48 protein-coding genes, 1 tRNA gene and 1 pseudogene (1 of these 50 running past the window's edge) are annotated in these 57,671 nt (G+C 35.2%); 20 read left to right on the top strand and 30 right to left on the bottom strand.

The features are described from left to right. The 4 genes from H601_RS0100245 to H601_RS0100230 form a co-directional block, all read right to left on the bottom strand. Positions 1–1,164, bottom strand: the 5' portion of a protein-coding gene (locus tag H601_RS0100245; protein WP_026709645.1) for a TonB-dependent receptor family protein. The gene continues 1,065 nt to the left of window position 1, outside the view; only the first 1,164 of its 2,229 coding nucleotides appear in the window; its start codon is at positions 1,162–1,164; its stop codon lies beyond the left edge, outside the window. Positions 1,165–1,270: 106 nt separating this feature from the next. Continuing rightward, the gene (feoB, locus tag H601_RS0100240) at positions 1,271–3,376 is read right to left on the bottom strand and encodes a ferrous iron transport protein B (protein ID WP_026709644.1); all 2,106 of its coding nucleotides are present in this window, start codon (positions 3,374–3,376) and stop codon (positions 1,271–1,273) included. Between the two features lie 6 nt (positions 3,377–3,382). Next, positions 3,383–3,616, bottom strand: a complete 234-nt coding sequence (locus tag H601_RS0100235) for a FeoA family protein (RefSeq protein ID WP_026709643.1) — start codon at positions 3,614–3,616, stop codon at positions 3,383–3,385. Positions 3,617–3,690: 74 nt separating this feature from the next. After that, a complete protein-coding gene (locus H601_RS0100230) occupies positions 3,691–4,359 on the bottom strand; it encodes an SCO family protein (RefSeq protein ID WP_026709642.1) in 669 nt (222 codons plus the stop codon). Positions 4,360–4,472: 113 nt separating this feature from the next. Between H601_RS0100230 and H601_RS0100225 the strand changes: the two genes are divergently transcribed. Continuing rightward, a complete protein-coding gene (locus H601_RS0100225; RefSeq protein ID WP_026709641.1) occupies positions 4,473–7,850 on the top strand; it encodes a T9SS type A sorting domain-containing protein in 3,378 nt (1,125 codons plus the stop codon). A gap of 2 nt (positions 7,851–7,852) precedes the next feature. After that, positions 7,853–9,904: a M13 family metallopeptidase gene (locus H601_RS0100220; protein ID WP_026709640.1), complete on the top strand. Its 2,052-nt coding sequence runs from the start codon at positions 7,853–7,855 to the stop codon at positions 9,902–9,904. 270 nt (positions 9,905–10,174) lie between these two features. On the opposite strand, the gene H601_RS0100215 is transcribed toward H601_RS0100220, so the two are convergent. From H601_RS0100215 to H601_RS0100180, 8 genes are all read right to left on the bottom strand, one after another. Further along, positions 10,175–11,341 (bottom strand): iron-containing alcohol dehydrogenase, encoded by a 1,167-nt coding sequence (locus tag H601_RS0100215; RefSeq protein ID WP_026709639.1) that lies wholly within the window; start codon positions 11,339–11,341, stop codon positions 10,175–10,177. Between the two features lie 126 nt (positions 11,342–11,467). After that, entirely contained in the window at positions 11,468–11,875 is a 408-nt protein-coding gene (locus tag H601_RS0100210) for a hypothetical protein (RefSeq protein ID WP_026709638.1), read from the bottom strand. A gap of 1 nt (position 11,876) precedes the next feature. Further along, positions 11,877–12,458, bottom strand: coding sequence for a nicotinate (nicotinamide) nucleotide adenylyltransferase (gene nadD, locus H601_RS0100205; RefSeq protein WP_026709637.1), 582 nt, complete (start codon positions 12,456–12,458; stop codon positions 11,877–11,879). 1 nt (position 12,459) lies between these two features. Beyond that, positions 12,460–13,038 (bottom strand): guanylate kinase, encoded by a 579-nt coding sequence (gene gmk / locus H601_RS0100200; RefSeq protein WP_026709636.1) that lies wholly within the window; start codon positions 13,036–13,038, stop codon positions 12,460–12,462. Between the two features lie 4 nt (positions 13,039–13,042). Beyond that, positions 13,043–13,741 (bottom strand): hypothetical protein, encoded by a 699-nt coding sequence (locus H601_RS0100195; RefSeq protein ID WP_026709635.1) that lies wholly within the window; start codon positions 13,739–13,741, stop codon positions 13,043–13,045. A 13-nt stretch (positions 13,742–13,754) separates the two neighbouring features. Next, on the bottom strand, positions 13,755–14,615 hold the full coding sequence (locus tag H601_RS0100190; RefSeq protein WP_035655279.1) for a YicC/YloC family endoribonuclease: 861 nt from the start codon (positions 14,613–14,615) through the stop codon (positions 13,755–13,757). Positions 14,616–14,711: 96 nt separating this feature from the next. Then, positions 14,712–15,605: a DMT family transporter gene (locus H601_RS0100185; RefSeq protein ID WP_026709633.1), complete on the bottom strand. Its 894-nt coding sequence runs from the start codon at positions 15,603–15,605 to the stop codon at positions 14,712–14,714. Then, the gene (locus tag H601_RS0100180) at positions 15,598–15,954 is read right to left on the bottom strand and encodes an arsenate reductase family protein (RefSeq protein ID WP_026709632.1); all 357 of its coding nucleotides are present in this window, start codon (positions 15,952–15,954) and stop codon (positions 15,598–15,600) included. Before H601_RS0100180 ends, H601_RS0100185 begins: the two co-directional genes overlap by 8 nt. 303 nt (positions 15,955–16,257) lie before the next feature. Here H601_RS0100180 and H601_RS0100175 point away from each other — a divergent pair. Beyond that, positions 16,258–16,331 (top strand) — tRNA-Ile (locus H601_RS0100175). A gap of 267 nt (positions 16,332–16,598) precedes the next feature. Continuing rightward, on the top strand, positions 16,599–16,826 hold the full coding sequence (locus H601_RS16270) for a PID-CTERM protein-sorting domain-containing protein (protein ID WP_084139908.1): 228 nt from the start codon (positions 16,599–16,601) through the stop codon (positions 16,824–16,826). An 18-nt stretch (positions 16,827–16,844) separates the two neighbouring features. On the opposite strand, the gene H601_RS0100165 is transcribed toward H601_RS16270, so the two are convergent. Beyond that, positions 16,845–17,435, bottom strand: a complete 591-nt coding sequence (locus H601_RS0100165) for a riboflavin synthase (RefSeq protein WP_026709631.1) — start codon at positions 17,433–17,435, stop codon at positions 16,845–16,847. Positions 17,436–17,493: 58 nt separating this feature from the next. Here H601_RS0100165 and pdxA point away from each other — a divergent pair, with 58 nt between their 5' ends. The 6 genes from pdxA to accC all read left to right on the top strand — a co-directional run bounded on the left by pdxA (position 17,494) and on the right by accC (position 22,489). Further along, positions 17,494–18,543, top strand: coding sequence for a 4-hydroxythreonine-4-phosphate dehydrogenase PdxA (gene pdxA, locus H601_RS0100160; protein WP_026709630.1), 1,050 nt, complete (start codon positions 17,494–17,496; stop codon positions 18,541–18,543). 84 nt (positions 18,544–18,627) lie between these two features. Then, positions 18,628–19,167 (top strand): YceD family protein, encoded by a 540-nt coding sequence (locus H601_RS0100155; protein WP_026709629.1) that lies wholly within the window; start codon positions 18,628–18,630, stop codon positions 19,165–19,167. 9 nt (positions 19,168–19,176) lie between these two features. Beyond that, on the top strand, positions 19,177–19,371 hold the full coding sequence (gene rpmF, locus H601_RS0100150) for a 50S ribosomal protein L32 (RefSeq protein ID WP_026709628.1): 195 nt from the start codon (positions 19,177–19,179) through the stop codon (positions 19,369–19,371). A 161-nt stretch (positions 19,372–19,532) separates the two neighbouring features. Beyond that, positions 19,533–20,531, top strand: a complete 999-nt coding sequence (locus H601_RS0100145; protein ID WP_026709627.1) for a beta-ketoacyl-ACP synthase III — start codon at positions 19,533–19,535, stop codon at positions 20,529–20,531. 24 nt (positions 20,532–20,555) lie between these two features. Then, on the top strand, positions 20,556–21,050 hold the full coding sequence (gene accB / locus H601_RS0100140; RefSeq protein ID WP_026709626.1) for an acetyl-CoA carboxylase biotin carboxyl carrier protein: 495 nt from the start codon (positions 20,556–20,558) through the stop codon (positions 21,048–21,050). Between the two features lie 92 nt (positions 21,051–21,142). Continuing rightward, positions 21,143–22,489, top strand: a complete 1,347-nt coding sequence (gene accC / locus H601_RS0100135) for an acetyl-CoA carboxylase biotin carboxylase subunit (protein ID WP_026709625.1) — start codon at positions 21,143–21,145, stop codon at positions 22,487–22,489. A gap of 45 nt (positions 22,490–22,534) precedes the next feature. On the opposite strand, the gene H601_RS0100130 is transcribed toward accC, so the two are convergent. Then, positions 22,535–24,406: a S9 family peptidase gene (locus tag H601_RS0100130; protein ID WP_026709624.1), complete on the bottom strand. Its 1,872-nt coding sequence runs from the start codon at positions 24,404–24,406 to the stop codon at positions 22,535–22,537. Between the two features lie 127 nt (positions 24,407–24,533). After that, a complete protein-coding gene (locus H601_RS0100125; protein WP_026709623.1) occupies positions 24,534–27,749 on the bottom strand; it encodes a reprolysin-like metallopeptidase in 3,216 nt (1,071 codons plus the stop codon). Positions 27,750–27,986: 237 nt separating this feature from the next. Here H601_RS0100125 and H601_RS14910 point away from each other — a divergent pair, with 237 nt between their 5' ends. The 5 genes and pseudogenes from H601_RS14910 to mtgA all read left to right on the top strand — a co-directional run bounded on the left by H601_RS14910 (position 27,987) and on the right by mtgA (position 32,166). Beyond that, positions 27,987–29,177, top strand: a complete 1,191-nt coding sequence (locus H601_RS14910) for an NAD(P)/FAD-dependent oxidoreductase (RefSeq protein WP_084139903.1) — start codon at positions 27,987–27,989, stop codon at positions 29,175–29,177. Between the two features lie 100 nt (positions 29,178–29,277). Beyond that, positions 29,278–29,970, top strand: coding sequence for a T9SS type A sorting domain-containing protein (locus H601_RS0100115; RefSeq protein WP_026709622.1), 693 nt, complete (start codon positions 29,278–29,280; stop codon positions 29,968–29,970). Between the two features lie 58 nt (positions 29,971–30,028). Beyond that, a pseudogene (locus H601_RS16915) lies at positions 30,029–30,169 on the top strand (hypothetical protein); the annotation flags it as partial. Between the two features lie 21 nt (positions 30,170–30,190). Beyond that, positions 30,191–31,414: a T9SS type A sorting domain-containing protein gene (locus tag H601_RS0100110; RefSeq protein ID WP_169628239.1), complete on the top strand. Its 1,224-nt coding sequence runs from the start codon at positions 30,191–30,193 to the stop codon at positions 31,412–31,414. A 71-nt stretch (positions 31,415–31,485) separates the two neighbouring features. Continuing rightward, positions 31,486–32,166 carry a monofunctional biosynthetic peptidoglycan transglycosylase gene (gene mtgA, locus H601_RS0100105; RefSeq protein ID WP_026709620.1) on the top strand — a complete coding sequence of 227 codons (681 nt, stop codon included), beginning with the start codon at positions 31,486–31,488 and terminating at the stop codon, positions 32,164–32,166. A 101-nt stretch (positions 32,167–32,267) separates the two neighbouring features. On the opposite strand, the gene H601_RS0100100 is transcribed toward mtgA, so the two are convergent. The 12 genes from H601_RS0100100 to H601_RS0100045 all read right to left on the bottom strand — a co-directional run bounded on the left by H601_RS0100100 (position 32,268) and on the right by H601_RS0100045 (position 44,554). Beyond that, on the bottom strand, positions 32,268–34,373 hold the full coding sequence (locus H601_RS0100100) for a prolyl oligopeptidase family serine peptidase (protein ID WP_026709619.1): 2,106 nt from the start codon (positions 34,371–34,373) through the stop codon (positions 32,268–32,270). 47 nt (positions 34,374–34,420) lie between these two features. Beyond that, positions 34,421–34,795: a DoxX family membrane protein gene (locus H601_RS0100095; protein ID WP_026709618.1), complete on the bottom strand. Its 375-nt coding sequence runs from the start codon at positions 34,793–34,795 to the stop codon at positions 34,421–34,423. 138 nt (positions 34,796–34,933) lie between these two features. After that, positions 34,934–35,488 carry a hypothetical protein gene (locus H601_RS0100090; protein WP_026709617.1) on the bottom strand — a complete coding sequence of 185 codons (555 nt, stop codon included), beginning with the start codon at positions 35,486–35,488 and terminating at the stop codon, positions 34,934–34,936. A gap of 11 nt (positions 35,489–35,499) precedes the next feature. Continuing rightward, a complete protein-coding gene (locus H601_RS0100085) occupies positions 35,500–37,881 on the bottom strand; it encodes a TonB-dependent receptor (RefSeq protein ID WP_026709616.1) in 2,382 nt (793 codons plus the stop codon). A gap of 76 nt (positions 37,882–37,957) precedes the next feature. Then, positions 37,958–38,296 carry a hypothetical protein gene (locus tag H601_RS0100080; RefSeq protein WP_026709615.1) on the bottom strand — a complete coding sequence of 113 codons (339 nt, stop codon included), beginning with the start codon at positions 38,294–38,296 and terminating at the stop codon, positions 37,958–37,960. 93 nt (positions 38,297–38,389) lie between these two features. Next, a complete protein-coding gene (locus tag H601_RS0100075; RefSeq protein WP_026709614.1) occupies positions 38,390–38,833 on the bottom strand; it encodes a hypothetical protein in 444 nt (147 codons plus the stop codon). Between the two features lie 171 nt (positions 38,834–39,004). Further along, positions 39,005–39,370: a type II toxin-antitoxin system VapC family toxin gene (locus tag H601_RS0100070; RefSeq protein ID WP_026709613.1), complete on the bottom strand. Its 366-nt coding sequence runs from the start codon at positions 39,368–39,370 to the stop codon at positions 39,005–39,007. Further along, entirely contained in the window at positions 39,360–39,527 is a 168-nt protein-coding gene (locus H601_RS16420) for a hypothetical protein (protein WP_156900306.1), read from the bottom strand. The genes H601_RS0100070 and H601_RS16420 overlap by 11 nt, the downstream gene beginning before the upstream one ends. Positions 39,528–39,665: 138 nt before the next feature. Then, positions 39,666–40,655, bottom strand: a complete 990-nt coding sequence (locus tag H601_RS0100060) for an aspartate-semialdehyde dehydrogenase (protein ID WP_026709612.1) — start codon at positions 40,653–40,655, stop codon at positions 39,666–39,668. 359 nt (positions 40,656–41,014) lie between these two features. Next, a complete protein-coding gene (gene mscL, locus H601_RS0100055; protein ID WP_026709611.1) occupies positions 41,015–41,422 on the bottom strand; it encodes a large-conductance mechanosensitive channel protein MscL in 408 nt (135 codons plus the stop codon). Between the two features lie 66 nt (positions 41,423–41,488). After that, the gene (locus H601_RS0100050; protein WP_026709610.1) at positions 41,489–43,930 is read right to left on the bottom strand and encodes a bifunctional UDP-N-acetylmuramoyl-tripeptide:D-alanyl-D-alanine ligase/alanine racemase; all 2,442 of its coding nucleotides are present in this window, start codon (positions 43,928–43,930) and stop codon (positions 41,489–41,491) included. Between the two features lie 3 nt (positions 43,931–43,933). After that, positions 43,934–44,554: a thymidine kinase gene (locus tag H601_RS0100045; protein ID WP_026709609.1), complete on the bottom strand. Its 621-nt coding sequence runs from the start codon at positions 44,552–44,554 to the stop codon at positions 43,934–43,936. A gap of 102 nt (positions 44,555–44,656) precedes the next feature. Between H601_RS0100045 and H601_RS0100040 the strand changes: the two genes are divergently transcribed. Next, a complete protein-coding gene (locus H601_RS0100040) occupies positions 44,657–45,622 on the top strand; it encodes a hypothetical protein (protein WP_026709608.1) in 966 nt (321 codons plus the stop codon). Positions 45,623–45,692: 70 nt separating this feature from the next. Next, positions 45,693–46,370: a 16S rRNA (cytidine(1402)-2'-O)-methyltransferase gene (gene rsmI, locus H601_RS0100035; RefSeq protein WP_026709607.1), complete on the top strand. Its 678-nt coding sequence runs from the start codon at positions 45,693–45,695 to the stop codon at positions 46,368–46,370. A 56-nt stretch (positions 46,371–46,426) separates the two neighbouring features. Here the strand turns inward: rsmI and H601_RS0100030 are convergent, their stop codons facing one another. Together H601_RS0100030 and H601_RS0100025 are read right to left on the bottom strand one after the other, a co-directional pair. Continuing rightward, a complete protein-coding gene (locus tag H601_RS0100030; RefSeq protein ID WP_026709606.1) occupies positions 46,427–47,716 on the bottom strand; it encodes a type II toxin-antitoxin system HipA family toxin in 1,290 nt (429 codons plus the stop codon). A 2-nt stretch (positions 47,717–47,718) separates the two neighbouring features. Further along, a complete protein-coding gene (locus tag H601_RS0100025; RefSeq protein WP_035655273.1) occupies positions 47,719–48,042 on the bottom strand; it encodes a helix-turn-helix domain-containing protein in 324 nt (107 codons plus the stop codon). Positions 48,043–48,148: 106 nt separating this feature from the next. On the opposite strand from H601_RS0100025, the gene H601_RS0100020 reads away from it, so the two are divergent. Then, positions 48,149–48,571, top strand: coding sequence for an OsmC family protein (locus H601_RS0100020; protein ID WP_026709604.1), 423 nt, complete (start codon positions 48,149–48,151; stop codon positions 48,569–48,571). Between the two features lie 21 nt (positions 48,572–48,592). Beyond that, a complete protein-coding gene (gene recJ, locus H601_RS0100015; protein WP_026709603.1) occupies positions 48,593–50,281 on the top strand; it encodes a single-stranded-DNA-specific exonuclease RecJ in 1,689 nt (562 codons plus the stop codon). Here the strand turns inward: recJ and H601_RS0100010 are convergent. Continuing rightward, positions 50,278–51,024: a UDP-2,3-diacylglucosamine diphosphatase gene (locus tag H601_RS0100010; RefSeq protein ID WP_035655318.1), complete on the bottom strand. Its 747-nt coding sequence runs from the start codon at positions 51,022–51,024 to the stop codon at positions 50,278–50,280. The two genes, recJ and H601_RS0100010, sit on opposite strands and share 4 nt — an antisense overlap. A 210-nt stretch (positions 51,025–51,234) precedes the next feature. On the opposite strand from H601_RS0100010, the gene H601_RS14905 reads away from it, so the two are divergent. Next, on the top strand, positions 51,235–57,671 hold a 6,437-nt coding region (locus H601_RS14905; protein ID WP_035655270.1), incomplete at its 3' end, for a choice-of-anchor L domain-containing protein.

The following is a 57,671-nucleotide window of genomic DNA, read 5'->3' as shown; positions in this document are numbered from 1 at the left end:
ATTAGAGCCCGTTGTGCCTCTTCCATCCTGAACCCGTTGTGTATTTGCTTTATACAAACGCACACCAAAAGCAAGGTTGTTATTTGTTTTTCCAAGTTTGTACTTATAAATGTTTCGATTTTCCAATCCATAATTTTCGTAAAAATCGCGATCTACTCTTCTATTAGCATAATCATTTGTTGCAGGATTGATAACATCTTCAACATTTGGAGTAGCTGTGAATCCAACACTGTTTCTTTCGCCAATTAGTCCAAAAAGTTTTATGTTTGAAGTAAAATTGTCATTAATTTTTGTATCAAAATTCAATGAAAACACATTCCAGGGCGTTCCAAACCAATTTCGTTCTCTTAGGGATTGTCTCGGATTATCTTTAAATTGCTCATCGGTTAAACCACCTGCTTGTTGCATTTGGTAATCCATGTTGGTATATTCTGCAGACAATTTGGTGTTTTCTGTAAAGCGATATTCCACAAAAGCGTGTGTGTTTCGAACCGTATATTCACTATTTTCTCTCCAACCGTCTGCACTACGTGAATGGTTGTAAACATAATAGGAAAATTTTTTAAAATTACCGCCAATGGCATTAAAGCTACTCATCAAGCCATAACTTCCTACTGTGTTTTGGGTTTCAAATGAAAATTTCTTTTTCGTTTCTCTTTTTAAGACATAATTCAACATACCGCCAAATTGAGGGCCGAATTGTAAAGAAGAACCACCACGAACTAATTCAATGGTTTCAACCGCTTCTAGAGGTGGATTATAATATGCTTCGGGATAACCAAATACATCTGACGAAATATCATATCCGTTTTGACGCGTATTTAATTCCCAACTTCTATTTGGACTAAGACCACGAACTCCCACATTAATTTGAATTCCCGAACCCTCATTTTCCCAAATGGTAACACCAGGAATTCTTGAAAAAATTTCTCTACTATTATTAGTGGTGAAATTTCCATTGATTTTGGATAAATGTAACACTTCATTTTTTTTACCTGAAAACAAAATATTTTGTTTGATTTCCGGCATTCTTTCCGGACTATTTTTTTTGGGTTCTAAAATAACTCCATCTAATTTTAAAGTGTCGGTTGGTTGTTCTTGTTGACTAAAAGCATTCAATGTAACAATGAAAGAGAAGAAAATTAAGGAAAAACTGTTTTTCATTTTTATTTAGATTAATTCTACACTGCAAAAATATAATCTAAAATTAATTTAGACAAATTATAAATAACGTTTTTTTGAATTATTTTATAATGGATTGAAAATGAAATTATTTCAAGAATTGAAAAACAGTAAGTGAGAGTAAGTATGCCAATCCACTCATGAAAAAAAGTTGAATCATTGGCCATTTCCATGAATTGGTTTCTTTTTTTACGATAGCTAACGTACTCATACATTGCATGGCAAATGCATAGAAGAGTAAAAGTGAAATGCCGGAAGCAAAGGTATAAATTGGTTTTCCTGTTACCGGATGAATCTCGTCTTTCATGCGTTGTTTGATGGTGCCTTCTTCGTCTTGATGACTGCCAACACTATAAATCGTAGCCAATGTTCCCACAAAAACTTCTCTTGCGGCAAATGAAGCAACAATTCCAATTCCGATTTTCCAATCATAACCCAACGGTCGAATTACGGGTTCAATAGATTTTCCGATAATGCCGATATACGAGTTTTCTAATTTAAAAGAGGCTATCTTATTTTGCATTTCATCTTCAGATAACGTCTTTGTTTCCGGTTGTGAAGAAATGATTTTTTCTGCGTTATCAAAATTTTCATTCGGTCCGTAAGAAGCTAAAAACCACAAAATAATGGAAAGGGAAATGATGATTTTTCCCGCTCCAAACACAAACGCTTTTGTTTTTTCAATTACATTTAAACCTACATTTTTATAAAAGGGTATTTTGTAGTTCGGCATTTCAATAACAAAATAACTTTTGGTAGAAAATTTCAGTATTTTATTTAGAATCATAGCCGAGAGAATGGCCGCAAAAAAACCGATTAAATAGAGCAACATTAAGGTTAGTCCTTGCAGATTTAAAAAGCCAAACAGCTTTTTTTCAGGAATGACCAAAGCAATTAAAATTGTATAAACCGGAATTCTGGCCGAACAAGTTGTAAAAGGCGTAACCAAAATGGTGATTAATCGCTCACGCCAATTTTCAATATTACGCGTTGCCATAATTGCCGGAATGGCACAAGCTGTTCCCGAAATTAAGGGTACCACACTTTTACCGTTTAGACCAAAACGTCGCATGCTTTTATCCATTAAAAACACAACTCGACTCATGTAGCCACTTTCTTCTAAAAGAGAAATGAAAAGGAATAAAAAGGCAATTTGAGGAATAAAAATAACTACGCCACCAATTCCCGGTACAATTCCTTGTGAAATTAAATCGTTTAACTTTCCGGCAGGCAGGTTTTCGCTAACCCATGAACTGAGAGAAGCAAAAGATTCATCAATAAAATCCATTGGAATGCTTGACCAATCAAAAACGGATTGAAAAATCAAGAATAAAACACCAAAAAAGATCGCATAACCACCGATTTTATGCGTTAAAATTCGATCTAATTGGCTTTGAATATCTTTTGCTTTGGAGCTGTCAACTTTTTTGGTTTCTTTCAATAAAGCATTAATAAATTGATAACGTTTGACTGTTTCCTGATGTTGTAATTTTTTTAATTCACTATCTGTTTTAGCAAATGATTGATGTTGAATGATGTTTTTGGTTAAATCACCAAAGTTCACATTTTGAGAAATGACCAACCAAAGTTTATACAACTGTTGATTAGGATAAATTCGTCTTAAGTTACCAAAATATTCCGGGTCAATTTCTGAGGCATTTAAACAGGGTTCAGTAGAAATTTCTTCATACGAAAGAATAAGTTGCTTTAAATTTTCAATGCCTATACTTTTTCTGGAGCTGATTAAGGCTATTTTCGTTTTTAAACCTTCTTCTAATTTTGGAATATCTAATGAAATTCCTTTTAATTCCATTTGATCAACCATGTTAATGGCTAAAATTGTTGGAATTTCAAGGTCTTTAATCTGGGTAAAAAGCAATAAATTTCTTTTAAGATTTTCTACTTCGGTTACCACAACAATAACATCTGGAAAATCTTTGTCATTTTTGTTTAACAATAATTCTACGACAAGATTTTCATCTAATGAATTCGCATTTAAACTATACGTTCCAGGTAAATCTAGTATGGTCGCTTTTTGGTTTTGGTATAAATTACATTGCCCGATTTTTCTATCCACAGTAATTCCGGGATAATTTCCAACTTGTTGGTTTAGTCCGGTAAGCTGATTAAAAAGCGATGTTTTTCCGGTATTTGGATTGCCAATAAGTGCAACTTTGATCGTAGAATTTGGCATTCTGATTTAATTTTGAATAATTTCTACAACAATATCTTTAGCCATTTCTTTTCGAATAGCCAGTTGCGTTCCGTTTAAATCTAAAAATAAGGGGTCGCCCATAGGAGCAATTTGTTTGAGTTCTACCAAATGACCTTCCATGCAACCCAATTCCACTAATTTTAATGGAATGGTTTCAATATTGAAATCGACAATAATTGCCTTCTCTCCTTTTTTTAATTGGTCAATTGTAGTTTGCAAAACTTATTTAGAATAAATATAAATACAAAGTTAGGTTTTTTTACTCAAATTAAATTGATAAAAATCAGGATGCATTATTTTTTTTCCTCCAACAAAAAACGAATGTCTTCAGAAAGACGTTTAATTTCTTCTTTGTTAGTGCCATCATAAAAACCTCTCACTCTTTTTTGTTCATCAACCAAAATAAAATTTTCGGTGTGAACCATATCATATAATTCACCTTCGTTCTCCGTTTTTACGGCTAAATAGGATTTTCGTGCGATATAAAAAATATCTTTTTTGTCACCTGTAACTAAATTCCATTTGGAATCGATGACGCCTTTTTCTATAGCATACTTTTTTAAAACCGGAACACTATCAATGTGAGGCATTACTGTGTGTGACAAAAGCATTACGTTAGGATTGTCTTTAAATTCTTGTTGCAAAACAACCATATTATCCTGCATAATCGGACAAATGGTTGGACAAGTGGTGAAGAAAAAATCGGCTACATAAATTTTTCCCTCATATTTTTTTTGGGTTACGGTTTCACCATTTTGGTTAGTGAATTTAAAATCGGCAATCGTATGATATTTACTTACGTGTTGAACTGTACTGTCAACTAATTCAGGATTGACATCAGATGGATTGTAAATAGGGAGTGTTTTTTGAGGTTTTAGCAATTGATAAGCGATGGCTAAAAACGCCACCGAAAAAAGAACAACACCAATTGCATAATATTTTACGCTTTTTGAAATCTTCATACTTTATTTTTTACAAAGGTAAAAAGTAAAAAAGTTAGAATGTTTCTAATTAACTGTTAAATTCTTACGTACAATTAAAATGGTTTATTTATTTTTGGATAAAATTATTTCTAATGAAAAAAATTGCGTTCTTATTCTTTTATTTTCAGTTCATTGTGGTTTTTGCACAGTTTAATCCTTCTGCTCCTTGGATGGATAATGTTGCTAAAAATCAAAATGGAGAAGCATCGCTCAATGATATTAAAATGGCTTTTGAAAGCTATTGGGCCGAAAGAGATTATAAAAAGAAAGGGAGTGGCTACAAACCTTTTATGCGTTGGGAAACCCATTGGCAAAATAAAGTGAATCAAAACGGCTTTTTGTTAACACCCGAACAAATGTGGCAAGCTTGGAATCAAAAAAAGCAAAGCCAAATGTTGCGTTCAGCTCAAGATGTTGAGAGTAATTGGGAACCTCTTGGGCCTTTTAATCATGTTAATACTGGCTCTTGGTCTTCTGGTCAAGGACGCGTAAATGTTATAGTTGTAGATCCAAATAATGCTAATACAATCTATATCGGCACACCCGCCGGTGGAATATGGAAATCCACAGATGCTGGAATGAATTGGATACCACTTTCAGATTATTTACCTCAAATTGGGGTTTCAGGGATTGTAGTTGACCATTCCAATTCTGATATCATTTACATTGCCACAGGTGATAAAGATGCTAATGACACCTATTCTGTTGGTGTTATGAAATCCACAGATGGTGGAATGACATGGAATACTACCGGATTAACATTCACCAATACCTCTACAGTGGCTGCTGATATGTTTATGCATCCAACAAATCCGAATATATTGTGGGTGGCTACGAGTGCTGGATTATACAAAACTTCTAATGCCGGAGTATCATGGACAAAAACCCTCAATGGAAATGTAAAAGATGTCAAATTAAAACCCGGTAATCCGGATATAGTGTATGCGGTTACGACAAATCGTTTTCATCGTTCTACAAATGGAGGAGATTCTTTTACGCAAATTACATCCGGAATGCCTTCTAATTCCGGTAGATTAACAATTGATGTTACACCCGCCAATCCTGAATATGTATATGTGTTAAGTGCTCGAACAAATTGGAGTCACCAAGGACTTTATAAATCAGTAAATTCAGGAGTAAATTTCACAAAAACAGACAACAACACAGATATATTTGAAGCAAATCAAGCATGGTTTACGCTCGCTTTAGCAGTTTCAGATACAAATCCGGAAGAAGTATATACCGGTGTTCTAAACGTTTGGAAATCTACAAACGGAGGAAATTCTTTTGTTAAAATCAATAATTGGTCCAACCCGTTTCAAGCTACTTATACACATGCAGACATCCATTTTTTACGTTTTTATAATGGTGTTTTATACTGTGGAAGCGATGGTGGTATTTACGTTTCCTCCAATAATGGAGTATCATTTACCGATTTAACCGCAACTGCTCAAATAGGACAGTTTTATAAAATATCCGTTTCTAAACAAACTTCTTCAAAAATTGCTGGAGGTTTACAAGACAATGGTGGTTATGCTTTGAGTTCTAATTTGTGGAAAAACTTCTATGGTGCCGACGGAATGGAAACAGCAATTGATCCTACCAACAGCAATAAATACTATGGTTTTATTCAAAATGGCGGAGGATTATATTATTCTAACAATGCCGGTTCAAATTTGTCCGGCTCTGTTGATGCACCTGAAGGTCAAGAAGGAAACTGGGTTACTCCGCTAGTTATCAATTCATCCGGAGAATTATTTTCAGGTTTTACCGGTGTGTATAAATTAGTAAATAATGCTTGGACGTTACTTTCAACAAACACTTTTACCTCGGGGAATATTGAAAAAATGATGATTGATCCAACAAATGATGATATTATGTATGTTGGCGATGGAAATGATTTATATAAAAGTTTCGATAGAGGGGTTTCCTTCAGTTTATTGTATTCATTCGGTTCTGCTATAACGGGTATGGCTGTAAATAATAATAACAACTCAATTTTATATGTAACAACTTCAGGATTGACAGGAGGCGTTTTTAAATCTGTTGATGGAGGTCAAGGATTTTCTGCTTTTCATCTAGGCTTACCGAATATTGGTAGGAATGTAATCGTTCATCAACCTAATCATCCTGATGATCCGGTTTACATTGGTACAAGTTTAGGGGTTTACTATCGCGACAATACCTTATCGAGCTGGATACCGTTTGACACAAATTTGCCTAACGTTTCAGTTACCGATTTAGAAATTCATCCGCTTGACGGAAAAATTATTGCTTCTACTTATGGAAGAGGTGTTTGGCAATCATCAATTCCCGAAGCAGTTGTGCCAAATGAAATTGCACTGTTGGGTGTTGCTACTCCTTCTTTAGAAGTTATTAATTGTGGAGGAAGTGATTTAACTTTTTTAGTTAGAAATTTAGGAACCGAATCAATATCCTCTTTTCAAATTGATTACACAGTAAACGGACAAGATTTCAACTATATTTGGAATGGAACATTACAACCTAATGAAACAATTCAAGTTGTTGTTACCAATGAAAATTGGATTAGAGGAAATACGACCATTAATGCAAATGTAATTTTTGCGAATGATACTTTTTCTAATAATAATTCAGTTTCAATCTCATTTTTAAATAATGATTCCGGAACCGTTGGTGTAGTAAATACTTTTGAAACGGATGATTCTTTTTTGTTAACTTCACAAGAGGGAAGCAGTACGCTTTGGCAAAGAGGTGTTCCATCAGGAACCCTTTTAAATACCACAACTTCTGGAACAAAAGTATATGGGACTAATTTAAATGGAAATTATACCGATAACACACAAGCCTTTTTGTATTCACAATGTTATAATTTGACAGAAATTATCAATCCGGTGATGAAATTTAAAATGGCTTATGATTTAGAAACAAACTGGGATATTTTATATGTTCAATATTCCACCGATTTAGGAGAAAACTGGACGGTTCTAGGTTCTGCAAATGATTCCAATTGGTACAACAGTAGTCAAAATAATCAAAATGGGAACAATTGTTTTAATTGTCCGGGAGCTCAATGGACAGGAACAAATGCTACACTTTCGGAGTATAGTTATGCACTTGATCAATTTTCTTCTGCTTCAAACATCATGTTTCGATTTGTGTTTCATTCCGATGAATCGGTAAATCAAGAAGGTGTAATTATTGATGATTTTGTAATTGAAGGAACGTTGAGTACTGTGGATAATGCAATTCAAAAAGTGGTTGTATTTCCTAATCCAACTTCTGGTGAAATTACCGTATATCTAGAACAAAACGAACCAAAGGAAATCGAAATTTATGATATTTCCGGAAAGTTAATTCATACTCAAAATCAATTTTTCATTCAAGATAGACAATTAAAATTGAACCTTGAAAAATATGCACAAGGTATTTATTTTGTAAAAATTAAAACAGAAAATCAACAGTTTACACAAAGAATAATAAAAAAATAAACATGAAAAAGAATATTTTTTCCCTTATAATTCTTCTCTCAGGAGGATTTTTAACCATTACAGCACAAGAAAAAGCAAAAGAAACTATCGGAATCAATTTGAATCACATGGATAAAACAGTTAAGCCAAGTGATAATTTTTTTAGATATGTAAACGGAACGTGGTTAGACAATACCGAAATTCCTGCCGATAGAACTAGATGGGGAAGTTTTGATGAGTTACGTGAAAAAACAGACAAAGACATGATGGAAATTTTAAAGGAAGCTTTAAAAAATCCTGCTTATACTGCTGATTCTGATCAAGGGAAAGCGTTAAACTTGTATCGTTCGGTGATGGATACTATCACGAGAAATAAACAAGGTGTAAAACCTTTAAAATCTTATTTGGATAAAATAAATGCTGTAAAATCAGTAGCTGATTTGAACAATTTATTAATCGAAATGGAAACCCAAGGCGGAATAGGTTTTTTTGGTGTTGGTGTGGGAACGGATGCCAAAAACAGCAATAGAAATGTTATCAATGTTGGACTTGGAAGTTTAGGATTACCCGACAGAGATTATTATGTTTCTGAAGACAAAGACAGTAAAGAAAAAAGAGAAAAATATGTGGCTCATGTGGCAAGAATGTTTGCCTATTTAGGTGAAAAACCGGCCGTTGCACAAGCAAATGCTCAAAAAGTATTGGAATTAGAAACGGCTATGGCCAAACCAAGATTGGATCGTGTAGAAAGACGAGACAGAAGAAAAACGTATAATCCAATGACAATAGCTGAGTTGCAAAAATTAACGCCATCTGTAAATTGGACCACCTATTTAACTAAAGTTGGACTTCCGGTTGTAGACACTTTAATTGTTTCACAACCTCGCTACATGACTGAAGTGGAAACCATTTTTAAAGAAAATAAAGTTGACCATTGGAAAGCTTATATGCGTTGGACGTTGTTAAACCGTTCCGCTGGAATGTTATCTACTGAAATCGGTAATGCCAATTGGGAATTCTACGGAAAAACCTTGACAGGAGCCATCAAACAACGTCCTTTTGAAGAACGTGCTTTGCAAACAGCAAATGGAGCGTTAGGTGAAGCATTAGGAAAAATTTATGTTGAAAAAATGTTCCCTGCGGAGGCCAAAGAAAAGGCCAGAAAGATGATTCAAAATGTTTTCTTAGCGTATGAAAACAGAATCAATAATTTGCCTTGGATGGCTAAATCTACTAGAGAAAATGCCATTGCTAAATTGAATAAAATCAATGTAAAAATTGGATATCCTGACAAATGGAAAGATTATTCAAAAGTGGTAATTGTTTCACCAACTCAAGGCGGAACCTATTTTGATAATATGAAAAACATTACCAAATGGAGAAATGCTGAGAATTTTGCTAAACTAAACAAGCCCGTTGACAAGACAGAGTGGGGAATGTCCCCTCAAACAGTGAATGCATATTATAACCCTTCGTTTAATGAAATCGTATTTCCTGCTGCAATTCTTCAACCACCTTTTTATGATTACAGAGCAGATGAAGCTGTAAATTATGGTGGAATTGGAGCTGTAATCGGTCACGAAATTTCACATGGTTTTGACGATAGTGGTTCACGTTACAATGCTGATGGTAATTTAGTAAACTGGTGGAGTGACGAAGATTTAAAACAATTTACCGAATTGGGAGGAGCTTTGGCAGATCAATACTCACAATTGGAACCTTTACCGGGAATTTTTGTGGATGGAAAATTTACATTAGGAGAAAACATTGGTGATTTAGGTGGAGTGAGTGCTGCTTTAGACGGGTTGAGAATTCATTTAAAACAAACAGGAAATCCGGGATTAATTGACGGATTCACCCCAGAACAACGTTTCTTTATCTCATGGGCCACTATTTGGAGAAGTAAAGCAAGAGATGAAGCGATTAAAAATCAAGTAAAAACGGATCCTCATTCACCCGGTCAATACCGAGCGTATGTTCCGCTTCAAAATGTAGATGCTTTTTACGAAGCGTTTAACATCAAACCGGGTGACGGAATGTATCTTGTGGAAGAGAAAAGAGTAAAAATCTGGTAAATCATAAAATATTGTTAATCAAAACAATAAAACAAAAAAACTGACGTTAATGACTAAAATCACTTGTACAAGTCAAGTTAGAGTTAGTTAAATTTTGTTTTGGTGTTTTGAAAAAAAGGCGTTCCGGAAGTTGATTCGGGAACGCCTTTTTGATTTATTTTTTGACTAGCTGAAAAGTTGAGATGTTAAGTGAATGAAAACCTGAGTATCTAATGAATACAATAATGATTGAATTTTTTTCTCAGTCACTCAGCCACTCAGCCACTCTTTCTAATAACTCATCTCAACAATTTGTCTCACTTTTTCTAACGTGATATTTTGTTTTTCGCCCATCGCTTTCCAGCCTCTTTCTTCAAAACGATTTACGATAAAATCGGAAGCTTTTTCATAATCAGAGGTATAGTTAGATAGTTTGGTTTCCATTCCCATTTTATGAAGAAATTCAACTGTTTTTTCAATCGCTTGGGTTGCTTTTTCTTCAATAGAATTTCCTTCTACTTTCCAAACGCGTTCGCCATATTGAGCTAATTTTTCTTTTTTGGTTTCAAATAAAACACGGTACAAATTAGGACCAATAATGGCTAACGTTCTAGCATGATCAATTTCGTATAAAGCGGTCAATTCGTGTCCGATCATGTGTGTTGCCCAATCGCTTGGCACTCCTTTTTGAATCAATCCGTTTAAGGCCATTGTGGCACACCACATAAAATTAGAAGCCAATTTATAATCCGATGGGTTTTGCACCACGTCGGGACCAATTTCAAGCAACGTTTGCAAAATACTTTCGGCAAAGCGGTCTTGCAACAAAGCATCATGCGGATAGGTTAAATATTGTTCCATCACATGTGTAAAAGCATCCACCACGCCATTTTCTAATTGTCTTTTTGGTAATGAAGCCACCACAGTTGGGTCGCAAATGGAGAATTTTGGAAACAACGCACTTCCACCCAAGGTTAATTTTTCTTGCGTAGCTTCGATGGTCACTACCGCACCCGAGTTCATTTCGCTTCCGGTTGCAGGTAAAGTTAAAACTGTTCCAAACGGAATTACTTTGGAAATATCTTTGAATAAAATGCGTTTTTTCAAAATTTCAATCGCATCACCTTCAAAATTAACGGCTCCCGAGATAAATTTCACGCCATCAATCACACTTCCGCCTCCAACGGCCAAAATAAACGTGATTTTTTCATTGCGAATGATTTCTACCGCTTTCATCAATGTTTCATAACGCGGATTAGGTTCAATACCACCAAATTCAACAATTTCAAAACCGGAAAGAGCTGATTTCACTTGATCGTAAACACCATTTTTGAAAATACTGCCACCACCATATGCCAATAGAATTTTGCTGTTTTTCGGAATTAACTCGGATAATTTGGCTATTTGACCCTTTCCAAAAATGTAATTGGTTGGGTTGTATAATTCGAAGTTTGTCATTGTAAAATTGTTTTAAAGGTTATTTGTTTAAGAGTTTAAAAGGGTTAAAGCTTAAACGGTAACAAAGTTACAAAACGATTAAAGGAACAAGTGGTAAAGGAGTGTTAAGAGAATACAAGAAAATGATTAAACTTCAATATTTAAAATTTCTTCAATTGTTTTACATTTTTCAATTTCAGAAATCCATTTTTGGTTAAATCCATAGTCTGGAATGTTTTTTATTTTCTTTATCAAAAACAATTTCAATTCATTGAGTTCAATTGATTTTCCTGTATTTATAAAAATAAATTCAGATTTAGGAACCATTGGAAGTAATGATAGTAAACCATACAACCAAAATGACAATTCAGACAAACCGGTTATTTTAAAAACAGTTCCATTTTTATCTACAAACTCTTTATTTAAATAGAGTTTTTTAAATAAATCTTTGTCTTTAGAAAAATAAAATTTTTGAAAAAGAAATGGCATTCCATCATCTTCCATTTCATTCCAATTATCATCGCTAATTTTCAATATAGGAAAATTAACTCTCATTTCACTTCCTATAAAACAAATTATGGTCTAAAAAAGCCCACACATGTTCCGGTAAAACGGCTCTCACATTTTTGCCGTGTTTAATGCTTTCGCGAATAAAAGTAGAAGATAATTCAATCACAGGAGCACCCACACGATGAATTTTTGGATGATTGATAAATTGTTCGTCAATGACTCCGGAATTCAGTCTAGGATAGACAAAAATATCATGGTTTTGCAAAATGACTTCGTAATTTTTCCATTTATGAAGTGAATTCAGATTGTCTTCGCCCATAATTAAAGCAAATTCATACTTCGGATATTTTTCCTGAAGATGAGCTAACGTATTGACGGTATAATTTGGTTGAGGTAGTTTGAATTCGATGTCTGACGGTTTGATTTTTGGGTAATCTTTGGTCGCCAAATGCACCATTTCCAATCGATGGTAATCGTCTAACAACGTACTTTTTTGTTTGTGCGGATTGTGAGGTGTAACCACCATCCAAACCTGATCTAAATCAGAATATTCCGCCATGTGATTGGCTATGATTAAATGCCCCACATGAATAGGATTAAAGGTGCCGAAATATAATCCGATTTTCATTTTAATCATTTTGATTTATAAATTGTTTCACCAATTCATATGCTTCCGCTTTCGCAACCTCTAAATCATAATTTTTAATCACTTTATCAAATTGTGGTGCGGTTGCTAATTCAACAGATGCTTTGGCAATTCGCATATTAATTTTGTCTTCACTTTCGGTGGAGCGTTTTTTTAGTCGAATTTTTAACTCGTCAATGCTTGGCGGTTTTACAAAAACAGCTAAAGTTTCTTGAGGAAATTTCTTTTTTATACGCAACCCACCCGCTACATCAATGTCGAAAATCACATTTTTTCCTTTGGCCCAAATGCGTTCGACTTCACTTTTTAAGGTGCCATAAAAATTATCGCGATAAACCTCTTCCCATTCAACAAATTCCTCGGCTTTGATGTGGTTTTTAAATTCTTTGAGCGATATAAAATAATAATCTTTTCCGTGCACTTCTTCACCTCTTGGTTCTCGAGTGGTACAAGAAACAGAGAATTCTAAATTCAAATCAGGTTGAGCCAACAAATGTCTGACAATTGTGGTTTTTCCCGAGCCGGATGGTGCAGAGAAGACAAGTAGTTTTCCTCTAGTCATTTTTTTATTTTTTTAAAGGTAATTTACCAAAAGTCACATCAATGGTTTTTCCTTCTTTTTTAAATTTCACAGGTAATTCTCCATTTTTTTCTAAACCCCAATCTTCTAATAAATCGGTATTTACCAAAACAATTTCTATTGGAATAGTTGAGTTTTTCTTCAAATCATATAACCAATTAATATCTTCTTTCAATCTTTTTGTTGATGATGAATATTTATTCCAACTTTGAAAAATATAATACTCTGCTGATGGCAAATCGTTTATATTTAATGCTTTTCCATTTATATCAACCAATTTATTTATTAAAGAGGAAAGCGTTGTTTCTGAATCATTCACGCAGGGAGCATAATTTTCATTAAAATTTTTAAAAGCATTTGTCATTTGAATTCCAGAACATTCTTCGGTTCCTTGATAACAAAATTTTTGACCGTTTTTACTAAACATAAATATATCCGAATTAAATCCGAACAAAAAATTTCTGTAAACGGTAGCACTATCTCCAATTTTATCCGCTTTCAAAAAATAAGTAGTTTCATTTTCTTTTACTTCAGATAAATAACTCAAAAGTGATGCTTTGGTTTCTACTTTTGGATTTTTAAAACCCACCAATGTTTTAATTGCACTCCCGCAAGAAAACAATGTTAATAAAAATAAAATATAGGCGTAACTTTTGAAATCTTTAGTAAATTTAAATAATGGCATCGAAGCAGTTATTTTATAAAACGTTCAAAACTTGTTCCTTAATTTTTTCCAATTCGTCTTTCATCATCACTACCAATTTTTGCATTTCAGAATGATTGGATTTGGAGCCCATCGTATTAATTTCACGACCGATTTCTTGGGTAATAAAACCTAATTTTCTTCCATTCGCTTCCGTTCCGGCAATAGTTTCGATGAAATAATTGAGGTGATTTTCTAAGCGAACCCGTTCTTCGGTAATGTCATATTTTTCTAGATAAAAAATCAACTCTTGTTCAAAACGGTTTTCTTCCACATTGGCTTCCAATTCTGCTAAAGCGGTTCGAAGTCTGTTTTTTACGGTTTCAATTCGTTCGGTATCCATACTCACCGCTTGATTCATAAAATTTCGAATGTTTTCGATTCGCATGATAAATTCGTTTTCTAGCGATTTTCCTTCATCAATACGGAACGAAGCAATGTTTTTCATAGCATCATCAACCACTTTTAGAATTTCATTCCATTCGTTTTCATCAATTTCGTCACGTTCGGTTTTTAAAGCATCCGGCATTCGAACTGCCATTTTCATCAATTCTGTTTCATCAGCATTTGGAATTACCACTTTCATTTGATTGATGTAACCTTTCACAATTGGCACATTGATTTTGGAAGAAGTTTCTTCGCCGGTAACTTCAATAAAAATTGAAAAATCAACTTTTCCACGCTCTAATTTTTGCGAAATCAAGTTACGCAAACCCAACTCCATTTCACGATAAACAGAAGGCATTCGAACATTCAAATCCAATCCTTTACTATTTAACGATTTTACTTCTACGGTTATTTTTTTGGTTGAAAGTTGCTTTGATGCTTTTCCAAAACCAGTCATTGATTGTATCATGCTTGTATAAAAAATGTTTTCAAAGATAATTAAAAAGTGATTAGTAATGAGTGAATAGTGACTAGCAATATAGCATTATTCGCCAATTACTAATTACTATTCACTAATTACTTTCTTTTTTTGTGTTACCAAATAAACTCCAGTGAATATCAAAATAGCAGAACCAATTTTCACCCAACTCAATTCATCTTTTCCTAAACTGATGGCAAAAATAGTAGCAAATAAAGGTTGAAGATAGATAAAAACGGCAACAGTTGTAGGTTTTAATTCCCGCATGGAAACCAAGTTTAATAAATAGGTTAAGAAGGTTGAAAAAACAACCACGAAACCAATTTTCCAGTAAATGTCAGCAGGAACTAAAGCCCAATTTACGGCATCAAATTCATTCCAGCCAAAAGGTAAAACCATTAAAAAGCCAAAGCTGTAAATCCATTTTACAAAGGTAAAAGCATTGTATTTATCCATTAATTTTTTTACAATGATAAGATAAAAACCATACGATATAGCATTGATAAACACCAACAAATTCCCCAACATTTCGTTGGGTGCATTAATCATCGATTTGCCATATAGAATGAGCGAAATGGTTCCGGCCAAACCTAAAACGATGCCAAAAACTTTTCTTTTTAGCATCCGTTCTTTCATGATAATTGCCGAAAGAATCAGAACAATCATAGGAGTGGTAACCATCAAAACCGCTCCCATTATTGGTGAGGTATAACTTAACCCTTTAAAAAACGTAAGCATGTTTAACGCTACTCCAAAAAATGCAGCAGCAATTATTCTGGGGAAATCAGATTTTGCAATTTTTTCCTTCTGTCCAAAAAAGGAAATCATCCAAAATAATAAAACAGAACCACCAACTCGAAGTACAATGAAGCCAAAAGGTTCAATAAATTCCGGCATTACATCTTTGGCAATGGTAAATGTAACCCCATAAATAATGGAAACCAAGGTGGCCGCCATTAACGCCCAATGTCTTTTACTCATTTGCTAAAAAATCAATGGCAGCTTGAACGGTTTTAGGACTATTTCCAACAAAAATAGATTTATCAATCACAATAACCGGACGATTTAGGAAAGTATAATGTTCTAAAATGTATCGTTTGAAATCGGGTTCGGAGAGTTTTTCGTCTTTCAAGCCCATTTCTTTGTATAATTTGGCTCTTTTACTAAAAAGCACTTCGTAGTTTCCGGTAAGTTGATGAATTTCTTCCAATTGCTTAACAGTTATTGTTTCTTCTTTAATGTCTTGGAATATAAAACCGTTTGTATTTGGAAGTGATTTGATGATTCTTTTACACGTATCACACGTTTTAAGGTAGAAAATTTTACGCATTGTACATTTTTTTGCAAAAGTAAGTACTTTTTGACTAATTCTAAATCAACAATTTGAGATGTTGTTTCGGATTATCAAAAGGAAAGTCAGCAATAAAATTAATTTATATTTTGAGTAAAACAAAAATAGTAGTAATATTGCACTCTCTAGGCCGGTCCTATAGCTCAGTTGGTTAGAGCACCTGACTCTCCCGATAGCTATCGGGACAGGTGGTAAAAGAAATATAATGGTCCTATAGCTCAGTTGGTTAGAGCACCTGACTCTCCCGATAGCTATCGGGACAGGTGGTAAAAGAAATATAATGGTCCTATAGCTCAGTTGGTTAGAGCACCTGACTCATAATCAGGTGGTCCTTGGTTCGAGCCCAAGTGGGACCACAAAACCTTCCAAACGGGAGGTTTTATTTTTTATGTGTTATAAATTAAAATTATTTTTCACTTCTTTCAAACCAAAACACAATATTTTACGTTAATATAATTTTGAAATAGAATTGATTAATAAAAAAGATGTACTTTTGCCGAGGTTTTTTGATTTTAAAAGAATTATCTCAAAAAAATGAAGACAAGGTTTTTGTTTTAGGAGGATTTTTATTTTATTTGTCGAAATATTTTGTTAAAAGAAAAATTTATTTACTTTTACACCCTATGAGAATTGTTCCAAATAAATTGTTAACTACTTTAATGATCTGCTTAATGGGAATGTTTACATTAACTTCTCTTGCTTCTGTTGGTAGTGTTAATCAGAATCCGCCCCCACCTACGCCGCCCCCACCGGGATTGCCAATTGATGGTGGATTGGTAATTTTGTTATGTGCCGGATTGTTATTTGCTTATTATAAGTTCACAACTTATCAAAATACAAAAAAACGCTGAATTATTTCAGCGTTTTTTTTATCCTCTTAGTTCCTGTAGTCGGGAAACATATTTTCCAATCACATCAAATTCTAAGTTTATCACAGAACCTTTCTTAATTGCATGAAAGTTGGTGTGTTCATACGTGTAAGGAATAATAGCAACACTAAATTCATTTCGTTTAGAATTTACGACTGTTAAACTCACACCATTAACAGTTATGGAACCTTTTTCTATGGTGATGTTGTTCAGAGAAGAATCATATTGAAAAGTATAATACCAACTTCCGTTGGCGTTTTCAACGTTGATGCATTTGCCTATTTGGTCAACATGGCCTTGAACAATGTGCCCGTCCAATCGATCTCCTAATCGCATGGCTCTTTCCAAATTTACAAAATCTCCGGTTTTCCAGTGTCCCAAATTTGTTTTTTCTATGGTTTCTTTGATGGCGGTTACTGTGTAGCAATCGTTTTCTATCGCTACAACGGTCAAACAAATTCCATTATGAGCCACACTTTGATCAATTTTTAACTCATTTGTAATATCTGAAGAAATTGAAATATGGATGTTATCTTGTTCTTTTTCGATGGATTTTATTCTTCCTAGAGTTTCTATAATTCCTGTAAACATATGTGGTTTTATTTTCTTAAATTTGCACCTCAAAATTAGCAATAAATTATCACTAGTTATGGTTAAAAAAGCAGAAAATATTCTCGTAGGAATTTCAATTGGAGATTTAAACGGAATTGGCAGTGAAGTGGTTTTAAAAACATTTGAAGATGCTCGAATGTTAGAATTTTGCACACCTGTAATTTTTGCTAATGTAAAAATGCTTTCTTATCTCAAAAAAAGCTTCGAATCAACTGCAACTCTTCACGGAATTGACAAATTAGAACAAATTGTACCCGGAAAAATTAATGTGTTGAATCTTTGGAAAGAGAGTTTTAACTTGGAATATGGTGTTTCAGATGATGTTGTCGGTAAATATGCTATAAAATCGTTTACTGAAGCCACAAAAGCTTTGAAAGACGGTTTGGTTGATGTGCTAGTTACAGCACCAATAAACAAATATAATATCCAATCAGATGAATTTAAATTTCCCGGTCATACGGATTATTTAAACCAAGAATTAGAAGGAGATGCATTAATGTTAATGGTTAGTGATAATCTGAGAGTTGGGTTGTTAACGGACCATGTTCCGGTAACAGAAGTTGCCAAACACATTACAGAGGAATTAATTATTAAAAAAATAAAAACAGTAAAACAATCTTTGGTTCAGGATTTTAAAATAGGAAAACCAAAAATTGCAGTTTTAGGATTAAATCCACATTGTGGTGACAATGGAGTAATTGGGAAAGAAGATGACCAAATTATTCGCCCAACCTTAAAAAAAATGTTTGAACAAGGAACATTTGTTTTTGGGCCTTATGCAGCAGATAGTTTTTTTGGAAATGGGCAACACGAACAGTTTGATGCGGTTATTGCTTGTTATCACGATCAAGGTTTAGTTCCTTTTAAAACATTGTCGTTTGGGCATGGTGTAAATTACACAGCAGGTTTAAATAAAATCAGAACGTCACCTGATCATGGAACGGCTTTTGAAATTGCCGGAAAAGACAAAGCCGATTTTAACTCCTTTAAGGAAGCTGTTTTTTTGGCAATTGACATTTATAATGCCCGAAATGAGTATCAAGAATTGACCGAAAAACCAATGAAAACAAAAGAAAAACAGTTTTAAACAAAAAAATGTTTATAACTGTTTTGGAATTGCGATTATTTTATATCTTTGCAATCCGAATTTTCGGGACAAATTGTGTTGATGATGAAAGTATCTAAAGAATATTTGATTCCGTTTATCGGATTAAAGTTAGGAAAACACCAATTTGACTATCAGATAGATAAAACGTTCTTTGATCGCTTTGAATATGATGAGTTTGAAAAATGTGATGTAAAAGTTGATGTTGTTTTAGAAAAGAAAACAACGATGCTTGAACTTCATTTTAAACATAACGGTACTGTAAATGTGCCTTGTGACTTGACCGGTGAGTCATTTGACTTGCCTATTAAAGGAAAGATTCGTTTGGTTGTTCAGTTTGGAGATGTTTTTAATGATGAAAATGAAGAATTGTTAATTCTTCCTCATGGAGAACATCAAATTGATATTGCACAATATATTTATGAAATGATTGTGTTGTCAATTCCTTTTAAGAGAGTTCATCCCGGTGTAAAAGACGGAAGTTTGAAATCAAATGCAATAGAAAACCAAGATCATCAGAAAGTTAAAGAGAAAAAAGAAGACAAAAAAGAGCATGAAACGGATCCCAGATGGGATGAATTAAAAAAACTATTAACGGATAAATAATATAGTAAAATGGCACATCCAAAGAGAAAAACCTCGAAAACCAGAAGAGACAAAAGAAGAACTCATTATAAAGCAACTGCTGCACAAATTGCAACTTGCCCAATTACAGGTGAAGCACATTTATACCACAGAGCTTATTGGCATGAAGGTAAAATGTACTACCGTGGTCAAGTAGTGATTGATAAAACAGAAGCTGTTGCTTAAAAATTACTTATCGAATACAGATAAACTCTCACCTTGTGGGAGTTTTTTTGTTATACCTATATTTCTTGAAAATTAGCATTTTAAAAGAATTAAATATCGATTTTTTTTTGTAATTTCCACCTCTTTTAGCCTTTTAAAGGAAGAGAAAACAAATATAACCTATGAGTAAAACAACAGCCGCTATTACCGCCGTGGGTGCTTATGTTCCTGATTTTGTGTTGTCTAACCAAGTTCTTGAAACATTGGTGGATACAAATGATGAATGGATTACTTCACGTACTGGAATTAAAGAAAGAAGATTATTAAAAGAAGAAGGTCAAGGAACATCTTTTTTAGCTATAAAAGCAGCTCAAAATTTAATTGAAAAAAGAAAACTAAATCCTGAAGAAATTGATGTAGTTATTGTTGCAACTGCAACTCCTGACATGCCGGTTGCTTCAACAGCGGTTTATGTTGCCACTCAAATTGGTGCTACAAATGCATTCGCCTATGATTTGCAAGCCGCCTGTTCGAGTTTCCTTTACGGAATGTCCACTGCTTCAGCCTACATAGAATCAGGAAGATATAAGAAAGTACTTTTAATTGGTGCGGATAAAATGTCCTCCATTATTGATTATACTGACCGAGCTACCTGCATTATCTTTGGAGATGGTGCAGGTGCTGTTCTTTTTGAGCCTAACCATGAAGGATTAGGATTTCAAGATGAGTACTTAAGAAGTGACGGAATTGGTAGAGAATTTTTAAAAATTGATGCAGGAGGTTCCATCCTTCCTCCATCTGAAGAGACTGTAAAAAATAAGCAACATTTTGTATTTCAAGACGGTAAAACTGTTTTCAAATATGCAGTTTCCGGAATGGCCGATGTGAGTGAAAAAATTATGCAACGAAACAATCTTTCACATGATGATGTAAATTGGTTAGTTGCCCACCAAGCCAACAAAAGAATTATTGATGCAACTTCCGGCAGAATGGGATTAGATGAAAGCAAAGTATTAGTCAATATTGAAAAATATGGAAATACAACTTCTGCTACACTTCCACTCTTGTTAAGCGACTTTGAACACAAGTTAAAAAAAGGAGATAACCTCATTTTTGCTGCCTTTGGAGGTGGATTTACTTGGGGTTCTATTTATCTTAAATGGGCATACGACAAAAAATAAAAAACTAAACTAAACTAGAATATCATGGATATTAGAGAAATTCAAAACCTAATCAAATTTGTAGCAAAATCAGGTGCTACCGAAGTTAAATTAGAAATGGATGATTTTAAAATCACCATCAAAACAACTGAAGCAGGTGCAGCTGAAGCGTCTTATTTTCAACATTATCCAGCCGCTCAACCTATGCAACCAATGATGCAACAACCTGTTGCTCCCGCAGCTCCTGCACCGGCAAGTACTCCAGCTCCTGCAAGTGCACCGGTTGAAGACAATTCAAAATACATTACAATTAAATCGCCAATGATTGGTACCTTGTACAGAAAACCAGCACCAGACAAAGCTCCTTTTGTTGAAGTTGGTTCAACAATTTCAAAAGGTGATGTTGTATGTGTAGTGGAAGCAATGAAATTATTCAACGAAATTGAATCTGAATTTTCAGGTAAAATTGTCAAAATTTTAGTAGACGACATGTCTCCTGTTGAATTTGATCAACCTTTATTCTTAGTAGATCCGTCATAAAAAGTTAGAAGTTAGAAGTTGGGAGTTAGATGTTTTTCTTTCTTCTTAATTGTCTAATTGACACATTGTCTAATTATCTAATTGAAAAAAATATGTTTAAAAAAATATTAATAGCCAACCGTGGAGAAATTGCATTACGTGTGATTAGAACCTGTAGGGAAATGGGGATTAAAACTGTGGCGGTTTATTCTACGGCCGATGCAGAAAGTCTTCACGTAAAGTTTGCCGATGAAGCCGTTTGTATTGGTCCTCCACCTAGTAATTTGTCCTATTTAAAAATGTCGAATATTATTGCAGCAGCAGAAATTACCAATGCTGATGCGATTCATCCAGGCTACGGATTTTTATCTGAAAATGCTAAGTTTTCTAAAATTTGTCAAGAACACGGCATTAAGTTTATTGGTGCTTCTCCTGAAATGATTGATAAAATGGGAGATAAAGCTACTGCTAAAGCCACAATGAAAGCAGCAGGTGTTCCTTGTGTTCCCGGTTCTGACGGAATTTTAGAATCGTATGAACAAGCCGAAAAGATAGCGAAAGAAATGGGTTATCCTGTGATGCTTAAAGCTACTGCCGGTGGTGGTGGTAAAGGTATGCGTGCTGTTTGGAAAAAAGAAGATCTTCTCAAAGCTTGGGAAAGTGCTCGTCAAGAATCTGCTGCAGCCTTCGGAAACGATGGTATGTACATGGAAAAATTGATTGAAGAACCAAGACATATTGAAATACAAGTAGTAGGAGATGCTTATGGAAAAGCGTGTCACCTATCCGAAAGAGATTGCTCCGTTCAACGTCGTCATCAAAAATTAACAGAAGAAACTCCTTCTCCGTTTATGACCGATGAATTGCGTCAAAAAATGGGAGAAGCTGCTGTAAAAGCCGCAGAGTTCATTAAATATGAAGGGGCCGGAACGGTTGAATTTTTGGTGGATAAACACCGAAATTTCTACTTCATGGAAATGAACACACGTATACAAGTTGAACATCCAATTACGGAACAAGTTATTGATTACGATTTGATTCGAGAACAAATTTTAGTAGCAGCAGGTGTGCCAATTTCCGGTAAAAATTATTTACCTCAATTACATTCAATTGAATGTCGTATTAATGCAGAAGATCCGTACAATGATTTTAGACCTTCACCGGGAAAAATCACGGTACTTCATGCACCGGGTGGACATGGCGTTCGTCTAGATACACACGTGTATGCAGGTTACACGATTCCACCAAATTATGATTCGATGATAGCCAAATTGATTACCACAGCTCAAACCCGTGAGGAAGCAATAAACAAGATGAAACGTGCTTTAGATGAGTTTTATATCGAAGGAATTAAAACCACCATACCATTTCACCGACAATTAATGGACGAGCCGGATTATGTAGCCGGAAATTATACCACAAAATTTATGGAGAGTTTTAAAATGAACGATCCGGAATAAATAGAAAATCCCAAGTGTTGAGCTTGGGATTTTTTGTTATTTACTTTATAACGTCTCTTTCAACCATCCAAAAAACTCGCGTTGCCAAACTATCGCATTTTGGGGTTTGAGTACCCAATGGTTTTCTTCCGGGAAATAAACAAATCTACTTTTGATGCCTTGCAATTGAGCCGCTTGAAACGCCTCTTGTCCTTGCCCGATTGGCACACGGTAGTCTTTTCCACCTTGAATAATTAAGATTGGTGTATCCCATTTGGTTACATTTTTAATGGGATTAAATTGTGAATAGGTTTTTTGTGCCAAAGCATTGGTTTTATCCCAATAGGGTCCGGCTAAGTCCCAATCGGTAAAGAACACTTCTTCTGTTGTTCCATACATACTTTCTAAATTGAACACACCGCAATGAGAGATAAATGATTTAAAACGTTTGTTGTGTATTCCGGCTAAATAGAAAACGGAATAACCACCGTAACTTGCACCAACAGCTCCCAAACGGTTTTTGTCCACATAATTTTCTTTGGAAACATCATCAATGGCAGAAAGATAATCATCCATTACTTGTCCGCCCCAATCTTTACTGATTTGTTCGTTCCAAGCTACACCATGACCCGGCATTCCGCGACGGTTTGGTGCTACCACTACATAACCTTGTGAAGCCATTAAACTGAAATTCCAACGGAAGGAATACGATTGTGACAAGGCACTTTGTGGCCCACCTTGGCAATACAATAAAGTCGGATATTTTTTTGTTGCATCAAAATTGGGAGGAAGAATGACCCAAACCAACATTTTTTTTCCATCAGTTGTAGTTACATATCGTTTTTCAAATTTGGGTAAAGCTAATTTGTTGTACGTTTCATTGTTTACTTTGGTGATTTGTAACCATGTTTTTTTCTTAAAATCATAGGAATAAATTTCTTTAGCATGGTTCATATCAGTTCTTCCAACAATAACTTTGTCTCCTGAAAAGCCAACAATATCCGTCACATCAAAATCACCTGAGGTAATTTGACGCACCGTAATGGCTATTCGAGTTAATCCCGGAAAGTTCACTTCAAACAGTTGTTTGGTGCCATCAACCGGAGCTAAAAAATAGACTTTTTTACCATCGGAACTCCAAGTGAAACTGTCCACTGTTCCGTCCCAATTGGCGGTTAAGTTCATGTCCATTCCTTTGAAACGTACGATAATATCATTTATATCGGCTTCATAACCATCCCGTTTCATTTGTAACCACGATAATTCACCATTTGGAGAAATGGTGGGATGAGTGTCGTAACCTAAATTGTTTTCGGTTAGGTTTGTTGTGGTTTTGGTTTCTAAGTTGTATTCGTATAAATCGGTATTGGTAGAAACGGCATACGCAGTTCCCGATTTCTTTTTACATACATAAATAATACTTTTACCATCTTTGGACCAAACATAATCTTCGTCTCCACCAAATGGTTTTTGAGGAGAATCGAAAGGTTCGTCTTTCATGATGTCAACAAATGATTTTTCTTTATCAACTTCAGAAAAGCCGACATGGTTATAACTTCCTTCGTTCCAAGTATCCCAATGGCGATAATTTAAACCATTGTAAATTTGAACATCTGATTTTTTTAAATCGGGATGTACATCTTTTCCATTGATTTTTTCAACTTTAACTTCTTTGTTTGAGAGTTTATATTTACCGTCTGGCGAAAGATTTTTATCCACTAATAGTTCTTTGGTATCGGTAATTTCAGTAGCCGTTCCTCCGTTAACTGGAATGCTGAATGTCTTCGAATTCGATTTGTTTTCTTCCACTGAAGGAATAGAAACTTTATAAAGTATATTTTTACCATCTTTCGAAATACCTAAAGGCGAAACTCGACCTAATTTCCATAAGGTTTCAGGTGTTAAAACTTCTTGGGCGGCTAGTGTTTGAATTCCCATACATAAAGTGAAAATAATGATACTTTTTTTCATTGCATAAAAAAATTAAAAGTATAAAAGTAACGTTTTTTGCATAAAAAAACCATCTCCGATAAAGAGATGGTTCTAAAAAAAGGATATTATTTTTTTATTGTTTAATGAAACGTTTTGTCTCTGAACTCGTTTCGTTTACTAATTCAAGTAAATAAGTACCCGTTGTTAGCGAGGAAACATTCACTGTGTTTTCAGATAAAGTTCCGGTTTGCACCACTTGACCCATTACGTTAATAATTCTGAATTGCGAATAAACCGTTTCTGATGAAATGAATAAGTTTCCATCTTTCACCGGATTTGGATATAATTTAATGCTGCTACTCACGATAGGTTCAATTTCTACTTCACCTTCTCTACCGGAAGAAACAACGTTAACCGTATAATCTTCTACTTCACCAAATGAGAATGTTTCACAAGAAGTTGGAGAAGCATTGTATTTCATTGAAACTCTCATTCTGGTTTGACCTAAAAGAGCCGTTGTTGGCACCGTAAAACTTCCCGAAATTGGAGTTGCTGTTGTGCGATTTCTGTTGAAAACTTGTTCGCCAGCATCGGCAAAATCACCATCTCTATTCCAATCAATCCAAACACGATATGCTTCACTGTAAACAGTTCCGGTCCATCCCGGTGTAATTGTAATTGCATTACTAGTTCCTCTTACTAAATTAGTTGATAAATTAGTAAAGTTACCATATCCGCCATTGTTACCCGATAAATTATTTATAGAACCTAGTTGTACTCTATTGATGAACTCATCCGCTGTGCTATTTCCTCTTGAAGCACAATAAGTTACAGTAGTATTAGCCAAAGTAGTTACACTAACCGTATTGCTATTCACCGAAATATTTCCGGCAGCATCTTTTGCTCTAACATTAAAAGTATAAGCGGTTGAAGCTGTTAAACCTGTTGCAACATAGGTAGTTGCTGTTGTTGATGCTAAGAAAGTTCCGTTTTGATACACATCATAACCAGTGACACCTACATTATCGGTTGCACCAGACCATGATAAATTTGTTGAAGTTTGTGTAGTTCCTAAAGCTGATAATGTAGGAGCTGTTGGAGCCGTTGTATCAGGAGCAGGAGCAGATTGAGTAGTTACTGAAACGGTGTTACTGTTACCAGAAACATTTCCGGCAGCGTCTTTTGCACGAACAAAGAAAGAATAAGTCGTTGATGCGGTTAAACCTGTTGCAGTATAAGTTGTTCCGGTTACAGAAGCAAGTAATGAACCATCTCTATATACATCATAACCAGTCACACCTACATTATCTGTAGAGGCTGTCCAAGATAAATTTGTGGAAGTTTGAGTTGTACCGGCAGCGGTTAAATTCGTTGGTGCCGTTGGTGCAGTAGTATCAGCTACAGCTGTTGTCAACGTAAAATTAGCATTAGAAACATCAAAGAAAATGTGATTATTTCCTTTCACCATAATGCGACAGGTAGAGCTACTCACGTTTGGCATTGTTACCGCTTGTGAACCATCATTAGGTGTAGCAGTTAATAAAGTTGTCCAAGTATTTCCACCGTCTGTTGAAATTAAAATATCAACATTGGCACAATTTACATTGTTCGCCGTTGTTCCGGCTACGTTCCATGTTACAGTTTGTGAACTTCCACCGGCATATGAAACAGCTGCGTTTGGTGAAGTTACTGTAAATGGTCCAGCTGTTGCATTAACTGTCACAACCATATCGTCACTGTTGTTAGCAGAACCACCCTCTCTGTTGTCACGAACAGTTAATCTGAAATTCATTGTTCTGGCTACTGATGGTAAGGCTTCAACAGTAATTTCTGTACCTGCTGTTGTAGTTGCACCCGCTAAAACAGATTGCATTCTTGGGAAGTAACGAACAGGAGAAGTACTTGAATTGTAAGATCTGAAAGTAGGCCCTGTAGTTCTTGTAGCACTTGCTGCAGAACTTGCACCAGTTGCGGTTGATGCCGCATTGTCAAATTGCTCCCAGTTAAATGTTAACACATCGCCGTTAGCATCGGTTCCTGAACCGGTTAACATAAATGGCGTGCTTTTCGGAATGGTGTAATCTAATCCTGCATTGGCAGTAGGCACCGCATTTCCTGTTGCTGTATTGGTTTGACAGGTTTTTCCTTTCACATTATTGGTTACTTGTTGAATACTAATAGCATGAAAATAAGCATCTGAGTTGGGTTGAATATCTTGACTTGTAATTCCGGCATAACCCATAATAGTTGATCCAGAACCTGGCTCCATATTCGCTCCGGTTCCTTCGTTGCTCATTGAAAACGTATGGTTAGCACCAAATTGATGACCAAATTCGTGAGCAACATAATCAATATCAAAGGTGTCGCCAGACGGAACGCCATTTGCTGGAGAAGTATAACCTCTACCTTTTTGATTGTTTACACAAACACAGCCAATACAACCGGCATTTCCACCACCACCAGTAGCACCAAATAAGTGACCAACATCATAATTGGCTTCTCCAATAACATTGGTTAAAGTAGTTTGCAATTGATTATTCCAATTCGACATGCTTGTAGCAGGAGAATATGGATCAGTTGAAGCATTTGTATAAATAACCAAGTTATTGTTGGCAACCAAAACCATTCTGATGGCAAAATCTTTTTCAAAAACGCCATTTACTCGAGTCATTGTATTGTTCATAGCGGCCAAAGCTAAAGCCGTTGTGCCGCCAAAATAGGTTGCATACTCTCCAGTACATGATAAAGCTAAACGAAAAGTTCTTAATGTACTATCATCAGCATTTGGACGTAATGTAGAAGGGTCAATTTGTTCATTTACCGTGTCAATTACACCACATTCAAAAGGAGAAAAGTGTTTTACTTTATCTGCTTTGCGATATACGGTATAAGTGGTCAAATCAGAAGAAATAGGTTCAATAAAAACAGCTGATTTTCCTGCGTTTAGTTGCATTGATTTGAATCCTAATGGAGAAATACTGAAATAAATGGTTGAGGTAGGATTATCAATCCCAATTCCGATATACGATTTAATCTCAGGATATTGTGCAGCTAAAGCAGCTTCCATTTGTGAATTTTCAAAAACACTGAAGCGTTCCATTTTCCCCGTTTCATTTGGAAATTCCATTACGATACCGTTTTTTTGAGACGAAAATCGGTTAGGAACGGTGTTTAAAGACTGCTTCACAGCCTCTACGTTTAAGTTAAATAAATTTTGTTGGGGAAGATCAAGACGACTTTCCAACACTCCGGAAGAAAAAGTTGAAACTTTTGTCCAAGGAGAAGTACTTTGGGCAACAGAAAAACTTATACTTGCCAACAGTGAGACACAGAGTAATTTAAGTTTCATGGTTAAATATTTAAGTTAATTAAATTCAAATGTAAAATTATTTTCATGCTGTTAATAGATGATTTTACTATTTTATTAACAATTTTAAAAAATAGTGATTGATTTCTTATTATAATAACAAGCATAATGTTAAAATTCAAATATTACAATGACTTCAATACAAAAAATGATGCCTTTTCTTGAAAATATTTTCAAACAAGAAAATAAAAAGTACATTTATGAAAATTTTTCAAAAAGATGCAACTTAGTTTTTGGGAACTTAAAAATTGGTTTACAAATGTGGATTTTACCATTGTAGGTAGTGGAATTGTAGGATTACATTGTGCACTTGAATTACGGGAAAAATTTCCTTCTGCTAAAATTTTAGTACTCGAAAAAGGTGTTCTTCCGCAAGGAGCGAGTACAAAAAATGCTGGATTTGCCTGCTTTGGTTCCGTTTCTGAAATCTTGGACGATTTGCATTCGCATACAGAAGAAGAAGTGTTGCAATTGGTTCAAAAAAGATGGGAAGGATTACAATTACTTCGTAAGCGAATTGGTGATGAAGCGTTAGATTTGAAACCTTTTGGCGGATATGAATTGTTTTTGAAAGAAGATGAATCTACGTATGAAGAATGTTTGCAGAAACTACCGTTTATCAATGAATTGTTGAAACCGTTGTTTAAAAATGATGTTTTTTCGAAAGAAGTGGATCGATTTGCTTTTCAGGGAATACAAGAATATGTACTTTTCAATCCTTATGAAGCTCAGATTGATACCGGAAACATGATGCAACAATTGTTGAAACTAGCAGTTCAAAACAATATTCTAATTTTAAATCAACAAACTGTTTCTTCGTTTATTGAAAAAAATAATGCAGTAGAAGTTGAGTTAGAAGATTTTTCCTTTCCAACCAAAAAATTGTTTTTTGCTACAAACGGATTTGCGAAGGAACTGATCAATGGAGAAGTAAAACCGGCAAGAGCTCAAGTTCTGATTACTAGACCAATTCCTAATTTAGATATCAAAGGAACGTTTCATTTGGATAAAGGCTATTATTATTTTAGAAATTTTGAAAATAGAATACTACTCGGTGGAGGAAGAAATTTAGATTTTGATGGAGAAACCACAACAGCATTAGCTCAAACAGAAATAATTCAAAACAAGTTGGAGCAATTGCTAAAAGAAGTAATTTTGCCCAACCAATCGTTTGAAATTGAACATCGCTGGAGCGGAATTATGGGCGTTGGCAATCATAAAAAGCCAATTGTGAAACAGTTAAGCGAAAATGTTTTTTGTGGTGTTCGTCTTGGCGGAATGGGGGTTGCGATTGGTAGCTTGGTGGGTAAAGAATTAGCAGATTTAGTAGGAAAAAAAATTACTTCCTTGAATGTTAGAAAATTAGCAAAAAAATTTGTTTGTTTTTTGTATTTCTTTTCTTATATTTGAAATGTTAACTACTAAACAACTTTTTATGAATGTAAGATTACCACTTCTCGAACATCCAACATCGAACAAATTAAAACACTTAACTTAATTCTTTTAAATAATGTTTGGTTTCTATTTTTTGATTACTACTCAAGCAAATTTTGCTCAAAACAACACAGCTATTTCAATTCAATGGGATGGAAGTGATGATAAATGCGAATTAGAAGTAGAAAAAAGAGACATTACAAGAGAAGAAAACAAATTCTGTAGTTATGTCATTCAACTTGAGATTAACAGCACACAAACCTTGAATGCAGTTTTTTCCTCTCAACCAAATATGATTATTACACCGGCTGCTTTTACCATAACACCGGGGGTAACAACTTACACATTTACAATTGTACCCTTAGGCAATTATCAAGGGGGAGATGTTGAATTTCTACTCACCGGAACAGACGCCGAAGGCAGAGTCTGTTTATATGATTTCAAATTATTCATACCGAGTTGTGTGGAAAACAATACTACTGAAAAGCTTGTTGAAACCCAAAAAGACAACTACAATTACATTCAATCAAAAGTGGCTTTTACACCCAACCCAACTACAGGTATACTGTATTTTGATTTTGAAAACGTTAAAATGAATAGTCAACTTTATTTATTTGATTTGACCGGAAGACTAATCTATTCTAAAGAAATCAAGGAAGAAAAAGGACACTACACGATTGATATGAATGCATTACCGAGTGGGATTTATGTGGCTGTGATAAAGAACAATGGGCAGATTGTATCACAACATAAAGTTGTAAAACAATAAAAATCACAAAGCTGTTGATTAAGTCATCAGCTTTGTTTAATCATTTAAAAATTACAAGATGAAAATATGTTTAAAAAAGATTGTATTTAGTTTAATTATATTACTAAATAACTATATATATTCTCAATGCTTTACGAAGATAAGTTCAGGTCTTTATCATATTGTTGCATTAAAGACTAATAATAGCTTCTGGACCTGGGGTTCTGACAATGGTTATCAAATGGGTAATGAAAATTTTATTCCTGAATTAACTCCAATACAATTATCAACAGAAACTAATTGGTTGTCTGTAATTGCAGGTAGATCAGAAAATACATTTGTTTTGAGGAATGACGGTACTTTATGGGGAATTGGTGCAAATCAATATGGTCAATTGGGAGTTGGAAGTGCTATTGTAGGTCAATCAACATTTTCTCAAATTGGGAATGCTACATGGAAACACATATCTAGTACTGCTCATACGTTCGGGATTCGCACCAACGGCACTTTATGGGGTTGGGGTCAAAACGATGGCAGACAAATGGGAAGTGCGGTAACTTGTTGTAGTAATGTATTGTCACCCGTTCAAATTAACCCTGATACCGATTGGAAACAAGTAGAAGCTAGTCATGTAAGAAATGGTATAGCCATCAAAGAAAATGGAACGCTTTGGGGTTGGGGTACTAATGGGGGTATGTTAGGTGATTCAGGGGTCTCTACAATCAACAACCCGACTCAATTATGGCCGGGCAACGACTGGGAGTATATATCCGTTGGTGCTAATCATTTATTAGGTCTTAAAACCAATGGTGAATTATGGACTTTCGGAGGTAATGCAAACGGTCAAGCCGGTACGGGATTTAATCAATTCATAGCCAGAAGACTAGGGGAAGAATTTTGGATGTATGTTTCAGCAGGTTTCCAATCTTCTTATGCTATTAAATCTGATGGTACACTATGGGCTTGGGGTAGAAATGACCAAAGTCAATTAGGCGATGGCACCACTACTCAACGTAATGCTCCGGTTCAAATTGGTACTGATTCCAATTGGGTAGCGGTAGCAGGCGGTACCTTTCACGCAGTTGCGTTAAAATCAGATGGCTCACTATGGGCGTGGGGTAACAATCAATTTGGGCAGTATGGCAATGGTACGACAACTACATCACCTACTCCATTGTATATTCCTGTGGAGGGTTGCACATTGTCGATTAGTGATTTTCAACAAATTCCGGTTGTTATTGCTCCTAATCCGGCTAAAGAAACTACAACCCTTTATTTTAAAAATACCCTTGAAAAGGTATCGCTAAAAGTATATGATTTTGCAGGAAGAATACTCTTGAATCAAGAAGCAGAAGGGATAAAAGAATATCAATTGAATACTAGTGATTATGCAATAGGAGTATATATCGTTGAAGTAAAAAATAATGGCAAATTAGTGGGGAGTTATAGGTTGGTGAAGGAGTAGCTTTGATAAAAACATAAATAAAACAACATTTTCTATTTTTCTATTTACTTTTGGAGAATAATTCATTTTGTATGATAAGAAAAATATTCCGTTTCCTTTGGAAAGCAATGTTGTGGTTTTTTGGAATTTCTATTTTTATGGTCATTCTCTATAAATTTGTTCCGGTTCCTTTTACACCTTTAATGGGAATAAGAGCCTTCGAACAAAAAAAGGAAGGCAAAGAAATGATATGCAGTCACGATTGGGTGCCGATAGAAGAAATTTCGATTAATCTTCAAAAAGCGGTGATTGCCAGTGAAGACGGTCATTTTTTAACGCATAATGGTTTTGATTTTGAAGCGATAGAAAAAGCAATGGAAGCCAACAAAAAAGGAAAAAAACTGCGTGGCGGTAGTACCATTTCGCAACAAACGGCCAAAAACGTTTTTCTATGGCAAGGAAGAAGTTATTTACGAAAAGGTTTGGAAGCCTATTTCACTGTTTTAATCGAATTGATTTGGGGAAAAGAACGCATCATGGAAGTCTATTTAAATAGTATTGAAATGGGTAACGGGGTTTATGGAGCACAAGAAGCATCACGCGTATGGTATCGAAAAGACGCGATTAACTTGACTCCACGTGAAGCTGCCGGAATTGCAGCAATTTTACCTAATCCAAGAAAATTTAAAGCAACTAATTCTTCCAATTACATCAATCGTAGAAAGAATAAAATTGTTAGACAAATGAGTTATTTGGGGAAGATTGAGTATTAGAATCAAATAGTATTAAACCATTAAGAAATTAAGGTTCATTAAGTCAAACTTCTTAATGAACCTTAATTTCTTAATGGTTATATGAAAAAAAATGTTGAAAGCTAGATTTTCTTTATCCCCATATTAAACAACGTAAAAGCTTGTATATCGGCATTTTCCTCAATGGTTTTGGAAATTGGTTTTCCGGCACCATGTCCGGCATTCACATCAATTCGTATCAACACCGGATTTTCACCCGCTTGTTTGTCTTGTAATTCAGCTGCAAATTTAAAACTGTGTGCAGGAACAACTCTATCATCGTGGTCACCGGTTGTTACTAAAGTAGCAGGGTATTTTACTCCTTTTTTTACATTGTGAACTGGCGAGTAGTTTTTTAAATACTCAAACATATCTTTATTATCGTTAGCTGTTCCGTAGTCATACGCCCATCCTGCTCCTGCTGTAAACGTATGGTAACGTAGCATGTCTAACACGCCTACCGCCGGTAAAGCGACTTTTGCTAAATCCGGACGTTGCGTCATTACCGCTCCCACCAATAATCCACCGTTAGAACCACCGCGAATAGCTAAATAATCAGATGACGTATACTTTTGAGCGATTAAATATTCGCCGGCAGCAATAAAATCGTCAAATACGTTTTGCTTTTTCAATTGTGTTCCGGCATCGTGCCATTTTTTACCGTATTCACCGCCACCACGTAAATTAGCCACCGCATAAATTCCGCCATTTTCCATCCAAACAGCATTGGTAATACTGAAACTTGGTGTTAAGCTTACATTGAATCCACCATATCCATAAAGAATGGTAGGGTTTTTACCATCCAATTTTATTCCTTTTTTATGGGTAATAATCATCGGAATTTTTGTGCCGTCTTTAGAAGTGTAAAACACTTGCTTACTTTCATAATCCGTAGAATTGAAATCTACTTTCGGTTTTTGGTATTCTTTTGATGTTCCGGTTTTGGGATCAAAAGAGTAAATGGTTCCGGGTGTGACATAATTGGAAAAAGAGAAGTATAATTCTTTTTCCGTCTTTTTTCCACCGAAACCTCCGGCAGAACCTACGCCAGGTAATTTAATGTCGCGAATTGCTTTTCCATTATAATCGTATTGAACAATTTGTGAAATCGCATCTTTCATATAATTGGCAAAAATGTATCCGCCACCGGTTGAAGGAGATAACACATAATCCGTTTGCGGAATAAAATCTTTCCAGTTTTCAGGCTTGGCGTTTTTTGCATCCACCGTTACAATTTTTTGGTTAGGAGCATTCAAGTTCGTTACGATGTATAATTTTGAACCAACATTATCAATTATATAATTATTACTATTGAAATTATCTACAATCGTTTCTAACTTACTATTTGGATTACTTAAATCTTTAATATATAACTCGTTCCCGGTTGTAGAGTTAGCCGCCGTGATAATCAAGTATTGTTGGTCTTCAGAAACACCACCACCCACATAACGTCTCTTTTCGTTTAGTCCAAAAATGACTTTGTCTTCTTTTTGAGAAGTGCCTAATTTGTGGTAATACAATTTATGTTGATCGGTTTTGGCAGAAAGTTCGCTTCCTTCTGGTTTGTCATAACTAGAATAAAAGAAACCATCATTTCCTAACCAAGAAATGCCGCTGAATTTTACATCAACTATGGGTTGTTCCAGCACTTTTTTTGAAAAAGCATCCATAATGATGATTTTGTTCCAATCGCTTCCGGCTTCCGAAGTAGAATAAGCCACGAGCGAACCATCTTTTGAAAATTCTAAATTGGCCAACGAAGTTGTTCCGTCCGCTGCAAATGTATTAGGGTCTAAAAAAATTTCTTCTTTACCTGATTTGTCTTTTCGGTATAAAACGGATTGATTTTGCAAACCGTTATTTTTATAAAAATAGGTATAATTTCCTTCTTTAAAAGGAGCAGAAATGCGTTCGTAATTCCACAATTTTCCTAATCGTTCTTTAATTTGATTACGATAAGGAATGGTGTTTAAAAATTTAAAAGTCACTTCATTTTGGGTTTTTACCCAATCTTCTGTTTCCTTTGAGCGATCGTCTTCCAACCAACGATAAGGGTCGTTTACTTCCGTACCAAAATAAGTGTCTTTTACGTCAACTTTTTTTGTTTCAGGATATTGAATAGGAGAACTGGTTTGTGCATTCATACTCATCACACAAACAATTGCAATTGTTGATAAAGATTTTTTCATTGAAATAATTGATTGATGTACAAATGTAAACAATCGAGTTGTTAATTTTAGTTAAATAAAGGTTTGTATTTGGGCCATAATTTGTACATCAAAACACCGTTTATTACCGCTACTAATAATGCTCCACTTATTCCGGGAATATCTAAAAACAAATGAAAAAGTAAAATATTAACGGAAATTGGAACCAAAACAATTAAAGCAAAAGCAACCCATTTATTCAGCAGTAAAAAAGTGCCAATAATAATTTCTACAATTCCTACTACTTGTAAAACATAACCGGTTGAAGCTAGCGAATTAATAAATTCTGCAGCGTTGTCTGGTAGTTCAGGAGCCGGTATAAAGTTTAAAAACTTGTTCAAACCGAAAATAACAAGAATAGCCCCAAGTAAAATTCTCATTAATTTAGTAAATTGTGAATTCATAATAAATGTGTTTTTGGTTAGAAATCGCTATTAAATTGTCTAAATTAATAAAAAATACATTATAAAAATCACAATATGAAATAAAAAAAGCAAATTCATTATTTTGAATTTGCTTTTTTGTAATGGAATGTAGCGGTTTTATTCAACAACTACTGGGAAAGAAACTTCAGCATCGGTTGAACCGCCGGCATTGGTTATGTCACCTGTTGAAACTCCTGCTGCACTTTTGTTTAATAAATGTCTCAAGATGACAGTAATATTTCCTGTACCCGGATTTATTCCTGTTGTAAAGGTAAATTCTAACCCAAGTGGTTTACCTTCGGAATCAAAATCAACGTAGTTAAAATTACCTAAACTATTTGAAATTTGATAAAAAACTTGGTGCTCTAGATCTTCTTCTGCTACTTCTTCAGAGATGTCCTCAGCCGGATTTTCCAATTCATTTAAAAATTGAACTGTACCGGTATAGGTTGTTGATATTGCAAAATTGCCACTTACTGTAACTGTCGGAGCATTTGGTCCATCTCCGTCTGCATCTCTTGACGTTAGAGTAATGATTTGCCCGCCTCCCACAAATCGAGCAATTACGGTGGTAATTACCTCTTCTTCGTTCACCGGAGAATCGTCATTACTACATGAATTGAACGTAAAGATTGCTGTTAAGGCCAAAGCCATGATTTTTAAATTTTTCATTTTTGTGTTTTTTAATAATTAAATTTTACTTGTAATTGTATGTTTCTACCCATTTCATCAACAAAAAAACGTTGGCGATTTAAGTAGTCACGGTAGTTTGTGTTGAATATATTTTGAATGGATAATGCGATTGTTGTATCCAAATTTTTGAAAGTCTTCACCTTCATTTCCGAATAAAAATGAAACAATTGATACGCTTTTGGCGGAGTACTGATGTCAACCAAAACCGGAACAAATTCGCCATCCAAAACAATATCCGTTTCAAAATTGAAGTTCGGATAACGGTTTTGACGAAAAACGGTCTCTGATTGAAGCTCTAAAAGCAATCCGTTCCACTTCGGTTTTTTAAAGTCGATGGAAGAAGAAATCGTCATCGGCGGCATGTCTATCAACGGTTGATTTTTGGATTCATCTTCGCCGTTTACGTAGGCAAACGAAAATTTATGTTGCCAATTGGAATGGATGTTCCAAGTCGAATGAAAGTCGAGTCCCATTAAACGAGCATTGGTTTGTTGAAATTCCCAAACTGGAAAAGCTCCGCGAATCGTAGTTTCAAAACCAATGGGTCGCAAATACATAAAATTGGAAATGTAATGCAAAAACGGGTTGATTTCCATTGAAAAAGACTTTCCATTTTTCGATAAAGAAGAAGAAAATTTAAGTGATTCTTCTTTTTTCAAACGTAAATCACCCAACTCAATTTGTCCGGTAGAATGATGCAAACCATCCGAGAAAAATTCAGATGGATTGGGATTTCTGTTGGATAAGCTCAAGTTATTCAACCATTTCCAATCCGATTGAAAATCTTTTCGTACACCTAAACTCGCAGAAACATTATGAAAGGTAAACCTTGGTTTGGTCAACCATTGGCTTGCCGCTTCACCTATAATAATGTCACCAAAATCACCTTGATAACCGCGTTCGTCCCAACGGGATTTCAAATAATATTTCGTTGCTTCGATGGTTGAAAAATCATAACGAATGCCACCATCTACAATCAAATCCTCTTTGATTTCATAGGTTCCGATGCCATACCCACTTCCATCAAATCGAACATAAGTTGGAATTAATGGTCGCACACCGGTTCTTGGATTGGCAAAATTATTTTGAAATAATCCGCTGATTCCGGTTTTCAACGTAAATCGCTCCCATTCTTTTTTGTAATCCGATTGAAGAGAATGTGTTGTTAATTCCAAATCCAAAGCCGATTTGTTGACATTTTCTCCTCTACGGATGTCAAATTCATTTCGGTTGTTGAATTGAAGCGAATAAAAAGTAGAAATCGAACTGCTTTCATCAAATCTTTGCAAATAATTGAACTTAAATAAATGATGATGAATGGCTTGTCTGGGTTGTTCAATCGAATACGTAAAATCATCAATTCTATACGGAACTTGATTGTTGATGGAATTATACAAATCGGTCACATTTCCAATATGCGAAGCACTTAAAATTCCAATCGTGGCATTATACAAACTGTAAAAAGCAGAAAGTTCATAGTTTTCTTTTATATACGAAACATCGCCTGAAAAATTCAGTTCTCGATTTCCGGAATTGGATAAAATGTAATCAGGAGCTTCCCGATCACCAAAATAAGTGAATGTTCCCAACGCATTCCATCGCCAACCTTTCAAATTTCCTTTGTGAATACTCGAACTTATTGTTCCGCCACGACCATTGGATGAACCGCTGACAATCGTTTTACCAAACAACGTATCTTGCTTCACACTCATTGACTCGATAATCACCATTCCGCCCACCGCATCGCCACTGTATTGCAAACCTGAAGCTCCTTTGACAACCGAAATTTTTCCGGCCGCATTCAAATCAAAATTCGGAGCGTGTTCCGTTCCCCATTGTTGGTCTTCTAAGCGAACTTGATTGGAAAAAATGGGCACTCGACTGCTGTGCAGACCGTTAATCACCGGCTTGACAATGGTCGTTCCGGTACGTAAAAGTGAAACGCCCGGGACTTCCTTCAATGCATCTGCTAATGTTTTGGAACTATTTCGCTCGATTGAAGCTTTTGAAATGCGTTGTTCCGATAAACTACTGCTGACTTTGGTCGTTTTTTGCTTAACGGTAACCGATTCTAATTTCGTTTCGGAAGGTTTCAATTGTACATTCAGCACCACATCTTCGGTCATATCCACCAACGTGTCGCAGGTTGTATAGCCCAAATAGGAAATATAAACCCGCAATTCGCCTTTGGGCAAACCGTTGATTTCGAATTCGCCAATTGGATTACTGGCCGTATTCAGGTACTTGGTATGAATGTGACTTCCGGTTAGCGGTTGGTTTTTTTCGTTGGTGATTGTTCCACTTAATGTGAATTGACCATAACTCGAAAATCCAAACCATAACAAGAAGAAAAGGATAATTAAGTATCGCATTTTCCGGTTCAAAATATAAAACACATGGAGTCATTACTATTGATGTAGCAAATGACTATTTTTTGTTTCTAAAATTTTAAACGGTTTGCGGCGGTCCGCGATGCGAAAAAAGGGAACCTGAAAAGGTAGAAATAATGGCTTGTTCCTTAATTAAATAGGGAACAGGTTTAATCGGGAAATCAAATCGATAGGTTAAAACTTCCGGCTGGATATAAAACCAAAAATGAAAGTCACAAATGGAACAATCCTCTTCCGAATGTTGATGCGAAAAACCATCGTGAGAATGATGACACACTTCGGTTTCCTCAACATCATCAGCCACTAAATATTGATAGGTATGCAATGACTGAAACAGTATCGTGAACAATACTGCCGACATTAAATACAGGTTTAGTATGGCTAATTTCTTTTTCATTGGGTGCAAAGGTAGGGAAAAAGGTGCTTAAAGTGATTTTTTTAGGAATAGTTTAGGAAGTTGGAATCTTTTTGATTTACAAAGAAGTTTTTTTTATTCCTTAATTTGTTTTGCTTCTAAATAAAAATATATAAACATAAATAGGTGAGTAAAATTAATACCAAGTGCCAAAGTATTATCATTTTTAATATAATTAAAATATGAAAATATGTTGAAAAATTTAAAAGAAAACTGCATTATTTTATCGCCTGAACTAATGAAATATAGTGTTAAATCTGGACCAATTACTAATTTATAAGTTATTCCAAAAAAAATAATACTAAAAGCTTGTATCAAGTTAATTATAGCTAAACTATTTAAAGATTTTTTTAAATGCCTCTTTTCAAAAATAAAAAATATTGGTAATAAAAATAAAATAGAAAAAGTAATAAGTAATATAGTTTCGATTTTAAAACTTGATGTAAAAATATCAACTAAACTAATAATAAAACAAAAAACAAACACTAATGCATTATAAATTAAAACTGCTTTTTTCATATCTCTCTAACTGTAAATGTATTTTCTTTTTATAAAATTATTAATTTGTAAAAAAAATTAATTAAAAAATAACAAAAATTCCACAACATCTTAATAATATCAAGATTTCTTGTAAAACAACAAACAAAAAAAGCCCCTAAAAAGGAGCTTCTTACTTTGATAATATTATATTCAAAATTCAACTAATATTAAATCTAACTCATCTATTTTTGAAAATCCTTTATCAGCTGTTACCAAAGGTAAACCATATACTAGGGATGTTGAAGCAATAATTGCGTCAGGTAATTTTATACTATACTTTTTTCTTAATTCAATAGTTTGTTCTTTAATTTTTAAATTCCAATCTATGTTAAAAGTGTCACTTATTAATTCTTTTAATTTTATTTCTTCCGTTTTTTTGATTCCTTTAAAACCAAGTAATTCAACTTCTGAAATAAAAGATATTCCAAAATTATAGTTCAAGAAAGGTTCTACGTTAGGATTTCCTTCGTGAATGTAAACCAAGAAATTTGTATCAGCTATAAAATCAATCTTCATTTTCTCTTATTTTGGTCTGATAGTTCAAGCCATCTAAATTTCTCTTCAATTTCCCAAAATGTTTGGCTAAATTTCCCTTTTTTGGTTCTTTTTTTAATTTTTCCGTCAAAAGCTTAGCTATATTTTTGGAGTTGGATTTATTTATTATTAAAGTCATATTTTCAAATGTTTATGATTAACAAATTTAATTAAAAATAATAAAAATTCGGCAACATCTTAATAATATCAAGATTTCTTGTAAAACAACAAACAAAAAAAGCCCCTAAAAAGGAGCTTCTTACTATAATAAATTATCTTACACTAATTTATTTACCACCAAATACTCCGCAATTTGCACTGTATTTGTTGCTGCACCTTTGCGTAAATTATCCGCTACAATCCACATATTTAATGTATTGGGCTGACTTTCATCACGGCGAATTCTACCCACAAAAACATCATCTTTTCCTTGAGCATAAATGGGCATTGGATAGGTTTTGGTGTCTAAATTATCCTGAACGGTAACGCCTGCTGTGTTGTGTAAAAGTGCACGCACTTCATTCACATCAAAATCATTTGAAAATTCAACATTTACGGCTTCACTGTGTCCGCCAACAACCGGAATTCGGATGGCAGTTGCTGTTACGGCAATGCTTCTATCGCCCATAATTTTTTGCGTTTCACGAACCAATTTCATTTCTTCTTTGGTGTAGCCGTTGTCTTCAAACACATCACATTGCGGAATGGCATTTCGGTGTATTGGGTACGGATACGCCATTTCGCCTTTCACTCCGGCATATTCATTTTCCAATTGTTGCACTGCTTTTACACCCGTTCCGGTAATGGATTGATACGTGGAAACAATTACTCGTTTCACGTTGTATTTTTTATGTAATGGATTTAGAACCATCACCATTTGAATCGTTGAACAGTTAGGATTCGCAATGATTTTATCGTCTTTGGTCAATTCAGAAGCATTGATTTCAGGAACCACTAATTTTTTGGTTGGATCCATTCGCCAAGCGGAAGAATTGTCAATTACGGTTGTACCGGCTTCAGCAAATTTGGGAGCCCAAGCCAAGGAAGTTTCTCCTCCGGCAGAAAATAACGCAATGTCCGGACACATTTCAACGGCGGTTTGCAATCCAACGACCTTGTAATTATTTCCTTTGAATTCAATTTCTTTTCCAACCGACTTTTCCGAAGCAACCGGAATTAATTCCGTAATCGGAAAATTTCTCTCCGCTAAAACTTGAAGCATAACTTTGCCAACCATTCCGGTAGCACCAACAACTGCAACTCTCATGTGTGAATTTTTAGATTTAAAATGCAAAAGTATAGAATATTAAGGTGAAAAAAGTCTGTTTCACAAAATTTTGGTTTTTTGTAAAATAGATACTAAAATAGAATTTATTGTTTGAACACAATTTTTTTGTTTTTGCACGAATTTTATTATTTTAAATTAATGTTTCGCCACGAATTACACTAATTTACACGAATTAATTTGTGCAAATTCGTGCAATTCGTGGCTATTAAAAGTTAAAGTAAAATTTTGAAATAACAGTAAACAGTTTTGAACAATATTATTTTTTGTAATTCGTGGATACAAAAAAAAGACCCCGAACAAGTCGGGGTTTAGTTAGAATATATAGTGTAGCGGAACGACTATTTTTTCAATAAATCTCTGATTTCAGCCAATAATTCTTCTTGTGTTGGTCCTGCCGGAGGTGCTGGTGCTTCTTCTTTTGGCTTTCTCATTTTGTTGTAACCTTTAATGATGATAAACATTACAAAACCTACAATTACCAAGTTCACTAAGGTATTTACCCAAGCTCCCCAACGAATGGCTACTTCCGGTACGGCAGCAACGCCTTCTGATTCTGCTACTGCAGCCTGTAAAACGATTTTCATTTCTGAAAAATCAACGCCACCTGTAAGCATCCCAACAACTGGCATTACAATATCATTTACAAATCCATTCACTACAGCACCTACAGCACCCGCCATAATTACTGCAACGGCAAATTCAATAACATTGCCGGTCATGATAAAATTCTTAAATTCTTTCAACATAATTTTAGTTTTTAAAGTTTTGTTAAAACGAAGTTAGTTAAAATTTTAACACATACAACAAAAAAATTACTCTCTGTAGAAAATTCGCTTCACGCGTTGTGAAATTCCGGTCAGAATTTCATACGGAATAGTATTCAACTGATTGGCCATTAACGTTGCAGAAGGATTTTCGCCCAAAACAATCACTTCATTTCCTTCGATACACGGAATTGTAGTGACATCCACCATCAACATATCCATACAAACACTGCCAACAATCATTGCTTTTTGGTTATTAATCATTACAAAACCGAGTCCGTTGCCCCAACTTCTTCTGATTCCGTCGGCATAACCAATTGGAATGGTTGCAATTCGGGTTTCTTTTTCGGCAACAAATCGTCGGCCGTAACCCACGCTTTCTCCGGCTTGAATGGTTCTTACTTGGGAAATAATGGATTTTAAAGTCCCCACATTTTCCAAAAACTTTTGCTCGTTGGCATCGTTTGAAATGCCATATAAACCAATTCCCAATCGAACCATGTCGAATTGTGCTTGCGGATAATTTGAAATTCCCGAAGTGTTCAGAATATGCCGAATCGGATTAATTTCTAATGCCGTACTTATATGAGTAGAAATACGGTTGAATTTTTCAATTTGTTCCAAAGCAAAATCGTTGTGTGCTAAATCATCGCTCGTTGCCATGTGCGATAAAATACTTTTTACTTGAACGGTTTTGCAGTTTTTTAGAATCGAAATTAATTCTTCCAAATGCAATTCTTCAAAACCCAATCGATGCATTCCGGTATCAATTTTTAGATGAATGGGAAAATGCTTCAAATGCTTTTGTTTAGCAATTTTTAAAAAGGCATTTAATCCTTTCAAACTATAAATTTCGGGTTCCAATTGATGCTGAATAATGGCTTCAAAACTAGTTGATTCAGGATTCAAAACCATAATCGGTAATTGAATTCCGTTGCTTTTGAGAGCAATTCCCTCGTCGGCGAAAGCCACACCTAAATAATCTACTTTGTGGTATTCTAGCAATTTGGCAATTTCCAGTCCGCCATTTCCATAGCCAAATGCTTTGACCATCACCATAATTTTGGTTTCAGGTTTAAGTTTAGCTTTGTAAAAATTCAAATTATGTGAAATGGCGTTGAGGTTAATTTCCAAAACGGTTTCGTGTGTTTTTTCTTCTAACAACGAAACAATTTCTTCAAAATGAAAACTTCGTGCTCCTTTGATGAGAATCGTTTCATTTTCAAAATTCAAACTTTCAAAATGAGCTAGAAATTCGGCTTGAGTGGCAAAGGTAATTCCGTTTAGAAATTTATTTTTATAGTTTGAAATGGTTTCGCCCACACCAATTACACGACTGATTTTGTTGGAAATAACCATTTGAGAAACGCGTGAATACAACTCATCATTTTGTAATCCACTTTGAAAAATATCCGATAAAATCAGTGTTTTTTTATGGTGTTGTTTTTGATTTTCCAAAAAATCCAATGCGATTTTTAGTGATTGAAAATCGGAACTATAACTATCGTCGATAATGGTGGTATTGTTGATGCCTTTTTTCACTTTTAATCGCATTTCGATTGGATATAAAAGCGACAATCTATTTTGGATGGTATCTAAATCATACTTAAAATAAAACATGACCATTAAACACTGAATCACATTTTCAATAGAAGCCTCATCCGAAAAGGGAATGTTGATTTTAAAACACGTTTTGTTATAGGTTACATTCAAACACGTTTTGTCGTTCGTGGTTTTATGATGAACCAACACATCGGCAGATTGATCACTCGAACTCCAAGAAAACGTTTTGATGTTTGGATTTAAAAAAGCGTCAATTGATTTATTTTTGTTGTAAATCAGTACTTCTACATTAGGAAAAAGTTTTAATTTTTCTTTGATTTTCTGACCCAAATTCTCAAAACCTTCATCGTGAGCAGAACCAATATTGGTTAGAATTCCAATGGTGGGTTGAATGATTGGTTCAAGAAATTGCATTTCGTTTACAGTGGAAATTCCTGCTTCAAAAATGCCTAAATTATGTTGTTCGTTAATCCCAATCACAGAAAGCGGCACACCAACTTGTGAATTATAACTTTTTGGACTTCGGATGATATTATAATCGGGACTCAATAAAAAATTGAGCCATTCTTTTACGATGGTTTTTCCGTTACTTCCGGTAATGCCAATGATGGGGAAACTGAATTTTTTTCGATAAAATGCCGCGAATTGTTGAAGAGCAAGCAAGGTGTTTTCCACTTTCAGAAAATTGACACCTTCAATAACTTCTACATTTTCAGAAACCACAAAATTACAAACACCTTTTTCAATGAGTTCATTAATATAAGCGTGTCCGTTATTATTCGGTCCAATCAAGCAAAAAAACAAGGTATAAGTATTGTTTTGCAACGAACGGCTGTCGATGGAAACGTTTTGAATACTGTTATCAGGATGATTTCCGAAAAATTCAGCTTGAAGTTGAGGGATAATATCGTTGACAACGAGACTCACGGCTTAGGTTTTTGATTTGTTTTCCGCTTCAATTTTGTGTTCGGCTTGTTCACGCATAGCATGATAGTAAGCGGCTCTGCTTAACGGTTCATATTCTTCGGTTTCGCCTAGCATAACTAATTTATCATTGTCAGCTTTTCTGAAACTGTAATTGGCTAAATTTCCGGTTCGAGTGCAAACGGCGTGCACTTTGGTGACATATTCGGCTGTTGCCATCAAAGCAGGCATTGGGCCAAAAGGGTTGCCTTTAAAATCCATATCCAATCCGGCTACAATTACCCGAATGCCTGAATTGGCTAAATCATTACAAATGGCAACAATTTCATCGTCAAAAAATTGAGCTTCATCAATACCCACCACATCACAACCTTGAGCCAAAATACGAATATTGGCTGCAGCCGGAACAGGTGTAGAACGAATTTCATTTGAATCGTGTGAAACCACCATTTCATCGTGATAACGCGTATCGATGGCCGGTTTAAAAATCTCCACTTTTTGTTTGGCAAACTGAGCTCTTTTGAGTCTGCGAATCAGTTCTTCGGTCTTTCCCGAGAACATTGAACCGCAGATTACTTCAATCCAGCCAAATTGTTCTTTATGATTTACGGTATTTTCAAGAAACATTTTCTACTTTTCTAGCTAAAGAATAACATATTTTATGTTATTTTGTATCAGAAACAAATTTATAAAATTCCATTCGCTAAATTCAATATAATTGTAAAAGTTATGAAGAAAAAGTTAGAAGCAGATTTAATTAGTATTGCACACCGTGTTTTAAAATTAAAAGGAAAAGAAGATGTCGTTCAATTGCATCAGGAAGCTCAAAAATTATATGAAAAATTAGCGGTTCTTCGGTTTTATGAAGAAAATATCAATGTGTTGAAAGATGAAATTTCGGAAGAAAAGTTAGAAGAAAAACTCTTTGCCGAAGTTCCTGCTCAGCCTGAAATTGTTGTAAAAGAAGAGGAAGTAAAGGTAGAAGTTCAAGCTGAAACTGTTGAAGAAGAACCTATTCAAGAAGTCGTTGCTGAAGAAACAATTGAAAAAGAAATAATTGAGGAAGAAGAGGAAGTTGTAGCGGAAGATGAAGTGAAAGAAGAAGTTTTTGTTGAAGAAATCATAGCTAAAACGCAAGAAGAAGAACCCGTTCAAGAAGAAACAAAAGAAGAAAAAGAAGTGTCTGTTTTTAGTCCGTTATTTGAATTAGCAACAGAAGAAGAAGAAAAACCGGTTGCTAAAATGGAACAAAAACAAATTTCATTTGAAGATTTACTGGGAACAGATTATAAAGAACCGGAATTTGTAAAAGTGAATGATGTTCCGCAAGAAGTGGAAAAAGTAACCGAAATTTCATTTGAAAAAGTAGAAGAAACCATCATTCCGGAGGTTAAAATCGAAACCAAAACGGAAACCTTTACAGTAAAAACCGAACACAAAATATCTTCCTTAAACGATACCTTAATCAAAGGAATCAATATTGGTTTGAATGACAGAATTGCGTTTGTAAAACATTTATTTGGCGGAAGCAACGAAGATTTTAACCGTGTAATTTCACAAATCAGCACCTATGATTCGTTTGAAGAAGTGCAACAATTTATTGTAGATATGGTGAAACCTGATTACAATAATTGGGAAGGAAAAGAAGAATACGCGGATCGTTTTATGAATTTGGTGGAGAAGAAGTTTGTATAAACATTTTCTCCCCGATTTTGTCATCTCGACGAAGGAGAGATCTCATTATTTGATTTTTTAAAACTTTACCATGAGCAAACTCTACATCGTTCCCACACCCATCGGCAACCTAGAAGACATGACTTTCAGAGCCATCAAAGTGCTCAAAGAAGTAGATTGCATCTTAGCCGAAGACACTCGAAACAGCGGAAAATTGTTGAAGCATTTCGAGATAGGAACGCACATGCAAAGTCACCACATGCATAACGAACACAAAACCGTGGAAGGTTTGATTAAACGTTTGCAAGCCGGAGAAACCATTGCTTTAATTTCCGATGCCGGAACGCCAGCCATTTCCGATCCGGGATTTTTGCTCACGCGAGCTTGTGTGGAAAACAATATTGAAGTAGAATGTTTGCCTGGAGCAACTGCTTTTGTTCCCGCATTAGTGAACAGTGGCTTGCCAAATGATAAATTTGTGTTCGAAGGTTTTTTGCCCGATAAAAAAGGAAGACAAACTCGTTTTTTAGCTTTAGCTGAAGAAACTAGAACGATGATTTTCTATGTTTCGCCACACAAATTGAACAAAACGTTAGCCGAATTTGTGCAGTATTTTGGAGCAGAAAGACAAGTTTCCGTTTCCAGAGAATTATCAAAATTGCACGAAGAAACCGTTCGCGGAACGGCCGCTGACGTTTTAAAACATTTTGAAGCTAAACCCGCCAAAGGTGAAATTGTGGTAGTAGTTGGCGGAAAATCATCAAAATAAATTGTAACAAATAAGCTTCATTATTGCTTATTTAAAGCATTAATGAAGCAATAAAGTTACATTAATAAATTAAATAAGCTTTTTATTTCTTTTTGTTGAGCCGAAGGAATGATTGCTTTTTCGGCAAATTCATCCCATTTTAAAATGGCTTCCCGACATTCATCAATAATTTGTTGTGGCTTTTTGATGTTGACGTTTTTGGCTAGCGATAAAACATCGTTCAACTCGATATTTTCTTTTTTTCCATTAACCGTCATTTGGTGAGCTTTTAACCAAAAATTAGACGGATTGAAAGCAAAAGTCACATCATAAGCTGGCGAAAGCGACCATTTCCCTTCCGAATTCATCAAAAATGAAATATTTTTGGTGTGATCATCTTGATTTCTCGCCATCACATTAAAAACCATTCTTCTAAATAATTCTTCCATGTCAGGATAGGGCAATTGCATTTCTCGCATCACCATCAAAGCTTGTTCATACGAATACGAACCCGGCATATTATAATCAAAATGTGCCAAACCACACAACGTTTGCATGTGCATTTTTTGGTTGTTCACGCGATCAAAACGCTTCGTCATAAAATGAGCTCGCTGATTTTCAATTTTTAATTCGCTTTCCATCATGTTGATTCCGGCAGCGGTTGCCATCAAATAATAAGCATATTCAATGTTGCCATAGCCTTTTGGGTCGCCCAATTGATGATTGGTCACGCCGTCAAATTTTATTAACCAATAATCAAAACCATCTAATCCATCAATTTGACCGGAGCGAACTTCGCCTGTTTTTTGATTGTAGGCAATGATGGCTTTTGCACGAGCTCCACCGGCAGAACTTCCCACTTGAAGAATATCTGAAAACCCTTTTTCGTCTTTCAAATTGGTTTGAAACGAAGCTCGTTCCGCCAAAACTTCTTTAGCAAATTCAACTAAAGCGTTTATTTCTAATTTATTTGATGGGATGGTTGATGAGCCGGATTCAGGTTCAAATTCTAATGCTCCCATACCGCGTTTGCCAATATAACAAAGTCGATCAACCGGGTTGAAGCTTTGTGCCGACCGACCTTGTTGAGCCAACCACGCATCGATAACCTGATTTCCAAATTTGTCCGGCAAACTATCTGCCAATAAACCAGGCAACCCTTTGAACGTTTCAAAATTTAAAAAGGGAAATGAAAAAACACGTCGTCCTTTGCTCGCTTCAGACAATGGAAGTGTAATGGGCGATAAATCTAAACCGGAGTCAATAAAATTTTTATCAAATTCAAAAACACCAACATTTTTAGATTCGTCCCATAGCACCGCACCAACTTTGCGATCCCAAATTTTTATAGAAGCAACAGTATTCATATTTATTTAGAGGGAGAAGCTTTCTTACGGTATTTTGAACGTTCTTCCATCACTTGTAGCGGACTAATTTCCGGTTCTTCGTTGAGGTAATTAAATAGGTCTAGTTTTCCCAACGCACGCATTACTTGCACCATGGTTAACAAATTGATAGCTTTCCCGGATTCCATACGACTGATGGTAATTCGGCTTAAACCACATTGTTCAGCAAGTTCTTCTTGAGAGATGTTTTTGTTTAGTCGCATTTGTTTCAAACTAGAACAAAGCGATCGAACAACAGCGGCATCTGTCATTGCATACCAATTTTTGTAGTAACTATTTTGATACATTATTCTTAATTTTATTCATTAATGAAGCAAATATGCAACAAATGTACGATATTTTTTTGGATTAAAAAATTTTTAAAAAATCATTATCTTTGAAAAAAAGTACAACATGACACATCAAATTTCAACAAAATGGTTGGGTGGAATGGCGTTTGAAGCGACCAATCCCGGTGGAAATTTTAAAATTGATGCCGATATTGAAATTGGTGGAACAAACAACGGGCTTCGTCCAAAGGCTCTGATGTTGGATGCATTGGCGGGTTGCACAGGAATTGATGTAGCTTCATTGTTGCCCAAAATGAAAGTTGCAGTTGACACTTTTCATATTGATGTAGAAGGTGATTTAACCGAAGAACATCCCAAATATTATCATACCGTTCGAGTGGTTTATCATTTTTATGGCGATGACTTAGAAAAAGAGAAATTGCAAAAAATTGTCAATTTATCGGTTGAAAAATATTGTGGTGTTATGGAAATGTTTCGTAAATTTGCCCAAGTGGATGTGAAAATTGAGTACCATTCAAAAGTATAAGCCATTCAAAATTAATACACTATGCGTTGGAATATCAAACCCAAGCCGGAACCTCATTTGGTTTCGCAATTAGCTACCGAACTTAATGTTAGCAAGCTCATTGCCTCACTTTTAGTACAAAGAGGAATTTCTACTTTTAATCAAGCGAAACAATTTTTCAGACCGTCTTTAAACGATTTACATGATCCGTATCTGATGAAAGATATGGACAAAGCCGTTCAACGAATTGAAAAAGCCATCGCCAATCAAGAAAATATTTTAGTTTTTGGCGATTATGATGTGGATGGAACCACAGCTGTTTCATTGGTTTCATCCTATTTAAGAAGTTTTTATCCTAATGTTGCCACGTATATTCCGGATCGATATGACGAAGGTTACGGCATTTCATATAAAGGAATTGACTTTGCCGACGATAATGGTTTTTCTTTAATCATTGCCTTAGATTGCGGAATAAAATCAATTGATCATGTGGCTTATGCGAAGGGAAAAAACATTGATTTCATCATCTGTGATCACCATCGACCGGGTGAAAATATACCCGAAGCCGTTGCTGTTTTAGATCCAAAAAGAATCGATTGTACTTATCCGTATGACGAACTTTGTGGTTGCGGAGTTGGGTTTAAATTAATTCAGGCATTGGCACAAAATAGAAGCGAAACGATTGACGATTTAATGCCGTATTTAGATTTGGTTGCCACAGCCATTGCCGCTGATATTGTTCCGATGACGGGAGAAAATCGCATCTTAGCCAAATTTGGTTTAGAAGTCATCAATTCCAACCCTCGACCCGGAATAAAAGCGTTGATTCAAAATGTAAAGAAAAAAGTACTTACGATAACCGATGTTGTTTTTATCATCGCACCTCGAATTAATGCCGCCGGAAGAATTAAGCACGGAAATCATGCGGTTGAATTATTGACTGAATTTAATTTAGAACAAGCGGAACAATTTGGTTCTGAAATTGAAGGATATAATGCAGATAGAAAAGATTTAGACAAACAAATCACCGTTGAAGCGTTGGCTCAAATTGAAGAAAACAACGAAAAAGAAAAATTCACTACTGTTGTTTATAATGAAAATTGGCACAAAGGTGTAATTGGAATTGTGGCCTCTCGATTAACGGAAACGTATTATCGGCCGACGTTAGTTTTTACAAAAAGTGGTGATAAATTAGCCGCTTCAGCTCGTTCTGTTAAAGATTTTGATGTGTATAATGCCTTGGAAAAATGCTCCGAACATTTAGAGCAATTTGGCGGACACATGTATGCGGCCGGAATGACATTAAAAGAGGAGAATTATTTACAATTTAAAGATGCGTTTGAAAAAGTGGTTCAGGAAACCATTCATCCCGATTTATTAATTCCGGAAATATCGGTTGATGCCGAAATAGATTTAACAGAAATTAATCCAAAATTAATTCGCCTTTTACAACAATTTGAACCTTTTGGGCCTGAAAATATGACCCCGGTTTTTATGGCAAAAAATGTAGTTGATACCGGTTACGGAAAAACGCTTGGTCAAAACGATGATCATTTGAAATTATTTGTCAAACAAAATAACTCAGAGGGTTTTGGTGTAATAGGTTTTGGGTTAGGAAAAAAATTGGAGCTAACCAAAAATCATCAACCGTTTGAAATGGCATTTTGTATTGATGAAAATGAATTCAATGGCAATGTAATGGTTCAATTGAGAGCAAAAGATGTTCGTTAGTTCTTGAATTCTTTCAACTCAAATTTTTCTCCATCAAAAACGCCATACGTAAAATAACCAATCCAATCACCTAGGTTGATATAGGTTGAATTTTCGCCTACTTCCAATTGCATGGGTAAATGTCTATGTCCGAAAATAAAATAATTATAGTGTTTGAAAGTCAGTTTTCGTTTGGCATATTGCACGAGCCATTCGTTTTCTTCGCCTAAAAATTTAACATCTTCGGCACCGGAAATTAATTTGTTTTTAACGGAAAGATATTGGGCTAATTTCACCCCGATATCCGGATGAAGCCATCGAAACAACCACTTTGAAAACGGATTGGTAAACACTTTTTTCATGCGTTTGTAGCCTTTGTCACCGGGGCCTTTTCCGTCGCCGTGACCGATTAAAAAGGTTTTTCCATTAAATGTATATTCTTGATTGTCATGAAAAACAGGAATATTTAATTCTTTTTCAAAATAATCGTTCATCCATAAATCATGATTTCCCACAAAAAAATAAATGGGAATTCCGTTGTCGCGAAGTTCGGCAAGTTTTCCTAAAACACGAACAAAACCTTTAGGTACAACAGTTTTATATTCAAACCAAAAATCAAACAAATCTCCTAATAAAAAAAGTGCTGTAGCATCGTGCTTAATTTCATCTAACCAAGCCACAAATTTTTGTTCTCTAGGAAAACTAGCTTCTGGAGTTGGAGCACCAAAATGTTGATCGGATGCGAAGTAAATTTTTGTTTTCAAAATAATAGTATGATGCCAAATATACAAAAATGTTCATTTATCCATTTGAAAATCATACAAAACAGACTTCTGATTTTTATATAATTAACATTTCATCGTTTTTATGTGATTTTTATCGAAATTGACCTAAATTCTAAAAGCCTTGAAAAGATTTGTAAAATTTATTTTATACTTTAGTTAGCTAATAAACAACTAACCAAAATTTTACACATGAAAAGAATTACTTTAGTTTTACTATTGTTAATGCTAACGGGTTTTGGGTATTCACAGACGGAGAATTTCGAGAGTGGTATACCGGGAACATGGGCAGTATTTAACAATGGTATTGGTGGCAATACATGGACCACGACTAGTGCGGTAACCACTCCGCCAACGGTTTGTGAAGGCACCACATCAGCCTTTATGAACGCTCGTCAGAATATTGGAGCGGGCAATACTTCACAAAATTATTTAGTAACGCCACTGATAACAGTTCCTACTAATGGGCAATTGATATTCAGTACGCGTTCAACGATTAATGGACCGGATAATACTACGTATCAAGTTCGTTATTCTACGACCTCACAAACGGATATCAATAGTTTTACAACGATTCAGTCATGGGCTGATACGGATTTAACAGCGGTATTTAATATTTGTGAGGAGAAAACAGTTCCTTTAGCTGGTTTAGCGGGTCAACAGGTATATATTGCTTTTGTTGTTGTGATGAACCAACCAGCAGCAACATTAACCGGCGACAGATGGATTGTAGATGATATACGATTTGTAGAACAATGTATAGATCCAACCAACATTACTGTTGGAGGGATTACTCAGAATAGTGCTAGTATCAGTTGGTTAAACCCTGGTGGAGCTTCACAGTTTGAAGTAGAGGTTGTTGAGGTTCCAAATGCTCCAACAGGAGTGGGTGTTTTAACAGGGCCAAGTCCATATGTAGCAAATGGTTTATCCCCAACCACACAATATCAAGTTTATGTAAGAGCGGTTTGTTCACAGAGCAATAGTGCTTGGGTAGGACCGGTTAACTTTATTACTACTACACCGGGAGCAGCGTGTAATTCAGCAATACAAGTACCTTCTTTACCTTATTCAACCACTGATAATACTTCAAATTATCAAGATGATATTGACGGAAGCCCGGGAGCTACAGGTTGTGGAACAGCAGGGAATTTTTTAAATGGAAACAACGTTTATTATAGTTATACTGCAACTGCTACCGGTGTGATTAATTTAACGATGACACCAACAGGAAACAATTCAGGTATGTTTGTTTATAACAGTTGTACGAATGTTGGTGTAAGTTGTGTTGCTGGAACAGTTAGTACAAATGGTGCTCCTTTGGTTATAGATTTACCGGTTGTAGTTGGGCAAACGTATTATATTGTAATTTCTACTAATGGGAATCCTAACACGATTCCTTATACTTTATCTATTCAAGTTGTAAACTGTGCACCTCCAACCAATTTAGGAGCACTTGGTGGTCAAACCAGTGCAATTTTAAATTGGGATGCAAACGGAGCAACATCTTGGGAATATGCAGTTCAGTTACTAGGAGGGGTTATTCCAACCGGTTCAGGTGTTCAAACTAATGCTTTCCAAAATGTTAACGTTACAAATTTATTAGACGGAACGCCTATTCAAGCGGCTACTCAATATCAATATTGGGTTAGAAGAGATTGTGGAGATGGAACATTTAGTGCATGGGCAGGACCCTTCCCGTTCAATACTACAATTTGTGAACCAAGTCAGCAATGTAACTATACCTTTGTATTAAGAGACAGTTTTGGTGACGGATGGAATGGAGCTACCATGCAAGTAAGACAAAATGGGATCGTTGTGGCAACATTAGGGCCAACTTTCACGGCAGGTGGTGGACCAATCAATATTACAGTACCACTTTGTAACGGATTACCATTTGATTTATTCTGGAATGCAGGAGGAACATTCCCAACAGAGGTAAGGGTTCAGATAATTAATCCAGCACCATTTAATCAAACTTTATACAACATGACCACGGCATCTGCCGGATTGGTTAACACGGTATTATATTCCGGTACAGTTGATTGTTTTAATCCTGCATGTATACCACCAAGCGGTGTAACAGTATCCAATATTGGAGGGACATCGGCACAAGTTAGTTGGACTCCAATACCAACAGTAACACAATATGAAGTGATTGTTTTACCGGCCGGATCACCTGCACCAACGGCAGCTTCAACAGGAACGGTAACATCAAACAATCCATTTACGATAAACGGATTAACTTCAGCAACGTTATATGATGTGTATGTTAGAGCGATTTGTGCAACACCATTACCAAGTAACTGGACACCGGTAACTACATTCAATACGACATTGTGTGAAGTAGCAAACCAATGTTTGTATACCTTTAGAATGAGAGATAGTTTTGGTGACGGATGGAATGGAGCCAGAATGCAAGTCAGACAAAACGGAATTGTAATTGCAACTATTGGAGCAACCTTCAATGCAGGAGCAGGACCAATTGATGTTCAAGTACCTTTGTGTGATGGTATACCTTTTGATTTGTTCTGGAGTGTAGGAGGTACTTTCCCAACAGAAGTAGGAGTGGAAATTATTGATCCATTTAGTGAATCAATGTATGTGATGGGATTCAACTCTTCAAATTTAATAGGAACAGTTTTATTCAATGGTTTTGTGAATTGTACACCGCCAACTTGTCCTAAACCAAATAATTTGACTGTAACTTTGATTAATCAAACAGGAGCAACATTAAGTTGGAACGAGGTTGGAACGGCTACTTCATGGGAAGTAATAGTATTACCTGCTGGTTCACCGGCACCACTTCCAACAGATACAGGTGTGATTGTAACTACAAATTCATATGTCGTTTCAAACCTTAATCCAGGGACTTCTTATGTTTTTTATGTTAGAGCATTGTGTGCAGAAAATGATTTAAGTAACTGGTCAGGTCCAAGAGCATTTGTGACCCAAATTGCAAATGATAATTGTGGTAATGCAATAGTTGTTCCTGTAAATCCTGACACTTCTTGTGCATTAACGACAAATGGAACAGTATTAGGGGCAACAGCTTCAAATGTACCTTCAACTTGTGCAGGTACTGCAGATGATGATGTTTGGTTTGAGTTTGTAGCAACTGCTACTACACATTCCATTGATTTATTAAATATTTCCGGTTCAACCGCAGATTTATATCACGTACTATACCAAGGTAGTGATTGTAATAGTCTAACCCAATTATATTGTAGTGATCCAAATCAAAGTGTTGCAACAAACTTAATTATAGGACAAACTTATAAAATCAGAATATATACATGGACGGCAACTCAAAACCAAACAAGTATTTTTACGGTTTGTGTTGGAACAATTCCACCACCAATTGCTGCGAATACCACACAATACACTCCACAGCAACTAGTTGAAGACATTTTATTGAATACAACTTGTGCTTCTGTTTCTAACATTACCTTCTCGACAGGAACAAATTTTGGATCAACAAACGGGATTGGCTATTTTACACAAAATGGTTCTTCATTTCCTTTTGAAGATGGAGTTGTACTATCAACAGGAAATGCGGCTAATTCTCCCGGACCTAATCTAACAGTTTTAAGTGAAGGGGCTACTACATGGACTGGAGATGCTGATTTAGAAGCGATAATTTTGGCAGCAACCGGACAGCCTATGAATTCCAGAAATGCTACTAGATTAGAATTTGATTTTATTCCTCTAACAGATTTTATCAGTTTTGATTTTATTTTTGCATCGGAAGAATATGGTACTTTCCAATGTACTTTTTCAGATGCTTTTGCATTTTTATTGACAAATAATGCAACTGGAGTTACCACTAATCTAGCTGTAGTTCCTAATACAAACACACCAATTTCAGTTGTGACGATTAGAGATCAATTATATAATGATGATTGTGGGTCAGTTAATGAAGAATTTTTTGGAGAATTTTTTGGGGATAATGGTTCAAGTCCATTAGGAGCTCCAATTAATTTCAATGGTATGACCGTTCCGATGACAGCTTCTGCAACAGTTATTCCTAACACTTCATATAGAATTAAACTTGTAATTGCTGATCGACAAGATACTTTATTTGATTCAGCTGTATTTTTAAATGGTGGAAGTTTTAATATTGGAAATATAGAACTGGGTGATGACTTTTTAGTTTCTCAAGGGAATGCTGTTTGTGCAGGAGATTCTGTGGTAATAAATTCTGGATTAAGCCCTTCAACATTCACATTTACTTGGTTACAAGATGGTCAAGTTATTCCTAATGAAACTTCACAATCATTGACTGTAACTTCACCCGGAGTTTATTCAGTTCAAGCTCAATATATTAATACTACATGTGTGGCGACTGATTCAATAACAATTGAATATTTTGATGAAGTTGTACCTGGCACTCCAAATAATCTTTATTTCTGTAGTGCAACAGGAGTTGGAACTTTTGATTTAACATCAAACAATACATTACTAACTGCTCCACTTGGTTCAAACTTTGGTGTTACAGTTTTCACTTCATTAGCAGATGCACAGGCGAATACAAATGCTATACCAAATCCTACCAGTTACGTAAATACTTCAAATCCTCAAACGGTTTATGTTAGAGTATTTGATTTAAGTGCAGGTTGTTTTGGCATTAGTTCTTTCCAATTGATTGTTGAAGATCTAACTCCACAATTCACTATTACACCTGATTTTTCAATTTGTGAAGGTCAAGAAGGTTCTATTGTTGTGACTCCTGTTAATTACACTAATGATCAAGTTACTTATACTTGGACTTTAGATGGAAATGTTTTGAATGAAACTTCTAATGTTTTATCAGCATTAACTGGAGGAATTTATCAAGTTGTTGTTGATTTTGGAGGATGTACAGCACAAGCGACAACAACTGTTACTGTTGTTCCATTTATTAATTTAAATCCAGTTCAAGATGTAATTGCTTGTAATGAATTTATCTTACCTGAATTAACAGTGGGGAATTATTATACAGAAGCTAATGGACAAGGCGAAATTATTCCATCAGGTACAGTTATTACTGAAAACGCTACAATTTATGTGTTTGTCGCCAATGAAAATTGTACAGATCAGGAAGTATTTACGGTTACAATTAATTCTGTAATAGTTGATGTGTTACCAAATATTTCGGCATGTGATAGTTATCAATTACCTGCATTAAGTGCTAACAATGCTTATTATACAGAAGCAGGAGGTTTAGGAACACAATTAAATGCGGGAGATTTAATCACCACTTCTCAAACGATTTATATTTATGCACAATCGGGAACAACTCCGAATTGTGTTGAGGAGAGTAGTTTTGTGGTAACAATTGGAACATTAGTACTTAATCCAATTGCAGACGTTACGGCTTGTGATAGTTATATATTACCTGCATTACCACAAGGGAATTATTATACCCAAGCAGGAGGATTAGGTTTACAGTTAAATGAGGGTGACAGTATTGAAACGACCCAGTTAATTTATGTTTTTGCAGCAGATGGAACATGTTCAGATGAAATTAGTTTCACCGTTACAATTAATTCTGTAGTGGTAGATAATTTGCCTAACATTGCGGTTTGTGATAGTTATCAATTACCTGTGTTAAGTGCGAACAATGGATATTATACAGAAGCGGGTGGTTTAGGCACACAGTTAAGTGCAGGAGATTTAATCACCACTTCACAAACCATTTACATTTATGCACAATCAGGAACAATTCCAAATTGTGTTGCAGAGAGTAGTTTTGTGGTAACAGTTAATACCACACCACAAGTTTTACCCATCACAAATGTTACGGTTTGTGATAGTTACACTCTTCCAAACCTTACAATTGGTAACTATTATACCGGTCCGGGAGGAACCGGAACGCAATTGGCAGTAGGTCAAGTGTTAACATCCTCTCAAACGATTTATGTATTTGCTCAAAGTGGAACTATACCAAATTGTTTTACTGAAACAAGTTTTGTGTTAACGGTAAATAGTGTTACGGCAGATATAAGACAAAATGTTACGGTTTGTGATAGTTATGTCTTAACAGGATTGAGTGCAAACAATGCCTATTATACTGCACCAAATGGAGGTGGTATTCAGTTGGCAGTAGGTACTTCCATAACGTCAACACAAACTATTTACATTTATGCACAAACCGGAACAACACCAAATTGTACAGCAGAAACAAGCTTTACGGTTAATGTTAATACAGCTCCTTCGGTTGATGTGATTCAAAATGTAACAGTATGTTTGGCAGATGGTGGATACACCCTTCCAGCCTTATCATCGGGCAACTCTTATTTCACGGGTCCAAACGGAAGTGGATTGAGTTTAGCTGAAGGATCAACGGTTTCTAGTTCACAGACGATATATATTTATGCACAATCGGGCACTGTACCAAATTGTACGGCTGAGAGCAGCTTTACGGTAACGGTTGTTGAGGTAGTAGCACAAGAGTTATCGGATGTACAGGAGTGTGGAGGTTTTGTATTACCTACATTGGATGCGGGTAATGTTTACTACACGGGACCAAATGGAACCGGTACGCAGTTACAAGCGGGTAGTGAAGTGACAACCACTCAAACGATTTACATTTTAGCCACTAGTGGAGCATGTACAGCGGAGTCTAGTTTTGAGGTAACCATAGTAGG

Source organism: Flavobacterium filum DSM 17961, assembly GCF_000425465.1.
In the GTDB taxonomy this organism is placed as follows: Bacteria; Bacteroidota; Bacteroidia; order Flavobacteriales; family Flavobacteriaceae; genus Flavobacterium; species Flavobacterium filum.
This window is presented reverse-complemented; position numbering and strand designations above follow the sequence as displayed.

Bases quoted from the DNA above. Each gene is read 5' to 3' on its own strand.
- H601_RS16270 (WP_084139908.1), top strand. From the start codon at position 16,599: ATGAGAATTGTTCCAAATAAATTGTTAACTACTTTAATGATCTGCTTA.
- H601_RS0100085 (WP_026709616.1), bottom strand. From the start codon at position 37,881: ATGCGATACTTAATTATCCTTTTCTTCTTGTTATGGTTTGGATTTTCG.
- nadD (WP_026709637.1), bottom strand. From the start codon at position 12,458: ATGAAAATCGGATTATATTTCGGCACCTTTAATCCTATTCATGTGGGG.
- H601_RS0100020 (WP_026709604.1), top strand. From the start codon at position 48,149: ATGACACATCAAATTTCAACAAAATGGTTGGGTGGAATGGCGTTTGAA.
- accC (WP_026709625.1), top strand. From the start codon at position 21,143: ATGTTTAAAAAAATATTAATAGCCAACCGTGGAGAAATTGCATTACGT.
- H601_RS0100030 (WP_026709606.1), bottom strand. From the start codon at position 47,716: ATGAATACTGTTGCTTCTATAAAAATTTGGGATCGCAAAGTTGGTGCG.
- H601_RS0100220 (WP_026709640.1), top strand. From the start codon at position 7,853: ATGAAAAAGAATATTTTTTCCCTTATAATTCTTCTCTCAGGAGGATTT.
- H601_RS0100165 (WP_026709631.1), bottom strand. From the start codon at position 17,435: ATGTTTACAGGAATTATAGAAACTCTAGGAAGAATAAAATCCATCGAA.
- recJ (WP_026709603.1), top strand. From the start codon at position 48,593: ATGCGTTGGAATATCAAACCCAAGCCGGAACCTCATTTGGTTTCGCAA.
- rpmF (WP_026709628.1), top strand. From the start codon at position 19,177: ATGGCACATCCAAAGAGAAAAACCTCGAAAACCAGAAGAGACAAAAGA.
- H601_RS0100155 (WP_026709629.1), top strand. From the start codon at position 18,628: ATGAAAGTATCTAAAGAATATTTGATTCCGTTTATCGGATTAAAGTTA.
- H601_RS0100040 (WP_026709608.1), top strand. From the start codon at position 44,657: ATGAAGAAAAAGTTAGAAGCAGATTTAATTAGTATTGCACACCGTGTT.
- gmk (WP_026709636.1), bottom strand. From the start codon at position 13,038: ATGACTAGAGGAAAACTACTTGTCTTCTCTGCACCATCCGGCTCGGGA.
- H601_RS0100195 (WP_026709635.1), bottom strand. From the start codon at position 13,741: ATGCCATTATTTAAATTTACTAAAGATTTCAAAAGTTACGCCTATATT.
- H601_RS0100045 (WP_026709609.1), bottom strand. From the start codon at position 44,554: ATGTTTCTTGAAAATACCGTAAATCATAAAGAACAATTTGGCTGGATT.
- accB (WP_026709626.1), top strand. From the start codon at position 20,556: ATGGATATTAGAGAAATTCAAAACCTAATCAAATTTGTAGCAAAATCA.
- H601_RS0100230 (WP_026709642.1), bottom strand. From the start codon at position 4,359: ATGAAGATTTCAAAAAGCGTAAAATATTATGCAATTGGTGTTGTTCTT.
- H601_RS0100180 (WP_026709632.1), bottom strand. From the start codon at position 15,954: ATGCGTAAAATTTTCTACCTTAAAACGTGTGATACGTGTAAAAGAATC.
- mscL (WP_026709611.1), bottom strand. From the start codon at position 41,422: ATGTTGAAAGAATTTAAGAATTTTATCATGACCGGCAATGTTATTGAA.
- feoB (WP_026709644.1), bottom strand. From the start codon at position 3,376: ATGCCAAATTCTACGATCAAAGTTGCACTTATTGGCAATCCAAATACC.
- H601_RS0100185 (WP_026709633.1), bottom strand. From the start codon at position 15,605: ATGAGTAAAAGACATTGGGCGTTAATGGCGGCCACCTTGGTTTCCATT.
- H601_RS0100215 (WP_026709639.1), bottom strand. From the start codon at position 11,341: ATGACAAACTTCGAATTATACAACCCAACCAATTACATTTTTGGAAAG.
- H601_RS0100025 (WP_035655273.1), bottom strand. From the start codon at position 48,042: ATGTATCAAAATAGTTACTACAAAAATTGGTATGCAATGACAGATGCC.
- H601_RS0100125 (WP_026709623.1), bottom strand. From the start codon at position 27,749: ATGAAACTTAAATTACTCTGTGTCTCACTGTTGGCAAGTATAAGTTTT.
- H601_RS0100075 (WP_026709614.1), bottom strand. From the start codon at position 38,833: ATGAAAAAAGCAGTTTTAATTTATAATGCATTAGTGTTTGTTTTTTGT.
- H601_RS14910 (WP_084139903.1), top strand. From the start codon at position 27,987: ATGCAACTTAGTTTTTGGGAACTTAAAAATTGGTTTACAAATGTGGAT.
- H601_RS0100090 (WP_026709617.1), bottom strand. From the start codon at position 35,488: ATGAAAAATTTAAAAATCATGGCTTTGGCCTTAACAGCAATCTTTACG.
- H601_RS0100210 (WP_026709638.1), bottom strand. From the start codon at position 11,875: ATGAGAGTTAATTTTCCTATATTGAAAATTAGCGATGATAATTGGAAT.
- rsmI (WP_026709607.1), top strand. From the start codon at position 45,693: ATGAGCAAACTCTACATCGTTCCCACACCCATCGGCAACCTAGAAGAC.
- H601_RS0100070 (WP_026709613.1), bottom strand. From the start codon at position 39,370: ATGAAGATTGATTTTATAGCTGATACAAATTTCTTGGTTTACATTCAC.
- H601_RS0100115 (WP_026709622.1), top strand. From the start codon at position 29,278: ATGTTTGGTTTCTATTTTTTGATTACTACTCAAGCAAATTTTGCTCAA.
- H601_RS0100060 (WP_026709612.1), bottom strand. From the start codon at position 40,655: ATGAGAGTTGCAGTTGTTGGTGCTACCGGAATGGTTGGCAAAGTTATG.
- H601_RS0100100 (WP_026709619.1), bottom strand. From the start codon at position 34,373: ATGAAAAAATCTTTATCAACAATTGCAATTGTTTGTGTGATGAGTATG.
- mtgA (WP_026709620.1), top strand. From the start codon at position 31,486: ATGATAAGAAAAATATTCCGTTTCCTTTGGAAAGCAATGTTGTGGTTT.
- H601_RS16420 (WP_156900306.1), bottom strand. From the start codon at position 39,527: ATGACTTTAATAATAAATAAATCCAACTCCAAAAATATAGCTAAGCTT.
- H601_RS0100080 (WP_026709615.1), bottom strand. From the start codon at position 38,296: ATGAAAAAGAAATTAGCCATACTAAACCTGTATTTAATGTCGGCAGTA.
- H601_RS0100130 (WP_026709624.1), bottom strand. From the start codon at position 24,406: ATGGGAATTCAAACACTAGCCGCCCAAGAAGTTTTAACACCTGAAACC.
- H601_RS0100095 (WP_026709618.1), bottom strand. From the start codon at position 34,795: ATGAATTCACAATTTACTAAATTAATGAGAATTTTACTTGGGGCTATT.
- H601_RS0100225 (WP_026709641.1), top strand. From the start codon at position 4,473: ATGAAAAAAATTGCGTTCTTATTCTTTTATTTTCAGTTCATTGTGGTT.
- H601_RS0100190 (WP_035655279.1), bottom strand. From the start codon at position 14,615: ATGATACAATCAATGACTGGTTTTGGAAAAGCATCAAAGCAACTTTCA.
- H601_RS0100110 (WP_169628239.1), top strand. From the start codon at position 30,191: ATGGGTAATGAAAATTTTATTCCTGAATTAACTCCAATACAATTATCA.
- pdxA (WP_026709630.1), top strand. From the start codon at position 17,494: ATGGTTAAAAAAGCAGAAAATATTCTCGTAGGAATTTCAATTGGAGAT.
- H601_RS0100145 (WP_026709627.1), top strand. From the start codon at position 19,533: ATGAGTAAAACAACAGCCGCTATTACCGCCGTGGGTGCTTATGTTCCT.